This is a genomic window from Mesoterricola sp. JemC181, from assembly GCF_055384585.1.
In genome coordinates this window covers 2,490,304-2,546,609 of the sequence record NZ_AP045076.1, presented here as the reverse complement: position 1 = coordinate 2,546,609, position 56,306 = coordinate 2,490,304, and the positions used below count along the sequence as shown (strand labels likewise).

At 65.8% G+C, this 56,306-nt stretch carries 51 protein-coding genes and 1 tRNA gene (2 of these 52 only partly in view); 39 read left to right on the top strand and 13 right to left on the bottom strand.

Annotated features, from left to right (window positions below; genetic code table 11):
- A protein-coding gene (locus tag ACZ5MC_RS11195) for an acyl-CoA mutase large subunit family protein (protein WP_306600504.1) crosses the window boundary here: on the bottom strand, positions 1–691 show its 5' portion. It extends 965 nt beyond the left edge of the window; only the first 691 of its 1,656 coding nucleotides appear in the window; the start codon lies at positions 689–691; its stop codon lies beyond the left edge, outside the window.
- Between the two features lie 85 nt (positions 692–776).
- Between ACZ5MC_RS11195 and ACZ5MC_RS11190 the strand changes: the two genes are divergently transcribed.
- From ACZ5MC_RS11190 to ACZ5MC_RS11115, 16 genes are all read left to right on the top strand, one after another.
- On the top strand, positions 777–2,372 hold the full coding sequence (locus ACZ5MC_RS11190) for an amidohydrolase (protein ID WP_306600503.1): 1,596 nt from the start codon (positions 777–779) through the stop codon (positions 2,370–2,372).
- Positions 2,369–3,031: a ribulose-phosphate 3-epimerase gene (gene rpe, locus ACZ5MC_RS11185; protein WP_306600502.1), complete on the top strand. Its 663-nt coding sequence runs from the start codon at positions 2,369–2,371 to the stop codon at positions 3,029–3,031. Before ACZ5MC_RS11190 ends, rpe begins: the two co-directional genes overlap by 4 nt.
- A gap of 171 nt (positions 3,032–3,202) precedes the next feature.
- Entirely contained in the window at positions 3,203–3,877 is a 675-nt protein-coding gene (locus ACZ5MC_RS11180; protein WP_306600501.1) for a PAS domain S-box protein, read from the top strand.
- A 79-nt stretch (positions 3,878–3,956) separates the two neighbouring features.
- The gene (locus ACZ5MC_RS11175) at positions 3,957–4,910 is read left to right on the top strand and encodes an energy-coupling factor ABC transporter permease (protein ID WP_464517752.1); all 954 of its coding nucleotides are present in this window, start codon (positions 3,957–3,959) and stop codon (positions 4,908–4,910) included.
- Entirely contained in the window at positions 4,907–5,713 is an 807-nt protein-coding gene (gene cbiQ / locus ACZ5MC_RS11170; protein ID WP_306600499.1) for a cobalt ECF transporter T component CbiQ, read from the top strand. The genes ACZ5MC_RS11175 and cbiQ overlap by 4 nt, the downstream gene beginning before the upstream one ends.
- On the top strand, positions 5,710–6,462 hold the full coding sequence (locus ACZ5MC_RS11165; RefSeq protein ID WP_306600498.1) for an energy-coupling factor ABC transporter ATP-binding protein: 753 nt from the start codon (positions 5,710–5,712) through the stop codon (positions 6,460–6,462). The genes cbiQ and ACZ5MC_RS11165 overlap by 4 nt, the downstream gene beginning before the upstream one ends.
- Before the next feature lie 71 nt (positions 6,463–6,533).
- The gene (locus ACZ5MC_RS11160) at positions 6,534–7,598 is read left to right on the top strand and encodes an MFS transporter (RefSeq protein WP_464517751.1); all 1,065 of its coding nucleotides are present in this window, start codon (positions 6,534–6,536) and stop codon (positions 7,596–7,598) included.
- A gap of 2 nt (positions 7,599–7,600) precedes the next feature.
- Positions 7,601–9,826, top strand: a complete 2,226-nt coding sequence (locus ACZ5MC_RS11155) for a molybdopterin oxidoreductase family protein (protein WP_464517750.1) — start codon at positions 7,601–7,603, stop codon at positions 9,824–9,826.
- Positions 9,826–10,407 carry a 4Fe-4S dicluster domain-containing protein gene (locus tag ACZ5MC_RS11150; RefSeq protein ID WP_306600495.1) on the top strand — a complete coding sequence of 194 codons (582 nt, stop codon included), beginning with the start codon at positions 9,826–9,828 and terminating at the stop codon, positions 10,405–10,407. Before ACZ5MC_RS11155 ends, ACZ5MC_RS11150 begins: the two co-directional genes overlap by 1 nt.
- Entirely contained in the window at positions 10,407–10,919 is a 513-nt protein-coding gene (locus ACZ5MC_RS11145; RefSeq protein WP_306600494.1) for a QcrA and Rieske domain-containing protein, read from the top strand. Before ACZ5MC_RS11150 ends, ACZ5MC_RS11145 begins: the two co-directional genes overlap by 1 nt.
- On the top strand, positions 10,916–11,122 hold the full coding sequence (locus ACZ5MC_RS11140) for a DUF6755 family protein (RefSeq protein ID WP_306600493.1): 207 nt from the start codon (positions 10,916–10,918) through the stop codon (positions 11,120–11,122). Before ACZ5MC_RS11145 ends, ACZ5MC_RS11140 begins: the two co-directional genes overlap by 4 nt.
- Before the next feature lie 55 nt (positions 11,123–11,177).
- Entirely contained in the window at positions 11,178–12,704 is a 1,527-nt protein-coding gene (locus tag ACZ5MC_RS11135; RefSeq protein WP_464517749.1) for an MFS transporter, read from the top strand.
- A 36-nt stretch (positions 12,705–12,740) separates the two neighbouring features.
- Complete coding sequence (gene coaE / locus ACZ5MC_RS11130; RefSeq protein WP_306600491.1) at positions 12,741–14,846, top strand: dephospho-CoA kinase; 2,106 nt, start codon at positions 12,741–12,743, stop codon at positions 14,844–14,846.
- Between the two features lie 8 nt (positions 14,847–14,854).
- Complete coding sequence (locus ACZ5MC_RS11125) at positions 14,855–15,376, top strand: macro domain-containing protein (protein ID WP_464517748.1); 522 nt, start codon at positions 14,855–14,857, stop codon at positions 15,374–15,376.
- Positions 15,376–16,758: a TldD/PmbA family protein gene (locus tag ACZ5MC_RS11120; RefSeq protein WP_464517747.1), complete on the top strand. Its 1,383-nt coding sequence runs from the start codon at positions 15,376–15,378 to the stop codon at positions 16,756–16,758. The genes ACZ5MC_RS11125 and ACZ5MC_RS11120 overlap by 1 nt, the downstream gene beginning before the upstream one ends.
- A 33-nt stretch (positions 16,759–16,791) precedes the next feature.
- Positions 16,792–18,495, top strand: coding sequence for a phospho-sugar mutase (locus tag ACZ5MC_RS11115; protein ID WP_464517746.1), 1,704 nt, complete (start codon positions 16,792–16,794; stop codon positions 18,493–18,495).
- A 6-nt stretch (positions 18,496–18,501) separates the two neighbouring features.
- Here the strand turns inward: ACZ5MC_RS11115 and ACZ5MC_RS11110 are convergent, their stop codons facing one another.
- From ACZ5MC_RS11110 to ACZ5MC_RS11090, 5 genes are all read right to left on the bottom strand, one after another.
- Positions 18,502–19,083, bottom strand: coding sequence for a hypothetical protein (locus ACZ5MC_RS11110; RefSeq protein ID WP_464517745.1), 582 nt, complete (start codon positions 19,081–19,083; stop codon positions 18,502–18,504).
- 91 nt (positions 19,084–19,174) lie between these two features.
- Complete coding sequence (locus ACZ5MC_RS11105; protein ID WP_306600486.1) at positions 19,175–19,696, bottom strand: hypothetical protein; 522 nt, start codon at positions 19,694–19,696, stop codon at positions 19,175–19,177.
- An 11-nt stretch (positions 19,697–19,707) separates the two neighbouring features.
- Positions 19,708–20,826 carry a hypothetical protein gene (locus ACZ5MC_RS11100; protein ID WP_464517744.1) on the bottom strand — a complete coding sequence of 373 codons (1,119 nt, stop codon included), beginning with the start codon at positions 20,824–20,826 and terminating at the stop codon, positions 19,708–19,710.
- A gap of 420 nt (positions 20,827–21,246) precedes the next feature.
- Positions 21,247–21,816 carry a DivIVA domain-containing protein gene (locus ACZ5MC_RS11095; RefSeq protein ID WP_306600483.1) on the bottom strand — a complete coding sequence of 190 codons (570 nt, stop codon included), beginning with the start codon at positions 21,814–21,816 and terminating at the stop codon, positions 21,247–21,249.
- Positions 21,817–21,824: 8 nt separating this feature from the next.
- Positions 21,825–22,079 (bottom strand): YggT family protein, encoded by a 255-nt coding sequence (locus ACZ5MC_RS11090; RefSeq protein WP_306600482.1) that lies wholly within the window; start codon positions 22,077–22,079, stop codon positions 21,825–21,827.
- An 89-nt stretch (positions 22,080–22,168) separates the two neighbouring features.
- On the opposite strand from ACZ5MC_RS11090, the gene bshA reads away from it, so the two are divergent.
- Together bshA and ACZ5MC_RS11080 are read left to right on the top strand one after the other, a co-directional pair.
- Positions 22,169–23,314: an N-acetyl-alpha-D-glucosaminyl L-malate synthase BshA gene (bshA, locus tag ACZ5MC_RS11085; RefSeq protein WP_464517743.1), complete on the top strand. Its 1,146-nt coding sequence runs from the start codon at positions 22,169–22,171 to the stop codon at positions 23,312–23,314.
- A 12-nt stretch (positions 23,315–23,326) separates the two neighbouring features.
- Positions 23,327–23,403: transfer RNA gene (locus ACZ5MC_RS11080), tRNA-Met, on the top strand.
- Positions 23,404–23,469: 66 nt separating this feature from the next.
- On the opposite strand, the gene ACZ5MC_RS11075 is transcribed toward ACZ5MC_RS11080, so the two are convergent.
- Both ACZ5MC_RS11075 and ACZ5MC_RS11070 read right to left on the bottom strand, forming a co-directional pair.
- Positions 23,470–23,919 carry a putative zinc-binding protein gene (locus ACZ5MC_RS11075; RefSeq protein WP_306600422.1) on the bottom strand — a complete coding sequence of 150 codons (450 nt, stop codon included), beginning with the start codon at positions 23,917–23,919 and terminating at the stop codon, positions 23,470–23,472.
- 57 nt (positions 23,920–23,976) lie between these two features.
- On the bottom strand, positions 23,977–24,516 hold the full coding sequence (locus tag ACZ5MC_RS11070) for an RNA polymerase sigma factor (RefSeq protein WP_306600420.1): 540 nt from the start codon (positions 24,514–24,516) through the stop codon (positions 23,977–23,979).
- A gap of 720 nt (positions 24,517–25,236) precedes the next feature.
- On the opposite strand from ACZ5MC_RS11070, the gene ACZ5MC_RS11065 reads away from it, so the two are divergent.
- On the top strand, positions 25,237–26,109 hold the full coding sequence (locus ACZ5MC_RS11065) for a CPBP family intramembrane glutamic endopeptidase (protein WP_464517742.1): 873 nt from the start codon (positions 25,237–25,239) through the stop codon (positions 26,107–26,109).
- A 60-nt stretch (positions 26,110–26,169) separates the two neighbouring features.
- Here ACZ5MC_RS11065 and ACZ5MC_RS11060 read toward each other — a convergent pair whose 3' ends face one another.
- From ACZ5MC_RS11060 to ACZ5MC_RS11050, 3 genes are all read right to left on the bottom strand, one after another.
- Positions 26,170–28,125, bottom strand: coding sequence for a HAMP domain-containing methyl-accepting chemotaxis protein (locus ACZ5MC_RS11060; protein ID WP_464517741.1), 1,956 nt, complete (start codon positions 28,123–28,125; stop codon positions 26,170–26,172).
- 628 nt (positions 28,126–28,753) lie between these two features.
- Positions 28,754–30,850 (bottom strand): xanthine dehydrogenase family protein molybdopterin-binding subunit, encoded by a 2,097-nt coding sequence (locus tag ACZ5MC_RS11055; protein WP_464517740.1) that lies wholly within the window; start codon positions 30,848–30,850, stop codon positions 28,754–28,756.
- The gene (locus ACZ5MC_RS11050) at positions 30,847–31,323 is read right to left on the bottom strand and encodes a (2Fe-2S)-binding protein (protein WP_306600413.1); all 477 of its coding nucleotides are present in this window, start codon (positions 31,321–31,323) and stop codon (positions 30,847–30,849) included. Before ACZ5MC_RS11050 ends, ACZ5MC_RS11055 begins: the two co-directional genes overlap by 4 nt.
- Positions 31,324–32,097: 774 nt before the next feature.
- Between ACZ5MC_RS11050 and ACZ5MC_RS11045 the strand changes: the two genes are divergently transcribed.
- From ACZ5MC_RS11045 to ACZ5MC_RS11025, 5 genes are all read left to right on the top strand, one after another.
- Positions 32,098–33,369, top strand: coding sequence for a protoporphyrinogen/coproporphyrinogen oxidase (locus ACZ5MC_RS11045; protein ID WP_464517739.1), 1,272 nt, complete (start codon positions 32,098–32,100; stop codon positions 33,367–33,369).
- 408 nt (positions 33,370–33,777) lie between these two features.
- The gene (locus tag ACZ5MC_RS11040; protein WP_464517738.1) at positions 33,778–34,287 is read left to right on the top strand and encodes a hypothetical protein; all 510 of its coding nucleotides are present in this window, start codon (positions 33,778–33,780) and stop codon (positions 34,285–34,287) included.
- 1,195 nt (positions 34,288–35,482) lie between these two features.
- A complete protein-coding gene (locus ACZ5MC_RS11035; RefSeq protein ID WP_464517737.1) occupies positions 35,483–35,797 on the top strand; it encodes a hypothetical protein in 315 nt (104 codons plus the stop codon).
- Between the two features lie 289 nt (positions 35,798–36,086).
- Positions 36,087–36,626 (top strand): hypothetical protein, encoded by a 540-nt coding sequence (locus tag ACZ5MC_RS11030; protein ID WP_464517736.1) that lies wholly within the window; start codon positions 36,087–36,089, stop codon positions 36,624–36,626.
- Positions 36,627–37,470: 844 nt separating this feature from the next.
- Positions 37,471–38,250 carry a hypothetical protein gene (locus ACZ5MC_RS11025; RefSeq protein ID WP_464517735.1) on the top strand — a complete coding sequence of 260 codons (780 nt, stop codon included), beginning with the start codon at positions 37,471–37,473 and terminating at the stop codon, positions 38,248–38,250.
- Positions 38,251–39,472: 1,222 nt separating this feature from the next.
- Here ACZ5MC_RS11025 and ACZ5MC_RS11020 read toward each other — a convergent pair.
- A complete protein-coding gene (locus ACZ5MC_RS11020; RefSeq protein ID WP_464517060.1) occupies positions 39,473–40,588 on the bottom strand; it encodes an IS110 family RNA-guided transposase in 1,116 nt (371 codons plus the stop codon).
- A 484-nt stretch (positions 40,589–41,072) separates the two neighbouring features.
- Here ACZ5MC_RS11020 and ACZ5MC_RS11015 point away from each other — a divergent pair, with 484 nt between their 5' ends.
- The 15 genes from ACZ5MC_RS11015 (at position 41,073) to ACZ5MC_RS10945 (ending at position 53,850) form a co-directional block, all read left to right on the top strand.
- Positions 41,073–41,522, top strand: a complete 450-nt coding sequence (locus ACZ5MC_RS11015) for a hypothetical protein (RefSeq protein ID WP_464517734.1) — start codon at positions 41,073–41,075, stop codon at positions 41,520–41,522.
- Between the two features lie 907 nt (positions 41,523–42,429).
- Positions 42,430–42,729, top strand: coding sequence for a BrnT family toxin (locus ACZ5MC_RS11010; RefSeq protein ID WP_373432543.1), 300 nt, complete (start codon positions 42,430–42,432; stop codon positions 42,727–42,729).
- A complete protein-coding gene (locus tag ACZ5MC_RS11005; protein WP_306600403.1) occupies positions 42,726–42,959 on the top strand; it encodes a BrnA antitoxin family protein in 234 nt (77 codons plus the stop codon). The genes ACZ5MC_RS11010 and ACZ5MC_RS11005 overlap by 4 nt, the downstream gene beginning before the upstream one ends.
- Positions 42,960–43,458: 499 nt before the next feature.
- Positions 43,459–43,743, top strand: a complete 285-nt coding sequence (locus tag ACZ5MC_RS11000) for a PF20097 family protein (RefSeq protein ID WP_373432542.1) — start codon at positions 43,459–43,461, stop codon at positions 43,741–43,743.
- A 2,137-nt stretch (positions 43,744–45,880) separates the two neighbouring features.
- Positions 45,881–46,213, top strand: a complete 333-nt coding sequence (locus ACZ5MC_RS10995) for a hypothetical protein (protein ID WP_464517733.1) — start codon at positions 45,881–45,883, stop codon at positions 46,211–46,213.
- 27 nt (positions 46,214–46,240) lie between these two features.
- Positions 46,241–46,537, top strand: coding sequence for a hypothetical protein (locus tag ACZ5MC_RS10990; RefSeq protein ID WP_306600400.1), 297 nt, complete (start codon positions 46,241–46,243; stop codon positions 46,535–46,537).
- Between the two features lie 201 nt (positions 46,538–46,738).
- The gene (locus ACZ5MC_RS10985) at positions 46,739–47,056 is read left to right on the top strand and encodes a hypothetical protein (protein ID WP_464517732.1); all 318 of its coding nucleotides are present in this window, start codon (positions 46,739–46,741) and stop codon (positions 47,054–47,056) included.
- Positions 47,057–47,260: 204 nt separating this feature from the next.
- Entirely contained in the window at positions 47,261–47,722 is a 462-nt protein-coding gene (locus ACZ5MC_RS10980) for a hypothetical protein (RefSeq protein ID WP_464517731.1), read from the top strand.
- Positions 47,723–48,003: 281 nt separating this feature from the next.
- Positions 48,004–48,405, top strand: a complete 402-nt coding sequence (locus ACZ5MC_RS10975) for a VOC family protein (protein WP_464517730.1) — start codon at positions 48,004–48,006, stop codon at positions 48,403–48,405.
- Between the two features lie 247 nt (positions 48,406–48,652).
- Positions 48,653–49,171 carry an O-acetyl-ADP-ribose deacetylase gene (locus ACZ5MC_RS10970; protein ID WP_464517729.1) on the top strand — a complete coding sequence of 173 codons (519 nt, stop codon included), beginning with the start codon at positions 48,653–48,655 and terminating at the stop codon, positions 49,169–49,171.
- A 123-nt stretch (positions 49,172–49,294) separates the two neighbouring features.
- Complete coding sequence (locus ACZ5MC_RS10965) at positions 49,295–49,909, top strand: hypothetical protein (RefSeq protein WP_464517728.1); 615 nt, start codon at positions 49,295–49,297, stop codon at positions 49,907–49,909.
- Between the two features lie 397 nt (positions 49,910–50,306).
- Entirely contained in the window at positions 50,307–50,777 is a 471-nt protein-coding gene (locus ACZ5MC_RS10960; protein ID WP_306600392.1) for a (2Fe-2S)-binding protein, read from the top strand.
- On the top strand, positions 50,774–52,912 hold the full coding sequence (locus tag ACZ5MC_RS10955; protein ID WP_464517727.1) for a xanthine dehydrogenase family protein molybdopterin-binding subunit: 2,139 nt from the start codon (positions 50,774–50,776) through the stop codon (positions 52,910–52,912). The genes ACZ5MC_RS10960 and ACZ5MC_RS10955 overlap by 4 nt, the downstream gene beginning before the upstream one ends.
- Before the next feature lie 9 nt (positions 52,913–52,921).
- A complete protein-coding gene (locus tag ACZ5MC_RS10950) occupies positions 52,922–53,494 on the top strand; it encodes a hypothetical protein (RefSeq protein ID WP_464517726.1) in 573 nt (190 codons plus the stop codon).
- A gap of 95 nt (positions 53,495–53,589) precedes the next feature.
- Positions 53,590–53,850: a 4Fe-4S dicluster domain-containing protein gene (locus tag ACZ5MC_RS10945; RefSeq protein ID WP_306600387.1), complete on the top strand. Its 261-nt coding sequence runs from the start codon at positions 53,590–53,592 to the stop codon at positions 53,848–53,850.
- Between the two features lie 187 nt (positions 53,851–54,037).
- Here ACZ5MC_RS10945 and ACZ5MC_RS10940 read toward each other — a convergent pair whose 3' ends face one another.
- Positions 54,038–56,306, bottom strand: the 3' portion of a protein-coding gene (locus ACZ5MC_RS10940) for a translocation/assembly module TamB domain-containing protein (protein WP_464517725.1). 1,409 nt of this gene lie beyond the right edge of the window; 2,269 of the gene's 3,678 nt are visible here — the last part of the coding sequence; its start codon lies off the right edge, out of view; the stop codon is at positions 54,038–54,040.

Here is a 56,306-nt window from a genome sequence, read left to right as displayed (position 1 = left end):
AAATGGTGTTCCAGTTGGGCACGTTCGAAGCGCAGAACTCGAAGATGTTCGTGATGAGCCGGATGCTGGGGCGGGGCGGGTAGATGTAGGTGCCCCGGGCCATGTACTCCTTGAGGATGTCGTTCTGGATGGTGCCGCTGACCTGGCTCCAGGAGGCGCCCTGCTCCTCCGCCACGGCCAGGTAGAGGGCCAGCAGCACCGAGGCCGGGCCGTTGATGGTCATGCTGGTGCTCACCTTGTCCAGGGGGATGTTCTGGAAGAGCACGCGCATGTCGCGGATGGAGCAGATGCTCACGCCCACCTTGCCCACCTCGCCCATGGCCATCTCGTGGTCCGGGTCCATGCCGATCTGCGTGGGCAGGTCGAAGGCCACGGAGAGGCCCGTCTGGCCCTGCTCCAGGAGGTAGCGGTAGCGCTTGTTGGATTCCTCCGCGGTGCCGAAGCCCGCGTACTGGCGCATGGTCCAGAGGCGGCCCCGGTAGCCGGTGGGCTGCACGTGGCGGGTGAAGGGGTACCGCCCGGGGCGGCCCAGATCCTTCAGGGGATCCAGGTTCTCGACGTCGGCGGGCGTGTAGCTGTTCTTGAGGGGAATGCCGGAGCTGGTCTCGAACTTCGGGGACCGCAGCTTGGACGGATCCTCCTTCACTTCCAGGTTCTCGCGCACCTGTCGAAGGTAGTCGGGCTGGTACATGCGGCCTCCAAGGTTTGGCCCAGGGTACCAGAGGACGCTGCGTGTTTGGGTCACAGTGCTCTAGACTGGGTGGAAAGGTGAAGCCATGCCCATCCACGCCCTCCCCCCTCCTCCCGCCATCCAGGTCCTGCTGGGGGCGGAGGTGTGGTCCGGCGACGGGGCGTCCCGCCCCGGTCAGGCCGTGGCCCTTCGCGGAGGCCGGATCCTGGCCGCCGGTCCCAGCGCCGAGGTGCTCCAGAAATACCCCGCGGCCCGCAGGATCGAGCTGCCCGGAGGCACCCTCCTGCCGGGCTTCATCGAAGGCCACGCCCACGTGCTGGGGCTGGGTCTCATGGATCAGCAGGCGGACCTCGCCTCCGTGCCGAGCCTGGCGGCCGCGCTGGAGCGGGTGCGCGCCTGGGCCGCCCAGCGCAAGGGCTGGGTCGAGGGCCGGGGCTGGGACCAGAACCTTTGGCCCACCAGGACCTTCCCCACCGCGAAGGACCTGGACGCCGTCACGGGCGACCGGCCCGCGGCCCTGGAGCGGGTGGACGGCCACGCCCTCTGGGTCAATTCCGCGGCGCTGAAGGCCGCCGGCATCACCCGCGCCACGCCGGATCCCCAGGGCGGCAGCATCCTCCGGGACGCCGCGGGCGAACCCACCGGCATCCTCGTGGACGGCGCCGCGGACCTGATCGCCAAGGTCCGCCCCGCCCCCTCCCCCGCGGCCGTGGAGGCCGCGCTGGCCGTGGGCCTGGACCGCCTGCGCAGGCTGGGCTTCACCTCCGTCGCGGACATGGGCGTGGACCGCGCGACCCTGGAGGCCTACCGCCGCCTGGCCAAGGCCGGCAAGCTCCCCATCCGCGTCTTCGCGTACCTCTCCCACGACATGAAGCTCATGCTCCAGGAACTGCGCCGGGCGCGGAGCCCCAAGACCGCCTTCCTGCAGGTGCAGGGCGTCAAGTTCTACCTCGACGGGGCCCTGGGCAGCCGCGGCGCCCGGCTCCTGGAGCCCTACGCCGACGCGCCCACCACGGGCATCTGGACCACCGATCCCGTGAGGGTGGCCGCGGACGTGAAGGCCACCGTGCGCGCCGGTTACCAGCCCGCCATCCACGCCATCGGCGACGCCGCCAACCGCAAGGCCCTGGACATTTTCGCGAAGCTTCCCCGCCGGCCGGCCCTGCCCCCGCGCATCGAGCACGCCCAGATCGTCACCGCCGAGGACGCGGCCCGCTTCGGTCCCCTGGGCGTGGTGGCGAGCATCCAGCCCGTCCACTGCACCGACGACCACGCCTGGACCCCCGCACGCCTGGGTCCCGCCCGGGTGGACGAGGCCTTCCCCTGGCGCACCTTCCTGCAAGGCGGCGCGCTCCTGGCCCTGGGCAGCGACGCGCCCGTGGCCGACGCCAATCCTTTCGTGGGCATCGTTTCCGCGGAAACCCGGCAGGACGCGGCCCTGGATCCGCCCGGAGGCTTCCTCCCCGCCCAGCGCCTCACCCGGGCGGAGGCGGTGCGGGGCTACACCAGCGGCAACGCCCGCGCCCTGGGGCACGCCGACCTGGGCGTCATCCAGGCGGGGGCCACCGCGGACCTGATCTGGGTGCAGGCGCCGCTGATGACCCTCACGCCCGCCGAGGTGCGCAAGCTGAAACCCGGCCGCCTCTGGGTGAACGGAACCGAGCTGACGGAGAAGCCATGAAGCGACCCCTCCCCCTCCTCGCCCCTTCCATCCTGTCGGCGGATTTCGCCCGGCTGGCGGAGAGCCTCCAGGTGCTCGGCGACCGGTGCGTCGTGCACGTGGACGTCATGGACGGCCGCTTCGTGCCGAACATCACGCTGGGCATGCCCGTGGTGGCCGCGCTGCGCAGGGAGACGAGGCTGCCCCTGGACTGCCACCTGATGATCGTGGAACCCGCGAAGTACGCCCTGGAGTTCGTGAAGGCCGGCGCGGACTGGGTCTCCATCCACCAGGAGGCGGACCCCCACGCCCATCGCACCCTCACCGCCATCCGCGAGGCCGGCGCCAAGGCCGGCATCGTCCTCAACCCCGGCACGCCCGTGGAGACGCTCACGGACCTGGTGGGGGTCTTCGATTTCGTGCTCCTCATGAGCGTGAATCCCGGATTCGGGGGGCAGTCGTTCATCCCCCGGGTGCTGGACAAGGTGCGGCGCCTCGATGCGCTCAGGAAGGAACGCGACGCGTCCTTCTTCATCCAGGTGGACGGGGGCGTGGGCCCCGGCAACGCCGGCGCCCTGGTGGCCGCGGGCGCGGATGTCCTGGTGGCCGGCAACGCCGTTTTCAAGGCTGCCGACCCCCGGGCGGCTATCTCCAGCCTCCTGAGTGCTATGGATATCTAATTTGATAAATCTCTTAAAAATATTGAAATAATCCAAGATCGGACAGATAAAGACCTATGCTTTGGTGTGGTCAGGCGCGGCGAGGGTAGGCATCCATGCCTTATGGGTGAAGCGACTCTTGATACTATTTGCCGATGGCTAGTACCCAGGAAGGCCCAGTAGGCTGAACGCATGTTCGATACGGGTGCACACCTAAGGAAAGTCAGGAAAAAATACAACCTGACGCTGGATCAGCTTGCAGGCAGGAGCGGAATCGACCGGGGCACCATCAGCCGGATCGAACTGGGCCATGTGTCCCCACGCATCGACACCATCGACTGCCTCTGCAGGGCCATGAACACCACCCTGCCGGAATTCTTCGGCCACGGGGACCTGTGGACGGGCGCCCCGGACGCCGCACCCCAGGCGGGACCCGTCCGGGACTTCCGGGCGGGCGCCGAGACCTCCAACCCGGAGGCCGACCTCTACTGGCCCGTGCCCAAGGCCATGTGGCAGAGCCTCGTGGATGTGGTGGAGCGCTTCGAGGCGCTCCTCGCCCACAGCAGCGAACTGGTGCTCGTCCTGGACTCCCAGGGCCGGATCATCTACCTTTCCCCCGGCGGGGAGAACCTCCTGGGGCACAAGCGCGCCGAGGTGCTGGGCCTGTCGGTGCTCGACATCATCCACGCCGACGACCGCCTCCGCTTCCAGGCTGCCCTGCTGGGCGAGGGCCCCGGGTCGGCGACCTCCCGGAACTTCCGGCTGCGGCACAGAAACGGCGAATGGCTCGCCTTCGAGTGCACCCTCACGGACCACCTCAAGAGCCCCTCCATCCGGGCGAAGATCGTGAACGCGGCCCTGGCCTGACCACCCAACACGGCCGCCCGCGGTTGAGGCAGAATGAAGGACTCCGGTTCGCGTCGCCGCCGGCCTGGTTGGAGTCCCGATGCACATGTCCGATGCCCTCGTCTCCCCGTTCGTGGGCGCGGCGTTCTGGGCGGTATCGGGTACGGCCCTCTATCGCAGCGGCCAGGGGACGTCCCGGGGGACGGCCGTCTCGGTCCCCCTCACCGGGGTGCTGGGCGCCTTCACCTTCGCCATCCAGATGGTCAACTTCTCCATCCCGGGCACCGGCTCCAGCGGGCACCTGGGCGGGGGACTCCTGCTGGCCATCCTCCTGGGGCCCCAGGCCGCCTTCCTGACGCTCGCCTCGGTGCTCCTGGTCCAGGCGCTCTTCTTCGCGGACGGCGGCCTCCTGGCGCTGGGGTGCAACCTGTTCAACATGGGTTTCATCCCGGCCTTCATCGCCTACCCCCTGCTCTACCGTCCGCTCGCGGGTCGGGCCCGTGGGGCCGCCACCTTCCTGGCGGCCCTGGCGGCCCTGGGGCTGGGCGCCGGGGCGGTGGCGCTGGAGACGCGCCTCTCCGGCATCTCGTCCCTTCCCTTCCGTACCTTCCTGGCGGCCTTGGTGCCCATCCACCTGGTCATCGGCCTGGTGGAGGGCGCCGCCACGGCGGCGGTGGTGCGGTTCCTCCGCCACGCGCGGCCGGAACTGGTGGAAGGCGAGCCTGGGGGAGGCTGGAAGGCCGCGGCCCTGGTGGGCCTCCTGGCCCTGTTCACGGGCGGTTGCCTCTCCTGGGCCGCCTCGCGCTACCCCGACGGCCTGGAGCGGGCCGTGGCCCGGGTGGCCGGGGGCGAGCCCCGCGCCGCGCAGGATCCTCTGCACCGGGCCTCCGCCCGGGCCCGGGAAGCGGCCCCCATGCCCGACTACGCCCTCAAGGGACGGGGGGAGCCCTCCCGGGCCCAGACGTCCCTGGCGGGGCTCCTGGGCGGCGCGGCGACCCTCGCGCTGGTGGCGCTGGCCGCCCTGGGCCTCAAGGCCCTGCGGAAGCCCGCGTGACCGGCCTCGCGTCCCTCCTCCACTTCGGCACCCTCGACGACCTCGCCCAGGGCGACAGTGCCGTGCACCGCCTGGACCCCCGGGCCAAGCTCTTGGCCACGGGCCTGTTCATCGTCACGGTGGCCTCCTTCGGGCGGTACGAGGTGGCGGCCCTGGTGCCCTTCGCCCTCTTTCCCGCCGCGCTCATGGCCCTGGGCGGCATCCCGGCCGGCTTCATCGGGAGGCGGATGCTGGCGGCCCTGCCCTTCGTGCTGCTCCTGGGGGCCCTCAACCCCGTGCTGGACCGCGCGCCCCTGATCACCCTGGGTCCCGTGGCGGTGTCGGGGGGCTGGGTGTCCTTCGCCTCGATCCTCCTGCGCTTCGCCCTCACCGTGGGCGCGGCGCTGGTGCTGGTGGCCACCACCAGCATGGACGGCGTATGCCTGGGCCTGGAGCGCCTGGGGGCGCCGCGGGCCTTCGCGCAGCAGGTGGCCTTCCTCCACCGCTACGCCTTCGTCCTGGGCTCGGAGACATTGCGCATCCACCGCGCCAGGACCCTGCGGGCCTTCGGGAGGAAGCTCGCCCCGGGCGAGTTCGCCACCCTGGCCGGGCACCTCCTGCTGCGGGCCTGGGACCGGGCCCGGCGCATCCACATGGCCATGCTCAGCCGGGGCTTCACCGGCCACTTCCCGGAACCCCGGCCCCTGGCCTGGAAGGCGCGCGACCTCCTGTTCACCGTCCTGTGCGCCGCGTCCTTCGCCGCGCTGAGGTTCTGGAACCTGCCGCGGATCCTCGGCGACCTGCTCACCGGAGGCGCGGCATGACGCGGCCCATCATCGAGGCGGCGGACCTCCGCTACCGCTACCCCGACGGCACCGAGGCCCTGCGCGGCGTCACGTTCCGGGTCCTGCCGGGCGAGTCGGTGGCCCTGGTGGGCGCCAACGGCGCGGGCAAGTCCACCCTGCTCCAGCACCTCATCGGCACGGTGTTCCCCTCGAGCGGCGCGCTCGAGGTGGGAGGCCACCCCGTCGATCCGGCCCATCTCCCGGAGCTGCGCCGGCGCGTGGGCATGGTCTTCCACGATCCCGACGACCAGCTCTTCATGCCCACCGTGGCCCAGGACGTGGCCTTCGGCCCCCAGAACCTGGGCCTGGCGCCCGCCGAGGTGGAGGCGCGGGTGCGTGCGGCCCTGGAGACCGTGGACGCCCTGGCGCTTGCGAAGAAGCCCCCCTACCGTCTGTCGTCGGGCGAGAAGCGCCGCGTGGCCATCGCCACCGCCCTGGCCATGGAGCCCGAGATCCTCGTCATGGACGAGCCCACCTCGGGCCTGGACCCCCGCAGCCGGCGCCACCTGGCCGAGCTCCTGAAGGTCTTCGGCCACACCATGGTCATCGCCACCCACGACCTGGACCTGGTCATGGACCTCTGCCCGCGCACCCTGGTGATCCACGAGGGGACCCTCATGGCCGACGGGCCCACCCGGGAGATCTTCCGGGACGAGCGGCTCCTGGCCACCTGCCGGCTGGAGAAGCCCCTTTCCATGCAGGGCTGCCCGATTTGCGGAGCGTCTTGATCTGCGTCAAGGTCCGGCCCTAGGAACCACCTCATGCTTGGGCGACCGGATCCCCGGAACCCGAGGTGGAGATGCTCGCCCTGTTGGAGTTGGAACTTCGGCCCCTGGCGCGGGCGACCCTGGCCACCGTGGCCCTGGCCGGCCTGGTCGCCCTGGGCAACGGCGGAGGCCGCTGGCTGGATCCGGCCCTCCTGGGCTACCTCATCGCCTCGCTCTTCGCGTGCTTCGGCGTGGCCTACCGGTACTTCACCTGGCTGGAGCGGCCCGCCACGGGCATGTACTGGCGCTGGACCCTGCGCACCCTCCTGACGCCCCGCGTGCTGCTGCGCCTGCCCTTGATCCTGCTGGACCAGCTGTTCCTGCAGCGTTTCATCGGCAAGCGCTCCATCAGGCGCTGGGGCGCCCACGCCCTGCTGGCCTGGGGATGCCTCCTGGCCTTCTCCGTCACCTTCCCCCTGGTCTTCGGGTGGGTGCGCTTCACCAGCGACGGGCCCAATGCGGACCGCTACCAGGCCTGGGTCCTGGGCCTGCCGGCGGGGAGCTTCCCCCTGGGGGGGTTCGCCGCCTTCGCCGCCTTCCACATCCTGGACCTGGCCGCCGTCATGGTCATCGCCGGCTGCGTCCTGGCCTTCGTGCGCCGCAGCCGGGACGAGGGCGACACGGCCACCCAGCGCTTCGACCTGGACATCCTGCCCCTGCTCCTGCTCATCGCCGTCTCCGTCACCGGGCTCCTGCTCACCGCCTCCGAGACCTGGCTCCAGGGCCGCAACTTCGGGACCCTGGCGTACCTGCATGAGATGACCGTCATCCTCATGCTCCTGAGCCTGCCCTTCGGCAAGCTCTTCCACATCGTCCAGCGCCCCGCCCAGGCCGGCGTGAAGCTCTACAAGGCCGAAGGGGACGCCCTCGGCCTCCTGCCCTGCAGGGCCTGCGCCACGCCCTTCATCCGCCCCAACCAGCACCGGGACCTGCGCGTGCTCTGGAAGGAGCTGGGCCTGGAAGCCGGCGCGCACCACCTCGACCTGTGCCCCCGCTGCAGGCGGCGCCTGGTGATGAAGGCCCAGAGCCTGCGCCTGGGCGGCGCCTTCGATCCCTTCGCGGACACGCCGGTGCCCGTGGAACCCCTGGAGAGCTGACCATGGCCCATCTGCCCACCGACGCCAGCCGCCTCCGGGCCGAATTCGGCCCCCACCTCAACACGGCCCCTCCCGGCGGCTGGGACGCGGACCTCCGCCCCGAGAGGATCGTGGAGACCCACTGCTGCTTCTGCGGCCAGCAGTGCGGCATCAAGCTCAAGGTCGCCGGCAACAAGGTGGTGGGCTTCGACCCCTGGGAGGAGTTCCCCTTCAACAAGGGCAAGCTCTGCCCCAAGGGCGTCAAGCGCTACCTGCAGGGGGCCCACCCCGACCGGCTCCTGCACGCCATGAAGCGCACGGATTCGGGCTTCGTGCCCATGGGCTGGGACGAGGCCATGGAGCGCACCGTGGCGGAGATCACGCGCATCCAGGAGACGTACGGCAAGGACGCCTTCGCCATGCTCAGCGGCGTGAGCCTCACCAACGAGAAGAGCTACCTCGCCGGCAAGTTCGCGCGCCTGGGCCTGGGCACCCGGAACCTCGACTACAACGGCCGCCTGTGCATGGTGAGCGCCGGCGCCGGCAACAAGAAGGCCTTCGGCGTGGACCGGGCGGCCAACTCCTGGGAGGACATCCCCCTGGCCGACGTGATCTGGGTCTCCGGGGCCAACGTGGCCGAGTGCGCGCCCATCACCACCGACTACATCTGGCGGGCCCGGGACCGCGGGGCCAGGCTCATCGTGGTGGACCCCCGCATCACGCCCCTGGCCCGCACCGCCGACCTGGCCCTGCCCCTCAGGCCCGGCACCGACTCGGCGCTGACCAACGGCATCCTCCACCTCCTGGACAAATGGAACCTCGTGGACCGCGACTTCGTGCGGGACCACACCAGCGGCTTCGAGGCGGCCCTGGAGGCGGCGAGGGACTGCACCCCCGAGTGGACCAGCGCCGTCACCGGCCTGCCCGCGGCCGCCATCGAGAAGGCCGCGCGCATGTGGGGCGAGGCCGCCACCAGCTTCCTCCTCCACGCCCGCGGCATCGAGCACCAGTCCAAGGGCGTGGAGAACGTCAACTCCTGCATCAACATCGTCCTGGCCACGGGGCGCATCGGCCGGCCCGGGTGCGGCTACGCCACGATCACGGGCCAGGGCAACGGCCAGGGCGGCCGCGAGCACGGCCACAAGTGCGACCAGCTCCCCGGCAATAGGGACATCGAGAACCCCGGGCACCGCGCCCACATCTGCGGCGTGTGGGGCTGCACGGACGAGGAGCTCCCCCGCAAGGGCCTCAGCGCCCAGGAGATCATGAACGAGATCCACGAGGGCGGCATCAAGGGCCTCCTCTGCCTGTGCTTCAACCCCGTGGTCAGCCTGCCGGACTCCACCTTCACCCGGGAGGCCCTGGAGAAGCTGGAGTTCTTCGTGTCCCTGGACTTCTTCCTGTCCGAGACCGCCCAGCACGCCGACATCGTCTTCCCGTCGGCCCTCCACGAGGAGGACGACGGCACCTCCACCAGCGCCGAGGGCCGCGTCATCCGCATCCGCAAGGCCGTGGAGCCCCCCGGGGACGCCCGCACGGACTGGGAGATCATGGTGGAACTGGCCCGCCGCCTGGGGAAGGGGAAGTTCTTCGACCACTTCACGTCCCCCGAGGCGATCTTCCAGGAGCTGCGCAGGGCCTCCTCGGGCGGCACCGCGGACTACGGCGGCATCACCTACGAAAAGATCGAGAAGCAGATGGGCGTCTTCTGGCCCTGCCCCACCGAGGACCACCCCGGCACCCCGCGCCTGTTCGAAGGGGGGAGGTTCTTCCACCCCGACGGCCGCGCGAAGTTCATCCCCACGCCCTGGCGGCCCCCCATGGAGGTGGTGGACGCGGAGTACCCCGTGTGGCTCACCACGGGCCGGGTGATCTTCCACTACCTCTCGGGCACCCAGACCCGGCGCATCGGGTTCCTGGTGGAACAGTGCCCCCACCCCTACGTGGAGATCCACCCCCGCCTTGCAAGGAATCTCGGCATCGCCGAAGGCGACGCGGTCTCGGTCGCCACCCGCCGGGGCGAACTGGTGCTGCCCGCCAAGCTCGTCACCACCATCCGTCCGGACACCGTCTTCATCCCCTACCACTGGCCCGGGAACCTGGGCGCCAACCGCCTCACGGCCCGGAACCTGGACCCCGTGAGCCGGATCCCCGAATTCAAGGTGAGCGCCTGCCGCCTCGCGCGCACCACGCCGGACCGCTTCCCGCCCGAGCTCCTGGAGCTCATGGCCGCCGGAAAGGGGGCGTGATGGTCAGCGAGGAGTTCGGCTTCTTCATCGACCCCCAGCGCTGCATCGGCTGCCGGTCCTGCGTGGCGGCCTGCGCGGAGTGCGGCACCCACCGCGGCGTCTCCATGATCCACCTGGACGAGCTGGACCGCCTGGCCTCCACCCAGACCGGGCCCACCGTGTGCATGCACTGCGAGGACCCCATCTGCGCCATGAGCTGCCCCGCCGACGCCATCAAGCGCACCGAGGACGGCGTGGTGCACGCCAGCCAGAAGCCCCGGTGCGTCGCGTGCCAGAACTGCGAGCTGAGCTGCCCCTTCGGCGTGCCCATCGTGCTGCCCGGCCTGGAGCAGATGCTCAAGTGCGACCTGTGCTACGACCGGAGCTCCGTCGGCCTGAAACCCATGTGCGCCACCGTGTGTCCCAGCCAGGCCCTGCTCTTCGTGCCGAAGCACGAGGTGGCCGCCCTGCGCGGCTCGAAGCCCCTGCGGGAGTTCCGGATCGGCGCCCTGACGATCCGCACCCGCAACGCGATCATGGTGCCCGACCCGGAGATCCCCCTGAACCTGGATGCCTCGATCCTCATCGAAGGAGACCTCTGATGGCCGGCTGGAAATCGCTTTTCCCCGTGGATCTGGCCGAGGAGGGACGGCTCTCCCGGCGGGAGTTCGCGCGGTTCCTGGCCCTGGTGAGCGCCGGCTTCACCGGCGGCATCGGCTACCTGGGCCTCCGGAAGAAGCCTTTGGACGGCGCCCCCGCCGCCCCCGCCGACGCCCCCCGGGAGCTCCGCCTCTGCCGCGCCGACGACGTGGCCCCCGGCAACAGCTACCTGTTCACCTACCGCGACCCCCAGGACCGCTGCATCCTCGTGCGCACCCCCGGGGACCAGTGGCGCGCCTACCGCCAGACCTGCACCCACCTGGGCTGCGCCGTGCGCTGGGACGGCAAGGGCCTGGAGTGCCCCTGCCACAACGGCCGCTTCGAGGTTGTACAGGGCTTCCCCACCGCGGGCCCTCCGACCCGACCTCTGTCCCGCCTGCACGTGGAACTGCGCGACGGCGACATCTGGGTCGTGGGGGACCTGCCCAAGCCCGGAGAAGGGAGCCCCGCATGAACCGCTCCGTCTTCACGGGCGCCGCGCTGGCCGTGGTGCTGCTGATCGTGCTGATCCAGACCTATCTTTTCGAGACCGTCCTGGGCGCCGTCCTGGACGGCCAGCGGGGGATGCTGGCCGGGGCCTTCATCGTGTCCCTCCTGTTGACCGCCGTGGCGCTCGTGTTGGCCTTCAAGGCGAAAGACCTGGACAACAGGAATTGATCTTTTCCCGGCCTCCTCGGCGAGGGGAAAAAAGGAATTCATTCAAGGAGTCTTCATGCCCAAGATCACCTCGTGGAACCCCGAGGACCCCGCCGCCTGGGAGTCCGGGCAGAAGGCCGTCGCCTGGCGGAACCTCGCGGTCTCCATCCCGGCCCTCCTCGTGGCCTTCTCCGTGTGGATGTTCTGGTCCATCCTCGCGGTGCGCATGCGGGACGCGGGGTTCCCGTTCCCGCCCGCGCAGCTCTTCACGCTCATCAGCATCGCGGGGCTGGCGGGGGCCACGCTGCGCATTCCCAGCGCGTTCCTGGTGCCGCTGGCGGGGGGCCGGAACACCGTCGCCATCACCACGGCCCTCCTGATCGTTCCGGCCCTGGGAGCCGGGCTGGCGCTGCGGGACACCCACACGCCCTTCTCGACCTTCGCCGTCCTGGCCACCCTCTCGGGCATCGGCGGGGGGAACTTCGCCTCCAGCATGGCCAACATCCCGGGATTCTTCCCCAAGCGCCTGGCGGGAACGGCCCTGGGGCTCAACGGCGGGCTGGGGAACCTGGGGGTCAGCGTCATGCAGATGGCGATCCCCGCGGTCATCGGCGTGGGGCTCTTCGGGTCCCTGGGCGGCAAGGCGCCCCTCTACCTGGCCAACGGCGCCCTGGTGTGGGTGCCCGTGCTGGCCCTGCTCTCCGTGCTGGCGTGGGTGTTCATGGACAACCTGCCGGGACAGGACGCCGAGCCCCTCGGGCCCGCGGTCCTCAAGATCCTGGGCCTCCACGCGCTGGGGCTGGCGGTCTCGGCCGCGGGCGTGGCGCTGCTGCTATCGTTCAGGCTGGGCCTGGCGGCCCAGGTGGGCGTGCTGCTGGGGACCATCCTGGCCTCCCTGGGGCTGCTCAAGCTCATCCCCGGGCGCGTCAGCGAACGGCTCGCCTCCCAGTTCCTGATGTTCCGCAAGCCCGACACCTGGGGGCTCACGGTCCTCTACCTGGGCACGTTCGGCAGCTTCATCGGGTTCAGCGGCGCCCTGCCCCTGCTCATCAACGTGGTCTTCGGGCGCCTTCCGGGCGGCATGGTGAACACCCACGCGCCCCGCGCCATGGCCTACGCCTGGCTGGGCCCCCTGGTGGGCAGCCTCTTCCGGCCCGTGGGGGGCTGGCTCGCCGACAAATGGAAGGGCAGCCACGTGGCCCAGCTCTCCTTCGCGCTCATGGGCGTCGGCGCCCTGGGCGTGGCGCACTTCGTCGTGCGGGCCCAGGGGGCGCCGGCGCCCGAGGCCTTCTTCCCCCCCTTCCTGGGGCTGTTCCTCCTCCTCTTCGTGGCCACGGGACTGGGCAACGGGGCCGTCTTCCAGATGGCGCCCCAGGTCACGGCCCCGGGCATGGCGGCCCCCACGGTGGGGTGGATCTCGGCGGTGGCGGCCTACGGCAGCTTCCTGGTTCCTGCCATTTTCAAGATCCAGGTGGACGCGGGCACGCCCCAGCGCGCCCTGCACCTGTTCACCGCCTTCTACGCGGGCTGCATCATTCTCAACGCCTGGAGATACGCAAGGCGGCAGGAAATGGGCATAATGGCAGGCACCCCCAGGGCGTAGTCCGTCCGGGGAGCCCGAACTGCCCGGAGCAAGCCCATGACAACCCTGAACAAGCGCCTGGTGGAGGCCCCCTACCCCGTCGTGGGCCTCACGGGGGGCATCGCCGCCGGCAAGACCTACGCCTCCAAGCGCCTGAAGGTCCTGGGCTGGGAGATCATCAACGCCGACCAGGTGGCCCGCGAGGTGGTGGAACCGGGCACCCCGGGCCTGGCCGCCCTGGTGCAGGCGTTCGGCTCCGGCATCCTCGGCGAAGCCGGCACCCTGGACCGGGAGCGGATGGCCACCCTGGTGTTCTCCGACCCCGCCAACCGGGAGCGCCTGGAGGCCATCCTCCACCCGCTCATCGAGACGCGTCTCGCCGACAAGCTCCGCGCGCTGCCCACCACGATCAAGGGCGTGGTCCTGGACGCGGCCCTCTGGGTCGAGCGCGGCCAGGCCCACATCTTCGACGCCCTGTGGGTGGTGGACGCCCCCGAGGAGATCCGCCTCAAGCGCCTCATGGAGCGCGACGGCCTGGACACCGCGAGGGCCATGGACCGCATCTACGCCCAGAGCGCGGGCGCCGAGAAGCTGCTGCACGCCGACCAGGTCTTCCACAACGACGGCCGCGACCTGGACGAGTCCCTGCACAAGGCCGAGGAGAACCTCCTGGCCCACTGGAAGACCTCCCGGAGCCGGAAGTGGCGCCCGCCCATGACCGCCCCCTTCGACGCCGAGCAGCTCCGCGCCACCCTCGAGACCCTGCTCAGCCGGGGCGGCGACTACGGCGAGGTCTTCGTGGAGCACCGCCGCGCCTGCGGCCTGGGCATGGACGACGGCCGCATGGAGGACGTGGCCGCCGGGGAGACCTTCGGCGTGGGCCTTCGGCTCATGGACGGGGAGACCACCCGGTTCGCCGACCTCATCGCCCCCACCGCCGCGGAGCTCCTGGACGCGGCCCGCACCCTGGCCGCCCCCGGCGCCGGGGTGGCGGCCTCCATCCCCGAGCTCGCGCCCCAGCTCCTTCCCAAGCCCAGCCCCATCGAGCGCGAACCCGCCGCGGTGCCGCTGCCCGAGAAGGTCGACCTGGTGCGCCGGGCCGAGTACCTCGCCCGGCGGCGCGCGGAGACCCTCCGGCCCGGCGCCCTGCGCCAGGTGGCCGTGGGCTACGGCGACAGCACCCAGAGCGTCTGGATCGCCTCCGCCGAGCGCGTGGACGGCGCCTGGACCGCCACCCTCACCGAGGACCGCCGCATCCAGAGCGTGCTGCGCGTGAACGTCACCGCGGGCGCGGGCGAGCTGCTCCAGACCGGGTACCAGGCCCTGGGCCAGACCCGGGGCTTCGAGCTGTTCCATTCCCAGGAGGTGGAGCGCACGGTGCACGAGGCGGTGCGCCTGGCCATCCAGGCCCTGGACGCCCTGCCCGCCCCGGCGGGCACCTTCCCCGTGATCCTCTCCTCCAGCGCCGGCGGCACCATGATCCACGAGGCCTGCGGCCACGGGCTCGAGGCCGACCTGGCCCTGGCCGGGGTTAGCGCGTTCTCCGGCAAGCTGGGGCAGAAGGTGGCCGCCGACTTCGTCACGATCATCGACGACGGCACCCTGCCCCACAAGCGCGGGTCCTCGGCCTGCGACGACGAGGGCCGCGCCGCCCAGCGGGTCGTGCTCATCGAGAACGGCGTGCTCAAGTCCTACCTCCAGTCCCGCAAGACCGCCCGCAGGATGGGCGTGGAGCCCACGGGCAACGGCCGGCGCGAGAGCTACCGCCACATCCCCATCCCCCGCATGCGCAACACCTTCCTGGCTCCGGGCCAGGAGGACCCGGCGGCGATCCTCAAGGACCTGGACCGGGGCCTCCTCGTCAAGCACATGGGCGGGGGCCAGGTGGACACCGTCACCGGCAACTTCGTCTTCCAGGTCACCGAGGGCTACTGGGTGGAGGGGGGCGTCGTCAAGCACCCGGTGCGCAACGCCACCCTCACGGGATGCGGGCCCACGGTGCTCAAGGAGATCACCCGCATCGGACGGGACCTGGACCACTTCGACATCGGCACCTGCGGCAAGGACGGCCAGGGGGTTCCCGTTTCGGACGCCCTGCCCACCATCCTCTGCCCCGCCCTCGTGGTGGGCGGGACGGCGGAACCCCTCCCCAGCGTCATCTAGGAGTCCCCATGGTCTCGCGTCTCAAGCTCCAGCTGGGCGACATCACCGCCATGGGCACCGAGGCGGTGGTGAATTCCACCGACGAGACGCTCGCGGCGGGAGGTCCCGTGCACGTGGCCATCCACCGTGCCGCGGGCCCCGGCCTGGAGGAGGAGTGCCTGGGCGTGGGCGACTGCCCCCCGGGCGAGGCGCGCCTCACGGGGGGCCACAACCTGGCGTCCCCCTTCGTCATCCACACCGTCGCACCCACGTGGCTGGACGGCAGCGGCGCCGAGGCCGGCGTCCTCGCCTCGTGCTACGTGAACACCCTCAGGCTCGCCAAGGTGCGGGGCATCCGCTCCGTGGCCTTTCCCAGCATCGGCTCGGGCATCGAGCCCCAGATCCCCCTGGACGTGGCCGCCCCGGTGGCCGTGAAGACCATCCTGGACTTCCTGGAGGCCAACGAGCTCCCGGAGCAGGTCTTCCTGGTCTGCTTCAACGCCCAGACGTACCAGGCCCACCAGAAAGCCCTCAAAGAGGCCCTACCCTGATGTCCGACCCAGCCCTGTTCCAGACCTTCATCTCCGATTCCCTCGAGGAGCGGCTCCAGGCCGGCATCCGCTCGGCCCTGGCCCTGGGGGCCGAGGGCGCCGAGGCCTTCGTGAGCGTCTCCCGCTCCCGGCGCGCCAAGGTCCAGAACGGCGCCCTGGAGGACCTCACCACCAGCAAGCGCGGCGGCCTGGGGGTGCGCGTGCTACGGCCCGGGGCCAAGGGCCTGCGCACCGGCATCGCCACCACCACCGACCTGGGACGGGACGACTTCACCGAGCTGTTCGCCCAGGCCTGGGAGCTCTCCGCCCTGGGCGACGAGGACCCCTGGATCCGCCAGGCCTCCCCCTCGGGCGTGGACGACCTGCCCCCCCGCCACGACCCCCGCGGCTCGGCGCTGACCCCCGAGGACCGCATCAACCGCGCCCTGGAGCTGGAGGCCCACGCCCGCAAGGCCTCCCCGAAGGTCGTCGCCGTGCGCGACGCCTCCTGGGCCGACGGCGACGGCGCCTCGCTGCTCATCACCCAGCGCGGGGTGCGGGCCTACGACCTGGGCTCGTCCTGCTCCGCCGCCATCGAGCTGGCCGTGGAGGAGCGCGGCGACCGCCAGGCCTCGTGGCACTGGGACATGGGCCGGCACCCCGGCGCCGTGGACCTGGCCGCCATCGGCGCCGAAGCCGCCCGCAAGGGGGAGCGCAAGCTCAACCCGGCGCAGATGGACGCCGGGCGCTTCAACGTCATCTTCCACCCCGAAGTGACCGTGGACATCCTGGGCATCGTCTCGGGGATGCTCTCGGCCGAGGCCGTGCTCAAGGGCCGCAGCCTGTTCGCGGGCAGGCTCGGGGAGACCATCGCCTCCCCCCTGCTCACCCTGGTGGACGACGGCCGGCTGGCCACCGGCCTGGGCTCGGAGCCCTGGGACGGGGAGGGCCTGCCCACCCGGCGCAACGTCCTCATCGACAAGGGCGTCCTGGGCACCTACCTCCACACCCTCAAGACCGCCGCCGAGATGGGCGTGGCCCCCACCGGCACCGCCGGCCGGGGCACGGGCAGCAACCCCGGCGTCTCCACCTTCAACCTGTTCCCGGAAACCGGCGACACCACCCCCCTGGAGCTCTACCGCATGGCCGGGGAGGGCGTGCTCATCACCGAGCTCATGGGCCTGCACACCGTGGACCCGGTTTCGGGCGACCTCAGCGTGGGCGCGTCGGGCATCCGCATCCGGGGAGGGCAGCTGGCCGAGAGCGTGGACCGCATGACCTTCGCGGGCAACCTGCGGGACTTCCTCACCCGCATCGCCGCGGTGGGCAACGATCTCCACTGGTACGGCAGCAGCGGCGGGGTGTCCCTCCTGCTCTCCGACATGAGCCTTGGCGGGGCGTGATAAGGTAGTCGAAGCCTAAATCAAGAGGATTCGATGTCCACAGCAGCAGCCCGCCAATATCTCGCATTTCCCCACCTCGAGCCCGAACTGAGGGCCGAACTGGAACCCCTGGTCCAGGCCGCCGAGAAGGGCGACGCCGCCGCCCTGGTGGAGGTCAACGACCGGTTCTTCGAGCCCCTGGCCTTCGGCACCGGCGGCCTGCGGGGCATCATGGCCGCGGGCCTGCGCCGCATGAACAAGCCCAACGTCCGCCGCACCACCCTGGCGCTGGCCCAGGTGGCCAAGGCGAGGGCCCCCCAGGCGAAGACCGCCCTGGTGGGCTTCGACACCCGCCTGCAGTCCGACGTCTTCGCGCGGGAGGCCGCGCGGGTGCTGGCCGCCGCCGGCTACCAGGTGTTCCTGGGCAACCGCCCCCTGCCGACCCCCTTCCTCTGCTATGCCATGCGCAAGCTGGGCACCGCCTGCGGCATCATCATCACCGCTTCGCACAACCCCAAGGAATACAACGGCTACAAGGCCTATGACGAGAAGGGCGCCCAGGTGGTGAGCCCCTGGGACACCGAGGTCGAAGCCGCCATGGCCTCCTTCCCCCTGGTGCCCGAGCCGCCCCCGGCCGAGGGCGACGCCCGCATCGTGCCCATCCCCGCCGAGCTGGAGGAGGGCTACCTGGCCCTGGGCCTGAGCCTCATGACCCGTCCCGCCGGGTTCAAGCCCGCCAAGGTCCTCTACACCCCCTTCCACGGCACCGGCATCGCCTTCGTGCCCGAGCTCTTCAAGCGCGCCGGCCTCCCCCTGGAGATCTGCGCCTCCCAGGCGGTGCAGGACGGCACCTTCCCCACCGCCCCCCGGCCCAACCCCGAGGAGATCGCCGCCTACAAGGCCCCCCTGGCCGACGCCGCGAAGGCCGGGGCCGACGTGGTCCTCTCCAACGACCCCGACGCCGACCGCATCGGCCTCGTGGCGCCCCATGGCGGCGCCTGGGAGCTCATGAGCGGCAACGACCTGGCCGCCCTCACCCTGGACTACCTCTGCACCCAGAAGGGCCTCAAGGGCGTCATGGTCACCACGGTCGTCACCTCCGACCTGCTGGCCGAGGTGGCCCGCCGCCACGGGCTCGAGGTCATGTGGACCCTCACCGGCTTCAAGAACATCGCGCTCTGCATGGACATCCTCGGGAGGAACGGCGAGACCTACGCCTACAGCGCCGAGGAGTCCTTCGGCATGCAGCTCAGCGACCAGATGCGCGACAAGGACGGCGTCCTGGCCGCCCTGGTGGTGGCCGAGATGGTGGGCCACTACAAGACCCAGGGCCTGGGCCCCTACGAGGCCGTCGACGCCCTCAAGGCCCGCGTGGGCATGTTCCACAACCGCCTGGTGAACCTGGAGGACCCGCGTCCCGGCGGCGCCGTGCGCTTCGCCGAGGCCATGACCCGCATCCGCGAGGCCGGCCTGAAGGCCTTCGGCGGCGAAAAGGTGGTCTCCTGGGAGGATTTCCAGGCCTGCCAGTGGCACGCCGGCGACCAGGTCGAACCCATCCTGGACCGTCCCGACAACCGCGCCAAGGCCCGGCCCATGGACCTCTCCAACGTCCTCAAGTTCCGCCTGGAATCCGGCGCCTTCGCAGCGTTCCGTCCCAGCGGCACGGAGCCGAAGCTGAAGGTCTACCTCCAGAGCCGCACGGATGCCGCCCTGCTGGACCGCATGGAGACCGAGGCGAGGGCGCTGCTGGGGCTCTAGCCCCGTTCAGAGAATCACGCAGGGGGCGCTCTTCGGCACCTTGATCCGGTAGTCCGGATGCTTGTCGTCGGGAGCCACCAGTTCGAGGGGGGCCGGGTTGCCGTCGGCCTTGTTCTCCTGGGTGGTTTCCAGGTGCAGGGATTCACTGGCCACATCGCCGCCAAGGGCCAAGGCCCGGTAGCGTACCGGAAGGTCCACCCCGGCCCCCTCGTCCAGGCCGTGGAGCGACAGGAGTAGATCCACCTGCTGGATGCCCACCGCGCCCGGGGCGCACGGCGATGGGGTAAAGACGGCCTGACCGCCGGGCGTGAGATACAGGATCAGCGTGTTCATGGGCCTTGGCGCCAAATCCTGGTAGGTGCCATGGAAGGTGGGCTCGTGGACCGCCCCCTTGTCCTCGGCGCCCCAGGCCGGGCGGGCCTTGGGAGGGGCCGCGGACGCGTAGGAGGCCACCGTCAGATCGCGCCCCTGGGCCGCGATGGAGGTGATCTTCAACCTCACCCGATGGGTCGTGGCGTTGGTGAGGGTCACCTCGGCCAGCGCGGGCAGGGTGCCAAGAATCAGAAGGGCGAAACGGAACGGCAGCATGGATTCCCCAAGAAAAAGCCGCCGAAAGGCCGGCCAGATCCAAGGTGCCGCCCCTGCCGGATGGGTTCCCGGCCGGCCGCACTCAGGCACCCTAGCCGCCACCGGCCCCCTGCGGTGGCGCGCCCTGCGCAACCAAGCCTTTCTCCAGGAGATCCAGGAGCTTGGCGTATTCCTCCGGCGCAAGGTCGTGCTGGACGCCGGCGAGAGTCGCCAGCCCCGCCGATTCCTTCATCCCATAATGAAAAACTTCAGAAGAACGGCCAGCGAGGAGGAGCCTGAGTCGACTCCGGCCCGGTTCCAGGGGCGTCACCAGGAGGCTGCCGTCCTGGATGATGCTGGCCTTCCGCTGCTCACGGTCCTGCCACTGTTGCCGGAAGGCAACCATCCCGAGGCTCCTATCCGCACATAGGATCAGATGTCCCTGGTCCAGAAGGATCTCCAGGACCTTCGGGAAGACGGCTTCCGCATCGACGGCCACGGTTCGGGTGCGGTGGGCGGCGAGCCGGCTGACTTCCTCCCGGGGGAGGACAGGCGCGGAATGGATTTCAACCACGGGAAGGGACCCGCAGCCTGCCATGGCAAGACAGGGCAGAATGGCGTGCAGCGGCTTCATCGGGCCCCTCCCTATCGCAGGTAGGTGAAGAGGAAGCTGCCGTACAGGGTATCCGTGTAGACAGCGATGTGGGTTGGCCCCCGCCAGTCGTTGCCCGGCTGAGGCACCGAGAGCTCCGCGTGGGAAGAATTCGTCACCATCCGGGAGGTCGTGATTTCATCGGTCCACGTCCAGGACTTGTTTGCCGTGATGCCGAAAAATTTCGTCAACCCGGCGCCCATGGCAGCGGAAACCGAGTAGCTGCTGACGATGGAGTTGCCTTTTGTTTCAATCCCCTCGTTCTGGACCATGAGCGAAGACGTGTGTACCACGCCTGACGCGGGGCTGTAGTCCACCGAGCGAAGGTTCGTCAGGCTGAACCTGTTCGGGTCGGGCACGAACGTGTTGCCCATGAAGTCAGAGCCGATCGCATGGTAGGGATTCTGCTTGGCGATGGCATGGAAGTCCGAATCGGTTCCTGGCCCCGTCAAGGCTCCGCCTCCGGGCCATTCCCGCTTCAACCGGGCCAGCAGGTGTTCGTTCGTGATCGGTTCCTTTCCAAGGAGCTGGGCGACGGTCAGGTGGACAACATTGGCGCCGACGGTGGCGGAAAGGGGATCGCCCGGATGGTTCATGAGCCTCCACGAAGCTTCGTTGGAGGAGGTAAAAGACAGCTCAACGGCGGGGTTCAGCCACACCTCCAGGACGTCCTGGTCGTGGTTGATGCCCTCGGACGTGCCGGTCCATCGGTTCAAGGTCGAGAGGTTGTTGCTCATCGTGATGGACCGGGAGTCTGTCGTGCTCGTGGACCAGCCCGCGCCCAAGGTTGCGAAATTCTTGACGTCCTCCCCGCCGAGACTGGCGGACAGGTTGAAGGCGCCCGAAAAAGTTTGGCTGATGGAAGACGTGGTTCCCACCCCGGACCCTTTACCGTAGCTGACCGTTCCCCCGATTCCGGGAGGCGCATAGATGACGGACAGGACCTTGTATTTGGGAAAGGCCTGGCTCCGGATGACGATCTTTCCCTTGCCGCCGTTCTCGGTGCTCAGGTAGATGGGCGCGCCGTCCAGGGCCTGGACGAGGTTCAGGTTCGTGTATTCCAGGGCGCCGCCGGCCTGGGGGATCATGCCGACGCCGTTGATCGCGATCATCCTCCGGTTGGCGGAACTGGTCCCGGGGAAAACGTGGCGAGTACCCTCGGGGTCCACCCAGGTCCAGTTGGACCAGGTGTGTCCGATCAGGATGGAATCCTTGCCGTCCTGCCTCAGGGCGTGGGTCGGGGTGGACGTCTGGGTCGCCGTCGGCGCCGCCCAGGCCTGGGACCGCAAGGGGGCGGAACCGGCCGCGAGGAGGATCGCTCCGGAACAGGTCAGGGCTTTCGAAAGAGGGGTCATGGTACCTTTCCGCGCTTCGCGACCTCGCACGCCGGGGCCCGCCCCGGGCACCCCGCCCGCGGCCGGCGACCCCCTGCCGCCCGGGTCAGCGTCACCCTCCAATGCCAACCGCGGCGCCAAGGTTCCACGGCCCGCGGGCCGTACCCCCGAAGGCGCCGCCATCCCGATGCGGCGGGTTCAGACCCCGTCGGAACCGAAGCCTGTCTTCCCTGTGCGGGCGGGGTTCTGCCCCGTGAGCTGGTCGATGCGGGCCGCGTCCCGGTCGTCGAGCCTGCGGGTGGCCTCCGCGGGCGGGAAGATCTCCGGGGCCTCCTCCTGGAGGTACCGCCGCGTGCGGGCCAGGAGCGAATCCATGTCCTGCAGGAAGCGCACCCGCTCCAGCTTCAGGCCGCGCAGGGAGGCTTCCAGCTCCTGGCTCTTGGCGCTGGCTTCCCGCAGCAGCTCGTCGGCCTTGAAGTCGGCCTCGCGCAGGATGAGCGCCTTCTCCCGGTTCACGGCGTCCAGGATCTCCTCCTTGGTGCGCTGGGCGTTGAGCAGCGTCTCCCGGAAGATCCGGTCCTGGTCCTGGTACTGCTTCAGGTGCTCGCGCAGGTCCAGGATCTCGGTGCGCAGGCGGGAGTTCTCCATCTGGAGCTCCTCCCATTCCGCGGCCACCTCCAGCAGGAAGGCCCGCACCTCCCCTTCGTCCAGGCCGCGGAACCCCTTCTCGAATTCCCGGCGTTGGATGTCCAAGGGCGTGTATTTCATGGGCGCTCCTAGGAGAGGACGCTCTTCTGCAAGAGGGCCTGAAGGGCGTACAGGATCAGGATGGCCACCATGGGGCTGAAGTCCATGCCCATGGAGGACGGCAGCAGGGTCCGGATGGGGTGCAGCACCGGGTCCACGATGGCGTGAAGCAACCGGACGATCGGGTTCCGGGGGTCCGGCTGGATCCAGGACAGGATGCTCGTGATGAAGATGAGCATGATGAGGAGAAGAATGAGTTTGTCGGCCACGAGCACAAGGAACATAGGGAGGGGGACCTTTCCTTGCCATGATAGTCGCAACCGGCCCCGGCGTCCCCTTGGACAATTGGGGAGAACTGCAGTACAACCGTGAGATGCGAATCGGGATCTCCTGCTACTCAACTTTCGGCGGTTCCGGCGTGGTGGCCACGGAGGTGGGGAAGGCCCTGGCCGCCCGGGGCCATGAGATCCACCTCCTCAGCCCCTCCCTTCCACCCCGGCTGCTGGGCTTCGAGGACAAGATCTTCTTCCACGAGGTGACGGCCAGCCCCTACCCCCTCTTCGAGGCGGCTCCCTACTCCATCGCCCTGGCCTCCAAGATGGCCGACGTGGCCGAGCACCATGACCTGCAGATCATGCACGCCCACTACGCCATCCCCCACGCCTCCGCCGCCCTCCTGGCGCGCATGGCCCTCGAGGGCCGGCTCAAGGTCGTCACCACCCTCCACGGCACCGACATCACGGTGGTGGGCTCGGACCCCAGCTACCTGTCCATGGTGAAGCTGGCAATCCGGGAGAGCGACGCCGTCACCTCGGTGTCGGAGTACCTGCGGGACGAGACCTACCGCACCTTCAAGGTGGACCGTCCCATCGACGTGATCCCCAACTTCGTCACCGCCCCCCAGGACCCCAACCCCGGCTGCCGCAAGTGGCTGGCCCCCGCCGGCACCTCCATCCTCACCCACATCTCCAACTTCCGCCCCGTCAAGCGCGTCATGGACGTCATGAAGACCTTCGAGCGGGTGCTGCGGGAGCAGCCGAGCTTCCTGGTCATGGTGGGCGACGGCCCCGACCGGGCCGAAGCCGAAATCTACGCCCGCGACCACGGCTTCGCCGACCACGTCCGCTTCACCGGCAAGCAGCTGGACATCGACACCGTGCTTGCTTGCTCGGACGTCTTCCTCCTCCCCAGCGCCACCGAGAGCTTCGGCCTGGCCGCCCTGGAGGCCATGGCCCACAGGGTCCCCGTCATCGCCAGCCGCGTGGGCGGCCTCCCCGAGGTGGTCCGCCACGGCGTGGACGGCTTCCTGGAGCCCCTGGGCGACGTGGACGCCATGGCCGAGGACGCCCTCACCCTCCTGCGCGACCCCGTCCTGCGCAGGAAGATGGGCCTCTCCGCCCAGACCCGCGCCCTGGAGACCTTCGAGGAGAAGCCCATCGTGGACCAGTACGAGGAGGTCTACGAGCGGGTGCTCGCGACCCCGAAATCCATCGTGGATTTTGGTGCCCGGACCCGGTAGACTAGCTTCTTCGGCTGGGTAGCTCAGGTGGTTAGAGCGAGGGTCTCATAATCCCTAGGTCCGCGGTTCGAGTCCGCGCCCAGCCACCACATAGAAAAGCCCCGTGAACCTTGAGTTCTCGGGGCTCTCCCTTTTTACCTGCGTGCAAGTAGCCGCTAAAGGTTCAGAGCGACAGCCTGCGCGATGTCAATCGCGCAGGCTTTCCGTTGCGCCTCCGGGAGCTCCCGGATGGAAAAGAGCTTCGGATCGAACCGGGCGCCCTCCAGGTGGAACACTTCCACCTGCAAACCCGGCAGGACGGCGCGCATCATGCGGGAGCCGCAGTCGGTGGGGCAGCCTTCAATGGCCACGACCCGCTCCGCCCGGCGGGCCAGGTTGCGTTGTCCCGTGTCCTTGGTGAAGGCCCCTCCCAGGCAGAGCCGGGCCGTGCGTTCGGGGGCCAGCTCATCGCAGATCTGATTGGCCGCGAGCCGGGCCAATTCTCCCCGCAGACAGGCGCCTTCGCAGGACATGACGACGATGGGCTTGACGGACTCGCGTGTTGCGTAGGCCTCGCAAAGGCTGCAAGAGGCCTTGGCGGGCTCAAGAGTGATGGTTTCGGACATGGTGTCCTCCTTTCACCCTTTGAGACGGGACCGACGGGTGAAAGGATACGGGGTTTTTCAGGGGGCCTTGCGGTCGCACTGGAGTTCCGCCCGCTCGTCCAGCAGGATGCGGCAGCCCTTCTCCATGCGCGTCCGGAGCAGGGCCCGGGCCCGGTGCAGGCGGATCTTGGCGGCGCCGTCCGTGATGCCCAGGAGGGCAGCGATCTCCCCGATGCGGAACTCCTTGAGTTCGCAGAGGCCCAGGATGACCCGGTAGTCCTCGGGAAGGGCATCGATCATATCCCGGACGCAGGTGTTCATCTCTTCCTTCATGGGTGTCACGGCGGCGTCGGCATCGGCACATTCGAAATCAGGGAGTGCCTGGACACAAGGGGCCGGCCGCAGGCGAAGGTAGTCCAGGCCGTGCCGCGCCGCGATCCGGAAAACCCAGGTGGACACTTTGCTATCCCCCCGGAAACCAGGGAGTCCATGATGAACCTTGAGAAAGACCTCCTGAGCCAGATCCTCGGCCTCTTCAGGCCCCACCAGGCGACGAAGGAGGGACACGACCCTGGGTCGAAGGTCGGCGTGGATCGTTTCGAAATCTTGGATATTCATACATGGGTTATTATGCCAACGTTTCACGGCAAAGTTGGTTTTGGCCCAACAAGGCGCCCATGAGTTAGCCCTTCTCGACGATCTTGGCCTGGACCGTGGTCATGAACGTTGGGCAAGAGCTATGGGCGGCCTCCAGGGCATCGTAAGAGCGCGTGCCAAGTGGCATTTAATAATTTATCATATTTCCATACAGCACAATCATCTGCAGGCAGGCCATGACTCACATTCGTTCTCGACCCCGCCTCCTCATCCTTGGACTTCTTCCCCCCTTGTTCCTGGTTCTAGCCCTGGCCGGGGCATGCAAGGGGCCAAATCCACACCCAAGGCCCCCACAGGCCGTTCCGAAGTAACCTGGACCATAGGACCAGAACCTAGGGCGACCGATTTTCCATCGTTCGATTCATCCCATTCCCCTTTTTGGATGTCATGGTCACCGCGGACGCCTTTACTGCCGGCAAGTTGCCAATGAAATTCCTTCTAATGTGGTTTCTTGCCCTTAGCCCGGGCCTTTCCGGAGTGCCGAGCTCAATTCCTCCGGCACCTCGGGTTTGGATTTGGGCATGGGACAGGCCGGAAGACTTGAGGTTTCTTGGCCCCGATGATGCCGGGGTTGCCATTTTCGTTCTAGGCATTCACGTTGGACCCGAGGGCCTGGCCCTTCGCCATCGAACTGCCCCGCTGCGCCTTTCCCCGGGGATGCACCGGATTTCCGTTGTCCGGTTGGACATCGTCCCCCCTTACCTTGACGATGTGCACCTGGAAGAGGTTTTGGCGGCCATCCGGATGGAGGCAATTCCTTCGCTGCCTCTACCTTCTCCAAAGGGTCTGTGGATGAACGTTCGCATGGTTGTCGAAGTCGGCATGCTGCTGGCGGCCCTGGGCTTTGGTGCTTTTGCTTTCATCCGGTGGCGGCGCAACGGAATTCGGATCCTGGACGGTCTTGGCTTGCGCGGAGGCCGCGCAGCGCTGGCCGACTTTCTGGCCGGGCTGCTTATCGCCGGCGTCTCGATGGTCGGGATCTTCCTGATCGAGTCGGGTCTTTCGGGTATCCGGGCCAGCCACGACCACGCCGTTTCCTCAGCATTCCTGCTATTCCGGCAGGCCTCCGGCATGCTGCTAACGGCACTGAAGGAAGAGTTGTTGATGCGTGGCCTGCTCCTGTCGGGGCTCGTGCTGGCATTGAGGGGGCGCCTCGCATGGGCCGTGGCGCTGAGCGCGGCATCGTTTGGACTGATCCACCTGTGCAACCCGGGTGCTTCTGCGATGTCTGTGTTCGGCAATGCCCTGGGTGGCCTGATCTACGGCATGGCGTTCGTGTCAAGCCGGCAACTGTGGCTGTCGTTCGGCCTGCATTTCGGATGGAATTTCGCGCAGGGCCCGCTCATCGGATTTCCAGTCAGTGGCCTGCCGGCGGGCGGACTGCAGCGGCTTGCGGACCTCGGTCCGGCTTGGCTGACCGGCGGCGCCTACGGTCCCGAAGCAGGTTTGATCGGAATCTGCTTCCGTTTCGTCATCATTGCCCTGGTGGTCCTGTACCTTCGCAGCCGCCCGCCCTGGATGGGCAGGATGACCGGGATGGCCGGCCCTCCCTGACCCGAGGACTCGATCCGCCGGCCATCGGCTGGAGGACTTGCCAGGGCCGGCCCCTCCGGCTCAGAATCGCCTGAACTCGCCGGCCCCCGCGTCCACCGTGGTTGCCGCCGACTTCCGGACCTGGGGGAGGGGCCGCCCTGGCGAGGTCCTCCCCGGGTGAACCCTGGTGTCCCCCAGGTGGAAAAAGGCCATGGTGGCCTGAAGTTCCAGAGCCTGGGCGCTCACCTCCTCCGATGTGGAGGCCAGCTCCTCGGAAGCGGCCGCGCTCTGGGCCACGGACCTGCTGATCTGGCCAACCGCCTGACTGATCTGGTTGATGGCGCCATTGATTTGGGCCACCCCTGAATTCTGTTCGGAGGAAGCCGCGGCAATCTCGAGGACCAGATCCGAGGTCTTCTGAATGGAAGCGACGATGATTTCCAGGCGTTTCCCGGCCTTTTCCGCCAGGTCCACACTTCCTGAGGCCAGATCGCTGATCTCCTCCGCGGCCACCTGGCTTCGTTCGGCGAGCTTCCGCACCTCCGCCGCCACCACGGCGAAGCCCTTGCCGTGTTCCCCGGCCCGGCCGGCCTCGATGGCCGCGTTCAAGGCCAGCAGGTTGGTCTGGTACGCGATATCGTCGATGATCGCGATTTTTTTCGCGATCTGCTTCATGGCGCCGACAGTCTCCTTCACGGCCTGCCCCCCTTCAACCGCCTCGGTGGCCGTTCGGGTGGCGATATCTCCCGTCACTTTGGCGTTCTCATTGTTCTGGGCGATGGATGCACTCATCTCTTCCATGGATGCGCTGGTCTCTTCCAACGATGCGCTGGTCTCTTCCACGCTTGCAGCCTGTTCACTCGCTCCCATGCTTAGGGATTGTGCCGTCGCGCTGAGCTGGTCCGAGGCTCCCACGAGGTTCGCGGAGGCCTCGAGAACCTCCCCGATGGTGGAGGCCAACTTCTGCACCGTCGAATTGGACGCATCCTTGAGCCGCCCGAATTCCCCGGCGTAGGCGACCGTGATCGACTCCGTAAGATCGCCCCGGGCCATGGCCTCGAGGACCCTGACGATATCCCCGAGGCCTCGCTGGCAGGTTTCGGAAAACCGGTTCATGGCCGTTCCCAGCTCCAGGATGTACCCCCGGGTTCCCGCCACGGCCACCCGCTGGCTGAAATCACCTTGGCCCGCGGCCTCCACCACCCGCTGGGTCTCCGTGAGCACGCCTGAAAGGGAGGCGACCATGACCTTCATGGCGGCCATCATGCTTGTGGTGTCGCCCTCCTCAAGTTGGACCTCCACCGAAAGGTCGCCCCCTGCCACCCGGCGGGCAATGGCCGTCGCCTCGGAAGGCTCGCCGCCAAGGCCCCGGGTGATGCTCCTCGTCACGAAGTAGGAGGCGGCAATCCCCGCCGCCAAGGCAAGGACCACCAGCAGGACCTGGAGACGCTGGGCGGAGGCCACGGTGTCCTGGATGGCCACGGCCTTCTCGCCGTTCTCCCGCAGGAAGAAGGCCCCGAGGTCGTCCAGCGACCCGCCCCAGGCCACATAGATGGGCCGAAGGGTGCCCAGGATGACCTCGCCGGCTTCGGCTTTCCTGCCCTGGCCAAGAAGGTCCAGCACATGGTCGATGGCGGGGAAGGCCTTCTCCTGGTTCACCCGGATCCGGTCCAGCAAAGCCACCTCCGCACGGCCCATGGTTTCCCTCCGCTTTTCATTTATCCGGGCAAGTTTTGACTCGGCATCCCCGTAAGCGGCCCGGCTCCTCTGGTACAGGTCCTTCGCCCGCTCGTAGGTTCCCGCATCCCCGGAAAGGACCATGTCCCGATACCCCACGCGCATCCGGTCAGCCGCCACGATCATCTCCTGGGCGGCCGTCGAGGCAGCCTGGTTGACCTGGAACATCTCCATCGTCCGGGCTTTCATGCTTGCCATCTGCCGGTTGTCAACGACCACCACCCCGATCATCAGGGAGAGCACCAGCCCGAAAGCCAAGGAGAGACGGGAGGACAGGTTGAGATCCGACAGGAATGACATGGCGCCGCCTTTCGAAAAGCCCTGGTGGCCCGAGAACAGACGAGGCTTGTGGAAATTCCCGGGCAGGAGGAGGGAAAACCCGGAAGGAGCCAGGATCGGCCCGACCGCCCTTACCTAGGCCAATGTAGGGGAATGGTTGACAATATCAATAGACGCTATGATATTTATCATCAATAACTTAAAATCAAATGGTTGGGATCCCAGCAATTGCCCTCCACGGGACGGGCCGGGAATTTCACAGGGGGCCCTCGATCGGCGTCAGGGTGAAAGGACGCCACCGTCGTCGCGCGGCTGAATCCCTCCGAGGTATCCGGACCCGCAAAGGAGGGGATTGAAATGGCGGCTCGGAAAAGTGATCCCCTGGCGACTGGATTCTTGACCCACCCAGTGCCAGACGAACGGAATCCTGAACACACGTACGGAAAGGGTGGCGGGATGGCGCGAGGGCAACCACCGTGGCGCCCGGTTCCGGATCGACAGTCGTCTCCCGGTCTTCAACCCGCATCCGGATCGGAAGGGTGTCATCCAACGCGATCCGGAGTGCTTCGTCATGGGGGCGGGAGGCTCAAGCCGCTTCCCGTGGGCGGGAAAAGGGACATGTCCTCCGAATGGAGGTTTGCGTACGCGCCTATTTCCCTGGCACCCGCGCCAGGGCCTCGAGGACCCGCGCGGGCGTGAACGGCACGTGGGTCACCCGGGCACCGGTGGCGTCGAACACGGCGTTGGCCAGGGCCGCGGCCACCGGCACCACGGGGGGTTCGCCGATGCCCTGGGTGGCCATGCCGGCGTTCTCCGCGAACACGACCTGGATGGGCGGGATGGCGGAGAACCGGGGCAGGAGGTAGGTGTCGAAGTTCTTGTCCAGGATCCGGCCGCCCTTGAAGCGGATCTCCTCGCTGAGGGCCTGCCCGATGCACATGGTGATCGCGCCCTCCACCTGCTGGCGGGCCCCGTCGGGGTTCACCACCAGGCCCACGTCGACGGCCTCCAGGAAGCGCTCCACGCGGACCTTGCCCGTGGCCTTGTCCACGGCCACCTGGGCCACGGCCACGACCAGGGCCTGCCGCCAGGCGCCGCAGGCCAGCCCGATGCCTCGGCCGGTGGGGCCGGGCGCAGGTTCCCAGCCGAAGGATTCCAGCGCCAGGTCGATGAGGCGCAGGAGCCGGGCATCGGTCACCAGGCGGCGGCGCAGGGTCACGGGGTCCACCCCCGCCTTGGAGGCCAGCGCGTCCAGCTGGCTTTCCCTCGCGAAGGCGTTGGTATGGGCATTGGGGGCCCGCCAGGCGCCGACGCGCAGGGGATGCAGGCCCGGAACGGCCGGAGCCTGGAACCGCGTCGTCTGCATGTCATAGGGGAACTCGGCCTCGCCCTGGGAGACGCCGGCCACGATGTTGTCCCAGAAGGTGACGGCCCCGCGCCCCGCATCCAGGCCGGAACGGATCTTCACCACGGCGGCGGGACGGAAGGTGTCCATGAAGAAGTCCTCCTCCCGGTTCCAGGCCAGCTGGACGGGGACGCCGGGAACCTTGAGGGCGATGCGGGCAGCCTCGACGGCCCCGGGGCCCACCAGCTTGCCGCCGAACCCGCCCCCCACGAACTGGGAGATGATGCGGACCTTGTCCTCGCCCAGCTTGATGGCCTTGGCCACCTCCTCCCGGATGACGAAGGGGGACTGGGTGGAGGCCCATACCGTCATGCGTCCGCCCTCCCACCTGGCCACGGAGGTGTGGGGCTCTAGGGTGGCGTGGCTTTCGTAGGCGTTGCGGTATTCCCCTTCGACGACCGTGGCGGCCCGCTTCTCTCCGCCGGCAAGGTCGCCGCGGGAGAGCATGACACGCTGGCCGGTGGCGGCCTTGTCCACCAGGTGCTGGTAGATCCGGACGTCGTCCACATCGGGTTCCGTGCCCTCGAAGGTGCCCTTCACCAGGGCAAGGGCCTTTCGGGCGGTGTCGGGCTGTGGATGGAGCACGGCCAGGAGGGCGCCGTCCCGCACGATGCGCACGCCCGCGATCCGCTCCGCGGCCGCGGTGTCGGCGGAGGCCAGGGTGAGGCCATGGGCGGGGGGCCGGAGCACGCAGGCGTGGAGCGTCCCCGGAAGCCGAAGGTCGCCGGCGTACTTGGCGGCGCCTGTGATCTTGGGAAGGGCGTCCTTGCGGGGGACGCGGCGGCCGATCACGGTGCACTGGGAGAGGGACTTGGGCTTGACCTTGCCCAGGTTCCGTTCCATCTTCCGCCCCTGGACGAGGGCCCCGAACGTGGTGCGGCGTTTGGGGTCGGCCTTCACCCAGATGGCGCCGTCCTTCAGCGCCAGGGCCGCGACCGGCACGCCCAGGGCCTTGGACGCCATGCCCAGGAGCACCGCCCGCGCCTCCGCGGCGGCGCCCCGGATGACGGGGGCGGTGTGCCACATGGTGAGGGAGCCGCCGGTGGGCAGGTCCCAGGGGCAGAGGTCCGTGTCGCCCAGGAGCATGTCCACCTGGGCCGGATCCAGCTCCAGTTCCTCGGCGACGAGCATGGCCAGGACGGTCATGACGCCCTGCCCCAGCTCCGCCTTCCCCACGAAGCAGCCCACGCGGCCGTCGGCGGAGATCTTCAGGTAGGCGTTGAAGTCCTCGGGGTAGGCGCCCGGGCGCGTGGGCTCGATGGGCGCGGCGCCGGCGGCGCCCTTGAAGAAGAGCGTGAGGGTGCCTACGGCCGCGCCCTGGAGGAAGGTCCGCCTTTTCATCGCACACCTCCCATGGCCTTGCCGGCCGATTCGACGGCATCGAGGATCCTCACGTGGGCCCCGCAGCGGCAGATGTTGCCCTCCATGGCCTCCACGATCTCGGCCCGGGTCGCCCTGGGCTTCTTCTTCAGGAAGGCCCAGGCCGCCAGGATCATGCCGGACGTGCAGTAGCCGCACTGGAAGGCGTGGTGGTCCTGGAAGGCTTTCTGGACCGGATCCAGGGCGCCGTCCTTCGCCAGGCCCTCGATGGTGAGCACCGACTTCCCGGCCACGTCCCCCACCTCGGTGGAGCAGGAAGGAACCGCCTCGAAGTCCACGAGCACGGTGCAGGCCCCGCAGAGACCCGCCTCGCAGCCCACCTTGGTGCCGGTGAGCCCCAGTTCGTCCCGCAGCACCCACACGAGCATGCGGTCCGGGGGGCTCGTGACGGTGACAGGTTTGCCGTTGAGCCTGAACGAGACGGTGGCGTTCATCGGGAATCCTCCAGGAGCGGGGCATGGCGCAGGGATGCCACATTATATTCTTGAAACCCAGGATCAGTGCCGAGGAGGGAGGATTGAAACCACCCGACTCCCTCCATTCGGGCCGCCCGACAGGCATCGATGACTGAATCCAGCTTGAACCCTTTCCCGGCCCTGGACTTGCCCAGTCCTCCGAAATTCTTTCCCATTCCTGCGGATGGCGGTTCAACGAATCCGTGCTGGATGAGGGAGCGATCGGTGGTGGGTGGTTTCCCAGGGCCCGTGACCCCGAGCGGGCGGAGCCGGCATCGCCCCGGGCTTCAAGCCCTTGAGCGAACGGATGGAGCGGAACGTCCCGACCCATGCGCAAACGGAACTCACGACGAATCCCTCGGCCCTGCAGGACTCGGGTCCTGTCGGGGCATGGGTGCATCACCGCCAATGCGAACGTGAGCACTGCCGATCGGGATCAAGGCGATGAACCTAACTTCCCAAAAGGGCGAAGGCCAATCAAGAGCCAGCAGGGCTGGTGAACATCCTGGAATGGCCGTCGGAAGTGGGGGGCAGGCCGCATCAAGTTGAGAAGCCATCGCAAAAAGAACGCCGTTCGATCGTCATGACGAGAGCGGCCCAGGAACCACGCGTTCCTGGGGCTTTCCCTTTGCGATCACCTTCAACGCTTGCATTGGATGGGAGACGATAGGATGAAGGTCCGAACGCATTTGGAAGGATTCGGCCACAGCGGCCGAAGCCCCGCACAACCCTTTGAATTGCCATGGTGAATCGATGAATGAAGCTTCCCCCCAGAATGGTGACCGGTTCGACCTCTGCGTCGTGGGGGGCGGCATCAGCGGCCTGGCTCTCGCGCAGTTGGCGTCCTCCCGCCTGAGCATGCAGGCCCTGGTCCTGGAAAAGGAAAAGCAGCCCGGCGGCTGCCTTGCCACGGTGCCGATCGGCCCGGACGACGCCCCCGGGGGCTGGCTCGAACTCGGCGCCCACACCTGCTACAACTCGTATGCCGGCTTCCTTGACCTCGTGGCCGGCACCGACCTCCTGGACCGGACCGTGTCACGCAAGAGCCTCGGTTTCAGGATCATGGCCGATGGCTCCCTTCGTTCGATCCCCTCCTGCCTGAATGTTCTGGAGGCGGCCCTCTGTCTGCCCCGGCTGCTCCTGGGGGAGAAAAAGGCCGGCCAGACCGCCGCCTCCTACTATTCCCGGATCCTCGGCAAGGGGAACTGGTCCAAGGTCATGCACCCCATGCTCAACGCCGTGGCCTCCCAGGAAACGGAAGCCTTCCCCGCGGACGCCCTGTTCAAGCCCCGGCCCTCCCGGCGAAAGGACGTGCTCCGGAGTTTCGCCCTTCGCGGCGGCCTGGGCGGCGCGGCCCGGACCCTGGCGGCCCAACCCGGGATCACGTGCGCCACGGGTCAGGAAGCCGTGGCGGTGGAGCGGTCCGGGGAGGGCTTCGCGGTCCGCCTGAGGTCCGGAAGCGTCATCCAGGCCGGCCATGTGGCCTTGGCGGTGCCTGCGGATGCCGCCCGGGCCCTCCTGTCACCTTCCTTCCCGGATACTGCCGAATGGCTCGGCCGGATCGAGACCCGCACCGTCAGGTCCCTGGGCGTGGTGTTCGGCGCGCCGTTGGCCCACCTGCCCAGACTGACCGGCCTCATCTTCCCCGGCAGCCCATGCTTTTCCGCCGTTTCAGCCGACACCTTCCCTGTCCCCGGCAAGCGTGCCTGGACCTTCCATTTCGATGCCTCCCGGATGGAGGATTCCGAGGATGCGATGCTGGACTATGCCTGCGGAGCCATGGGGTGCACCCGTGCGTCCGTGGAAGGGCATTTCCGCCGGGACCACGCCATGCCCGCCATCCGCCTGGGACACGAAGCATGGGTCGAGGCCTTGGACCTCAGCCTTGAGGGCACAGGCCTGATGCTCCTTGGCAACTACCTTTCCGGTCTCTCGATCGAGGACTGCGCGAACCGGGCGAAGCACGAATTCGAGCGGGTGCTGCTCCCCCGGTCCGGCCAACGGACCGTCCCATCCAGACCCTGACCCTCCCCAACCCCGGTTGCGCTCCTTACGGAGATCCCGTTGGGTCAGGCATCCCTGTTGGCCCCGATCCAGGTGGCGAAAGCCTGGAGGTTTCGGCGTACGGCCCGATCGATGAAGCGAAGGACCTACAAAGGAATTCGGGCGGATCGGGCAAAGGGGGAATCATCAAAAACCCTTCCCGGCCTGGAAGCCGGTACCGGTTGCCTGTTCCTCGCGCCAAAGGGAGTGGATAACTCCTATCCGACCAAAATTGGTACTCCGAAGCCGAGGCTCGAGGTAGAATCCAAAGCAATTCAAGCTCTATGCATCCTTCGCCCAGATTAGGTCAACCTTGGCCTACATTTTGAAGTTGGGCTAATTAGCGTTAGGTATCACCCAGACACGCAAGAACATTGCACAGGGCCTCAAATGCAAATCACCAGCAGCACAGCACTCCTGGTTGTCCTTGCTTTATTGTCGAATGTCAATTGCGTAGGATCAATTTCCTATTTCTCGCAAAAACATACGTACCAACTGCATGGATGGGGCACAACGCTACCCGGCCAAGAAAGTGGTGGACTTCACACGATGAAGCGGGCTGAAACTCCGAAGCGAATCTTTCCACACTCATCTAATGGTGAAATCGAAATCGTATTCTCATCCGGCGCTTCAACCACTTTCCCATGCAGCGTCACCACTGAATACCTACGCAATGTGGCCAGCCAGAATAGAGAAGGCGTGGTTACCCCTCTGGGCGATATTCAGGATTGGAATTGGGTAGCAGTAGTTGTTATAAATCGCCCTATCTCCGGAATCACTGTAAAATCACAAGGGCAACAGTTGACTAGCATTTCCTTTGACCCACCAATTCTCGAATGGCCGCCAGCCTCTCCTCAAAACGGTCACATGGTTTACAGGACACCTTCCCCGAAGACCTGATCAACATAGAATGCCACCCCCGAGGAGCCGTCCCAACGAGGTAATATTCACGCGCCGGTCCTAACCCAGCGTTCGAGGTCGGACCCCAACCTGACCTTCTCCCTTTGAGGTAACATCTTTCCAATCTCCCTTCTCCTCCGTTCGCGCCGCCAGGTTGGGGCCGACTCAACTTCGGCGTTAGGTATCTACCGTTCACGAAGCAGAGGCCTTCCATGCCACTAATCAGCCGCATTCTTTTCCCTGTCTGTTCCTGCTTCGGCCCCCTGTTCATGGTTCTCGGCCTCCAGAGCCCGAACAGGAGTCCGGTGAATAATGCTTTGGCCTTCTGTGGCGCCTTCATGATCTCTGGCGCTCTGCTCATAATTTATTTTTCGGTTCTAAAGCACACAGCCGATCGGTCCTAAGCTTCACCAACTCCCTTCGGGTCCATCAGCGCCCTGCTCCTCCGGGCGCTTCAACTGAACGCCCGTCCCACCGCGCCGTCCCAACGAGGTAATATTCACGCGCCGGTCCTAACCCAGCGTTCGAGGTCGGACCCCAACCTGACCTTCTCTCCTTGGTGGTATCGTCTTCCCAACCTTCCTTCTCCTGCATTCGCGCCGCCAGGTTGGGGCCGACTCAACTTCGGCGTTAGGCCTCCCAAGGCGCGGAATTCCGTCGACCCAAGATCACTGTAGGCGAACGATCCTAAGGGCAATCAACAACGCAAGCGTAACGCCTGTAAATATGAAGAACGAACCAAGGACCCTTGCCCTCAAAATTGGGTTCGGCCCATTTACGTAATCCCGAAGGTATTGCGTTCTGCCTGGGAAAAGGCCTTCAAAGGGGTCCCCATCTTTCAGATATGCTTTCCAGGTTTTCCAGTAATGCTTCGGCCAGACCACCATCCACAAGCCGAAACCGACCGCCATGCCAATCCAAATGGCTAAGAAAAAAGCAACCCCAGGTGGTGGCATTGGCATTCCTCATTTTCCTGCAATCATGCCACAGGCCTGGCCTCCGCGCACTGCAACGAAACACCCGTCCCACGGCGCCGTCCCAACGAGGTAATATTCACGCGCCGGTCCTAACCCAGCGTTCGAGGTCGGACCCCAACCTGCACTTCGCCCCTTGGTGGTATCGTCTTTCCAATCCTCCTTCTCCCCCGTTCGCGCCTCCAGGTTGGGGCCGACTCAACTTCGGCGTTAGGATTCCCATGAAGGGAAAACAATACCGGCTTTCGATTTGGGCATTCCTGGTGCCCTTCGTCGTGGTCTATGGAATCGTCTTGATTTTCAATCCCTTCAGTCCAAAGGACCATTCAATCTGGTCATTGGCTAGGTGGATTGGAACAGGACTATTTGTTGGAACTGGTGCCCTGGTGATCGAATGGATCTTTGAGAAGGTGCCTTTGCCGTTTCTCCGATCTGATAAACCGACGGACCCAATTTGGAAACGAGGCCTGAGAGCCATGGCACTCATTGCCATCTTATCGGCCATCCTCTGGGCATCGGTTCTATCTCAAAATTGACCGAACCATCCTGGTCTATTGTCTTGCCATTCACTGATTTATCGCATCGTCACAACGTGGCAATCTTCAGGCGCCGATCCTAACCCAGCGTTCGAGGTCGGACCCCAACCTGACCTTCTCCCTTTGAGGTAACATCTTTCCAATCCTCCTTCTCCCCCGTTCGCGCCGCCAGGTTGGGGCCGACTCAACTTCAGCGTTAGGCATCCCAGGGCATTAAGATCATTGGCCGTCCAAACGCATTCTGGCAATTGTGCCCATATCCAATAGACGAATTTTGAAGAGACCATACATGAAGAGAGCCGTTTTTGGTCCTGCGCTTTCGATGATCTGCACGGTCTCGATCGGCGCACAACCTATGATCAACCCCGACCGGGCACCCTTGGCTCTCGAGTTCTTCGCCGCATATGGTGCAAGGGAAAACCTGAACAATGCGGTAATGGCACTCGCAGAAAAAAGTATCGCCAAGGACCCTTCGATCCCAAAGGGGGCCATTGAGTGCCTTTGCGGCAAGAAGGCATTGGATAACCTTTTTGCTCAATCTACAGAACCAATCCTTGCCACTTTCACTGATGACGAACTGAAGTACCTCATCGACTGCTTCAAGACGACCGCCTTTCAAAAGGTGTTTCATCCGAAACCTGGGGACCAAATCGCCTTAACGAACCAGGAGCAGGATGCTCTAGACAGATTCAAAATTTCACCGACAGGAATTAAGTTCACAAAGGAATGGCCCTCAGTTAAAAGCAAGATGGAAAGCATTTTCCGCCGTTGGCTTGGCGAAGCGATAGCAAGCGCACAGCAATTTGCGACCGGTCCAACTCCTCATTAGCACTGGCCGTACCTGTTCCAAAAATGCCGCCGTCCCAACGAGGTAATATTGGCGCGCCGGTCCTAACCCAGCGTTCGAGGTCGGACCCCAACCTGACCTTCTCCTTTTGAGGTAGCATTTATCCAATCCTCCTTCTCCCCCGTTCGCGCCGCCAGGTTGGGGCCGACTCAACTTCGGCGTTAGGCATTCCAGTGCTGCAGATACCAAGCAATTCTGAAATCTTCCTGGCAGCGGCAACTACTCGAGCGGGTTCCCTGATCCTTGCGGGCCTCTCTTTTGGCCTATTTGTGTTCCTTGCACCTTTGTTCCTTCCCGAAGATCACGGTTGGCGAGAGGCTGACATATTGATCTCATGGACCGACTGGGGAATATCGCTCGCCGCCTTAATGATCGCGATCGGGCTTGCAATGGTTGAACCAAGGATGAGCCTTGGTTATGGGTTTTCGCTTCGATACCGCTATACCCTATCTGGTCTCTTCTTCGCTATCGCGACGAGGAAGGTATACACAAGGATCCGATTCTAGCCATTCCCAGGCCTCCATCCCTTGCCGCCGTCCCAACGAGGTAATATTGGCGCGCCGGTCCTAACCCAGCGTTCGAGGTCGGACCCCAACCTGACCTTCTCCCTTTGAGGTAGCATCTATCCAATCCTCCTTCTCCACCGTTCGCGCCGCCAGGTTGGGGCCGACTCAACTTAGGCGTTAGGCCTCCTTGGCGCCGGCTTCGAACTTGAAACTATATGCGCCTCGAATACCGAGTTCGGATAACCTGAAGATCTATCGAATATAAAGCAACCCAACTCTGCCTCGGCGGCTTGCATTGACAGCACATTCGGGAGGATTGAATGAAGGGCACCAAGTCAATTGCCACCCTGTTTCCCATATTGGTTTCAATCTCTGGATACTCTCAAACCACCACATTGACCGCGACCATCCAGGGCACCAAGGCGGTGGTTTCCTATGACGGTTCCTATTTCCGAGAATGCAAAACCTCTATCGAACCCCAGAACACCGATGAGGATATGGAGGGCGAAATGCCGTGGGCCATCGCTCCTCGTCATTACCGATTTTCATTCACTACAGGTTCAGTTCAAGGTTCTCCTCGAACATATGAAGTAAGGCTTATCCCCATCCATGACTGGAAGAGCCCCACATTCAAAATGAAGTATCACGATCTATTCGAGACGACAAAAAAGCTAGGCCCTATTTTGGCAACTCAGCCAACCAGCTTTCCTCTTGGGTCCACCATCCCCGAATGGAATTTAGTCGATACAGAGCAAACCATTCACGCCAAGGTCAAATATCTAAACGGAACCACTCACCACGGGATTCTATTCATCTCTCAAGAGACACAAGAAACCGATGGAAATCCCATCAACAGTAATGAGACTTATTGCGCTTACCAGGGAATCTCCAACGATGGAAAATGGTTCATCACTTTACAATTCGCCATAGCCAACCCTACTCTTCCGAAAGATGCCGATGCGGCCAATCACATCAATCGAGATCCAAAACGCAAATATTTGCTAAAGGGCGAGACACTGGTTAATTCTCTCGCACCAGCCTCTTTCATTCCGAGCATCCCGAGCATTGAAAAGCTTCTGGCCTCTATCCAATTGCCTTAACTACGCTTAGCCAACCAATCACTCCCGACGAAATCCCCCACCCTGGCAAGCGTCACCGGCTTCAACCGACGCGCGCCGCGCGATTAGAGGACCTAACGATCGCCGTCGCCCTACCAGTGGGTTCGAGCGCGGCCCCCAACCTGTTCTGCTCCTTTGAGGGCCTCTCGGGCGCCATCCGCCCCCTCCTTCAATCGCGCCGCCAGGTTGGGGCCGCTCAACCCTGGCGTTAGGACTTGAGGCGCGAAGAACCCCAGGACCCAGCATTGCGCCGCGTCCTTCAGCGGCTCCCCCGGAAGCCCCGGTAGGCGGACTTTTCAGCGCCGGCCTCAGTGGGCGAAAAGCCCAGAGCTACATCACCAGGCCAACCCTCAGCCCGATGGGCAATCTGCGCCCTTCCCCGCCGAGCGCTTCAACTGAACGCCCATTCCATCCCGCCGTCCCAACGAGGTAATAGTCACGCGCCGGTCCTAACCCAGCGTTCGAGGTCGGACCCCAACCTGCACTTCTCCTCTTGGTGGTATCGTCTTTCCAATCCTCCTTCTCCTCCGTTCGCGCCGCCAGGTTGGGGCCGACTCAACTTCGGCGTTAGGACTTGCCTACCCCGCATCAACTCAGAGCTATGAGCAATTCCACAAGGAGTAATTTCGATGAAATTCTTTAACCCTTACATCATTTTCTTTCTAACACTCTTTGCAATTACTGGGGTTTCTGCAATCTACGTTTTTATCAAAGGATTGAGGACTTCAAACCGCCCGTTGCTCATCACTGGTTTCATCCTATCTGCCGTGGCCGGTGGGTTCTTCGATTTCACATTACAAATCATCCGCATTGCGATTTACTTTGGACATGGGTCGGGCACTTAACCTTCGGTTCGAGTCCTGCCCTAAGGGCCTCGTCCCAACGAAGGCGATGTATTCGCGCCGGTCCTAACCCAGCGTTGATATGTTTTGGCCTGTCAAGGGGAGCGACAGCCAATTATTTCACTGTAGCCGGGCAGTGGGTGAGGAGCAGGACGAGCGGTGTTTCCGACGGTTGCTCAGTTTGATATGCGCGGGTTGGTTACCGGAATGACAACCGGTACGTCGGGGAGCTGCCTCCCGCTCGAACCTTGGATCAGGCCGTTGCCGGCCGCCAGAACAACGCTGTCGAGGGTGCTCCCACCGGGGCTCATCCTGCTGCTCACGCACTGCGTGACGATATCTTCACGTCCTGGTCGCCCGGCCTAGGCCTTGGGGGTCAGGGGTGGCAAGGCCTGGCCGATGGCCCAGATGAATCCGGTCAGTTCCCGGGCCAGGGCGGTGGCGATTTTGACCGGCAACATGCCGCGCTTGGTCAGGGCCCGGTAGCGGGCACAGAGCCGTTTCTGGGCCGCCCAGGCGATGTCCTGGACCGCCTGGGGAGCCTGCTCGGCGCGGCGCTGGATGATACGGGTCTTGCGCGCAGGAAAGCGATAGGTCCAGGCCGCCTCCAACAGGATCCGGCGAACGTGGCCATTTCCGGCCTTGGTGATGGCCCCGCGGACATGGTGGGGGCCACTGGAATGCTCGCTCGGGTTCAGGCCCACGAACGACCACAGGTTGGGCGCCTTGGGAAAGCGCCGGAGCTCGCCGATCTCGGCCGCGACGATGGTCGCAGCCAGCCGATCGATGCCGCGCAAGGCCATGAGCGCCGTGATGGTCGGGGCGAACTCAGCCTGGGGCTCGGCCGCCAGGATCTGGGTGTCCAGGGCCTTGACCCGGACCCCCATGGCCAGGACCAGGTCCACGTATTCCTGGAACACGATCTGCTGCACAGGGCGGTCGAACTTGATCGTCTCCAGCCAACGGAAGTGCGCCTGGGTCCAGTGGCTCTTTTCCGGATAGCGCTTGCCGTGGCGCAGCAAGAAGCCCAGCAACCGCTGCTTGGCTTGCTTATGCACGCGCATCAGGTCCTCCCGGGCCCGGGTCAGGTCGCGCAGCGCTTCCTGGGGTTCGCCCGGCACCCAGACTGCGGTCAAGTGGCCGGAGCGAAACAAATCCGCAAGCGACAGGCTGTCCCGGCGGTCGTTCTTGATCCGGCAGCCGGGCTTTTTCGGGATCAGCGACGGCGCCACCACCTGGCACTCCTGGCCCAGGCTGCGCAACTGCCTGTATAGCCCGAACCCGCACGGACCGGCCTCGTAGCAGAACCGGAGCGGGGCGTGGTCCTTCTTCAGCTTCCGGACCAACTGGGCCACCGCTTCCGGGGTGTTTGGGATCTCCCCCAGATAGCAGGGCACTCCGCCCGCACCTTCCGCCACAGCAGCGGCGATCGTTGCTTTGTGGACATCCAACCCGACGAATTTGCAGTAGACTTCCATCGCCTGCCCTCCTCATTTACGGCTCTGAGCCGGTTGGTTGAAAAGCGACCCGAGCTTAATCCACGAACGCTGCGGACGGGCAGGCCCTTTTCCTCTCTTGCGAACCCACCGCGAGGGACTCACCCTTCGTTCAGCCGGGCGGAAGACAAGGCTCCGCAGGGATGCGACCTGAGCGCCGGCCCGGGCCCGGAAACTGATGGGCCGGGAGCTTCCCGGCCCCCTTTTTCAGTGATGCCCCAGTTTCTGGGCGTCAGGCGATAAACCCCGGGGGCCCGGGGGCAGAGCCCCCGGAGTAACCTGGAGAATCGATCCCTTCAAATTCGCCGGGCCAATACATGATGTCTCGAGGTCGGGCCCCAACCTGCACTTCTCCCCTTGGTGGTATCGTCTTTCCAATCATCCTTCTCCCCCCGTTCGCGCCGCCAGGTTGTGGCCGACTCAACTTCGGCGTTAGGCATCTCAACGCACTAGGCAAAGGCCTCCTATGAACCTGACGCTTATCCTATGCATCGCGGCGGCCCTGGTGGGCCTTTTCCTGTTCCTGAAATACCGTACAGCCAAGGAATGGCAAATCTCTTCGTCTGAGATCCCGACCCTTATCACCAAGCTTCGTTCAAGCCCTGGGCCCTTGGCCTGGGCCCAGTTGATCTCTGACGAAAACGATGGCCTAGCCCTGGACTACGCAGTCAATAATGGCCGATTCGAATTCAACTGGTGCCTACTTTGCCCAAAGAACATCGAAGACAAAGGCAGGTTCATTGAATTCCTCGACAAGCATGGCTATGCCCACACTGAAATCAAGGCTGCAAACGGCTGCCCCCTGATTGATGTGCAGGGCTCCGACCTTGAGGGCCTTGCCAATCGGGTTTTGTCGGAGATGTACCACTCCACAGGTAGTCTCCGAATGCTCGGCGAGGGCTTCGAATGGCCTTAAATTTCGGCCATCGCGCCGCATAATGCGGTGACATCCTCAAACATCCGTCTGCCTAACCCCACGCTCGACCCCGGACCGCAAAGTGCCTTCATCCCACCGTCATTTCTCGAACCCCATCCACCAACCCCGCCGACCGCGCCGCCACTTTGAGTCCGATCAGCCGGGCCGTTAGGCTTCTCAAGGCCGCAATCCTCGCTTTCTCGATTGCCCCCCCCCAAACGAATCTAGGCCGCCATGATCTCAAAGATCCACATCCTTCTCATCACTGCTGGCTTCGTTGCTTGCAAGGCACCCCCTCCTTCTGCGGTTCCGCTAATAGCCACATCGACCAATGAACAGGAAATCACCATTACGCAGATGGATGGTCTGATTTTGTCCGGAAAGGCTGTTGAGGCTGGGAACACACACTCTGGTTCAACCTGGGTCAAGATCACAGGTGGCCAGATCTTAGTCACCAAAAGAGGCCGACCCGATTTCCAGGATTTCGTAAAGAAGAATGCCCCGAAACCAGTTCCTTACTATATCGAGTGAGATTAGGAACAGCCCTCGGGGCCCAGCATTGCGCTGCGGTATGAGGCGACTCCCCCGATGACCACGGTAGGCGGGTCTCACCGCGTCGGCCTCGGTGGGCGAAAAGCCCAGAGCTACATCACCAGGGCAAGCCGCAACCCGGTGGGCGATCAGCGCCCTTCTCCTCCGAGCGTTTCAATTGAACGCCCAGCCCACCGCGCCGTCCCAACGAGGTAATATTCACGCGCCGGTCCTAACCCAACCTGACCTTCTCCCTTTGAGGTAGCATCTATCCAATCCTCCCTCTCCCCCGTTCGCGCCGCCAGGTTGGGGCCGACTCAACTTTGGCGTTAGGCATCCCATGGCGCGTTATCAGGAATGCACTACAATGTAGTGTATGGCCGTCGACTTGCAGTTCGAATGGGATCCAGGGAAAAACACCCTCAACATCAGGAGGCATAAAGTCTCATTTGACGAGGCTTCGACCTCCTTCCTTGATGAAAATGCTCTGTTGATCGATGACCCCGACCACTCGGAGGAGGAAGACAGGTTCATCCTCCTTGGCCTAAGTTCGTCGCTCCGGATACTCCTCGTCTGCCACTGCTATCGAGCCAAAGAAGGTCTCATCCGGATTATTTCAGCCCGGAAGGCCGACCGCCAGGAGCGTCAAGACTACCTACGGAGGTTTACTTCATGAGACAGCATTACGATTTCTCCAACGCCCGCCCAAATCCCTACTCCAGGATGCTTAAGCGCCAAATCACTTTGCGTGTTGATGAATCGACGCTGGAGTATTTCAAAGCTCTGTCCACCGAAATGGCCATTCCTTACCAGACTCTGATCAACCTCTATCTCCGAGAATGTGCTGCCTCGAAAAAGCATTTGAGGCTAACTTGGGAAGCGCCGAAAAGCGCCAAACCCGCTTAGTTCCCAAACGGAGAACAGGTCCCACCTGCGCCGTCCCAACGAGGGGATATTCACGCGCCGGTCCTAAGAGGGTGTCTGCTAAAAGGAAGGCCCCGCGACGGCGTCCAGAGGCCCGATTATCGAGCGCAAGGCCCGCAGGAAGTATAAGTCATACTTTCAAGGGTCTTGCACACGAGAAGCGGGCCTCTGGGCGCCGCCCTTCGGGTGATGGCAGCGGCCACGGCAGTCCAGCGTTCCACTCGTCGACCGATTACCCGAATCGCTCTCCTCGCGGTCCTTGTCCTGCCATGGCCGGTGCCATCATCGCGGGGCCTTCCTTTTAGCAGACACCCTCTAACTCAGCGTTCGAGGTCGGACCCCAACCTGACCTTCTCCCTTTGAGGTAACATCTTTCCAATCTCCCTTCTCCCCCGTTCGCGCCGTCAGATTGGGGCCGACTCACCTTCGGCGTTAGGCATCCCAAGGCTCCAAAACCAACGTGAGCGCGGCACCCTAGGTGATGGTCCACCGACAACGCCGGAATACCTATACTGGTCCCATGCCCTCAGATAGCCCCCTCTGCCCCTTTTGCAATAGCCCAATGACCAAGGGGCTTTTAAGCACGCAGGGGCCGGTTCAATGGTTCGATGGAAAGCCAGGGTTCTTCCAAGAATTACTTGGCGGTGGAGACATCATCAATTCAGAAGTCGACATGATTCGCGGCAGCCACATCGAAGGGTGGCGCTGCAACGCATGCTGCAAGCTGCTCCTTGATTTCCATGCCACCCCATCTGGCCAGGTGTAAACCCGATGCGCTATGTTATCCAGCAACATCATCAATCGTCCGTCTGCCTATCCCGCGCTCGACCCCGGACCTCAAAGTACCTTCATCCACCCGTCAATTCTCGAGCCCCTTCCACCTTCCCAGCCGACCGCGCCGCCACTTTGAGTCCGGTCAGCTGGGCCGTTAGGCATTTCCTAAACCCGCACCCACTGGTCGTCAGCCCCAGCCGTGGAACTCGACCTCTCTTCCGTTCATAGGCCTGGACCGGCGTATCAGCAGATGAACGCTAGTCCAGGCCTTCAACCATTAGAACATTACAAAAGTCGCTTCAGCGCGGTCGGTGGCAATGCGCCATGGCCATCGGTGGCGCGTTATGGCAAACGGCAAGGGGCATAGCCGGGAGAACCTGCGTAGGATTGAGAATGCGCTCCGTTGTATAACCTATGCCACCGAGCAGCGCGCCCCCAACTGCACCGGGCACAGCCCCAATCCCACCCACGGCCATCCACCCAAGGCCTCCTGTCACGGCCCCCACGCCCATGAGTGCGCCCATCGCTTTCGGGTTCACGGAGTAATCATATACAGGTCCCGTCTGGGGTCGGAAGGGGTACATTCCTCCGCATATCTGGTCAAGAGAGTCCTCGGAGAGGATGTTTGCAGGCCTTTGAATAACATTCATCAGATTCTCCAATTCAGTATGGAAGGGCATCCTTGATGCCCATTTTTAAAGGACAGGGATGCAATGCGTCTATGGCAGGAGCCTGCCAGTGCGGGATACTTTTGAAGCCCACTCGGGGCAACGCCAGCCACCCCAAAAGAGTTGTCGAATGGATCTGGGCATTCGGAATCTAGGCAGTGTGCAGTGGCATTTCGGGCAATGCCTTACCGGTTCGAGCGCCATCACGAGGAGGGTCACCACAACTACGATCGTGATACATATGGCAATTCCTTGGACAGAATGATCCATGTCCACCCCCTCTTCCCAAAGCGGCCCCGATGCCCCAGGGAATGCGTCCCCGTCCCATCAAATATCCGGACGACGCAGAAGGTTCCTTGCTCCGTAATATGGGGTCTATCACGCTCTTTCGCCTTGACCAGCCAAAGTGTGTTGCGCCGCGAGTTTAACAGTAAAAAAAGCGCTCGTCCCCCTATCCTTGCGTTCAACCGGGGCCCCGCCTTTTGGATGCCTTCAAATCGTTTTCTTGCTCAATCTTCCCTTCTCCCACGTTCCCGTCGCCAAGTTGGGGCTCCCCCGAAGGCCACGGTAGGCAGGCTTCTCCGCGCCGGTATCAGCTGGCGAAAAACCCAGAGCTACATCACCAGGGCAAGCCGCAGCCCGATGGGCAATCAGCGCGCTTCTCCTCCGAGCGTTTCAACTGGGGGCCCATCCCACCGCGCCGTCCCAACGAGGTAATATCCACGCGCCGGTCCAAACCCAGCGTTCGGGATCGGACCCCAACCTGCGGTTCTCCCGGTGGTATCGTCTTTCCGGATGCCCTTCTCCCCCGTTCGCGGCGCAAGGCCCAGGCCAGATCAACTTCGGGGTTGGGGCATGGGGCGCGCGGCTCCTTGCTGCAACAACGGCACGCCGCGCCGTGCGCCGACTCCAGGGTAGGGCTCGGTAGGCAACTGCGCAGGACACGACCTAGCCTGGATACGTTGAAGTTTTCTTTGCTGTAATGGTGAAATCTATAAAGCATGGCCGATGATCTCGAGATCCACCACCGCTTAGATACCGCCTCGTTCCTTTCAATATTCCATTATTCTCCAATGTCAGTTTGAACCAACAGGCATCCATGCCATCCGTGGCATAACCATCGATTATCAAGGTTTTTGTCTCAGAATCCCAATGCCCCAGAAGCCTTGGAAAGGCGGTGTTTCCTTGCACAGTAATAGTTACCGATCCGTCATTGTCAGGATGCATATGCCAAATATAGGTATTAGTTCCCCCGGGCGCTGCATCCACACAATTGCAATCGCCCTCAATACCAGTTACCTGCCAAACCCCCTGCAGAGGGTGCAGTTCTTGACAGGATGCCGAAGCGGACACAAGACAGGGAACGACAAGGACCAGCCTAGTCAACATAGATCTTCTCCTAATCCAGTAGGTTGGAAGGGTGAACGGGGTGACGCTTCCACTGCTTGCCAACAAAATGCAGTGGATAGCGTATTGGTTTCACCAAGATTCGACTTTTCGCGCGCCAATCCTACCCCAGCGTTCGAGGTCGCACCCCAATACCTGCCTGGCGTGATCTCCGGGGATGGCGAAGAACTCGATGCCGATGTTCTCGCCGTGCTGGAACCCATTCAAACCTTCCATGGACGTTGCATTGCCATTGTCCACCGGCTCGAGGAAGACGATGACAAAGTCGAAGTCGTCCCAGAGGGCATCGATTTATCTGATTCACAAATTCGAGAAATGACCTATTTTCAAGAACAGTATTTCTCTTCCTTCCTAATCCGCAAATGTCCCAAACCCGGTTTGACCTGAACGGAACACGACCTTCCTGGAGAGGCGATGAAGATCCTCGCGCTTGAGAATGAACTTCCCGGATTGTCCGCCAAGGATTTTGCGCCGTATCTTGAAGCAGAGGCCCAAAGGGTCTGGGAGCTCCAGCAAGCGGACCTCATCCGTGAAATCTATTTCCGCCCTGACCTGCATTCGGCGGTGCTGGTCCTGGAATGCGAGAGCCTCCCGGAAGCCGAATCAATTCTGGCTTCACTTCCACTTGTCTCAAACAGCCTCATCCGTTTTGAACTGGTTCCCCTGGCGCCATATTCCGGCTATTCGAGGCTCTTCTCCAAGCAAGGCTGATGGCAGGGTTGGCCCGCATGGAAATACTGAGCCATCCCAACGAGGTATGATTGGCCCGCCGGTCCCAGTCCGGCGTCCGAGGTCGGACCCCAACCTGACCTCCGCCCTTTGAGGCAGGATCCATCCCATCCTCCTTTCCCCCATTCGCGCCCCCAGGTTGGGGCCGACGCAACTTCGGCGTCAGGATTTCCGGGTGGTCTCATGAAGGTCAATCAGCCAACCAACCCATCCGCCCGCAATTGGATCCTGGCGTTTGCTGCCGTTACAATGGCATCCCTCGCCCTTGCCACCAGTGGCCACGTTGCCTACGCTGCCCTTGGGTTTGGCGGTATCGATTCTGCTCAATGGGAATTCGCCGTTCCAAGCACATTGGCTCTCCTGGTCGTGGCCGGCCTCCTCGGTCGTTTTGCTTACCGAAGGGCGCCAACAAGGGCCATGGCATGGACAATCGCGCTCGCCTTATTTGCAAATATTGCACCGTGGGCCGTTATCGTCTATAAGTTCCACTTGATCGAGTGACCCGGGATCAGGTCTCAACACGCGCGTTCCATCCGCTCATCCCACCGACGGCAGGTTTGCGGGCCGGTCCTGAGAGGTCGAACCCCGGCCTGCGCTTCTCCCTTGGTGGTATCGTCTTTCCGGTCTCCCTTCTCCCCCTTCGCGCCGCCAGGTTGGGACCGACTCGACCTCGGCTCCAGGTATCACCCAGCATGAGGTGCCGAAATGGAGCGAAAGCGCATTGCACTCGCCGGTTTGATTCTGTTCGGGGTCGCATTGGCGTGGAATGCCCTTCTTCACCTTGTCCTTCTGGCCAAGGTCAATGCCTTGGTGCTGCACCTTCGCCGCCCCAACCAGCCATGGGTGATTCCGACCTCCCTCCTTCTGACGGCTGGCATTGTCACGCTCTTCCTGCTCGGTTATCTGCGCTTTTCCAGGCGTCCAACCCTGAGGGAGGGCCTGACCTACGGCTTGTCCTTCGGGCTCCTGGCGGGTCTACTGGTCGATCTCAATCAATTCCTCCTCTACCCTATCCCCGCCAAGGTTGCTGCCTGCTGGTTTGCCGGCGGCCTTCTCGAGTTCAGCTTTTACGGCATCCTTCTCGCCAAGATCATCCCTCCCAAAGAGCCAATGCCGGAGTCGGTGCGGTCCAAAGGGCCGTCCCACCGCGCCGTCCCAACGAGGTGATATTCACGCGCCGGTCCCAACCCCGCGTTCGAGGTCTGACCCCAACCTGCACTTCCCCCCTTGGCTGTATCGTCTATCCGATCCTCCTTCTCCCCCGTTTGTGGCGCCAGGTGGCCCTTTGCGTCGGCGCCGAATACGGCGAGCACGAATTCTTCTTCGGTGCCAAGGCACCGCTCCCCTTGGTGGTATCGTCTTTCCCTTATCCCCCGATCGGGGCCGACCCGGCTTCGGCGCCAGATCGCAACCCCATCGTAAAACCTGCCAGGCCAAAGGAGGACGGCATGATCAACCAGGTTTTCCTGACCCTTCCCGTCGCCGACCTCGAGAGGTCGGTCGCCTTCTTCAAGGCGCTTGGTTTTGCTCACAACCCGCAGTTCAGCGACGAGACGGCTGCGTGCATCATCATCAATGAAACCATTTCCGTGATGCTGGGAACCCACGCGAAGTTTCGTGAGTTCACGCCCAAGGCCGTCTGCGACACAAGTCAGGCCGCCGAGGTCCTGATTTCCCTCAGCTGTGAGAGCCGCGAGCAGGTGGATGAACTGGTTGCCAAGGCCCTTGCCGCGGGTGGTTCAACCTACGATAAACCCGAGGATTTCGGGTTCATGTACACCCACAGCTTCGTCGACCTGGATGGTCATGGGTGGGGGGTGCTCCACATGGTTTCCAATCCTGAGTCCTAGGGGTGCTTGGGTTTCAGCCGCGGCGGGTCCGGCTGGCTCCGGGCACGAGGATCCCATGGGCCCAGCGGTGCTCCGCGTCCTGATGCGGCGCCCCTGAAGGCCCCGGTAGACAACTGCCGTTTGGAAATCCGTTCAACGGCCCTTTTCCATCAACCTGGAGAAGCCGGTCCCCAACCTGCACTTCTCCCCGTGGTGGTATCGTCTTTGCGATTCCCCTCCTCCCCCTTCACGGCGCCAGGACCACCCGATGAACTCGACGATTCGCGCCCAGCTCGGCGACATCACCCACCTGGATGTGGACGCCATCGTCAACGCCGCCAATTCGTCCCTGCTTGGCGGAGGTGGGGTCGACGGAGCCATCCACCGTGCGGCTGGGCCCGACCTGGTTCATGAATGCCGATTGCTGGGGGGCTGCAGGCCTGGTGAAGCGAAGATGACCAAGGGGTACCGGCTCCCGGCTCGACACGTGATCCATACGGTGGGCCCCGTCTGGCGGGGCGGGGCCTGGCAGGAAGCGGACGTGCTCAGGTCATGCTATCTCCGGTGCCTGGAGCTGGCCTCGGAGCATTCCATCCACTCCATCGCCTTCCCGAGCATCAGCACGGGCATCTTCGGCTACCCCATCGAAAGCGCCTGCCGGATTGCCGTGTCGACCACGCGCGCCTTCCTCGCCAGACCCAGCTCCATCGTCGAAGTCGTCTTCTGCTGCTTCAGCCCGTCCGACCTGGAGGTCTACGAAGGCGTTCTCAAGGGCCTTCCCACCTAGTCCCACATCGATCGGTCCCCACCCGTCTTCGGCCTCCATCACCCATGGGGGCGGCCACGGGCCGCGTTCCGCCGCGGGCAGGGGGCCGGGAGCGACCGCTTTGAAATGAGCTATAGTCGAGCCATGCTTCCCGACTCTTTCGCCATAATCGGTGCGGTCATTGGCTCGCTCGGCGGATTCTATTACGTGTTTGAAACCATGGCCGGCCGGGCCCAGCCCAACCGCATCACCTGGCTGCTTTGGGGAATCTTCCCGATGGTCATCTTCGTGGCGCAGAGGGTGCAGGGGGTTCCGGGCGTTTCGTGGGCGTCCTTTGCCGCCGGCCTGACGCCGCTGCTGGTCGTCGCAGCATCCTTCTTCAACAGGAATGCCTACTGGAAAACCGAACCGCGGGACTACGGCCTGATGGCGGCGGCCATCCTCGGCATCCTCCTCTGGGGCATCACCCGCAATCCGAACCTGGCCCTGCTCTTCTCCCTGCTGGCCGATATGCTGGCGAGCGTCCCGACCCTCCTCAAGGCCCATCGCCACCCCCGCTCCGAAAGCTGGGTGGCCTACGCGATCAGCGCCACCGGCTTCGGAATCAGCCTTCTTTCGGTTCAGACCTTCAACTTCCAGAGTGCGGCGTTCGTGGCCTACGTTTTCCTCCTCAACGCCGCCCTGGCGATGCTGGCCTCGATGCGCGCATCCTCGGGAACCCCAACCCCGGGGCCGGGAGGCGCGCATGACAATGCCTAGTCCTTTCGGGCCGTTCCATCGCTGACCTCCACGCACCTTGAAAAGGGGCTTGCGGTTGAAGGTCAGCACGAAGGCCTTCCCGTCAGGGGTCGTTTCCAGCCCGTACCGGGTGGCGCGGCCCTTGAAGGAAGGTCGGCTCCCCCTCCAGGCCTGGAGAGCCGTCAGCCCCAGGATCGCTCCGGGCGCGGGCGACCGCTCCGCCTCGCCAGGCATGGCGCCCGGCAGCCTCTTCGAGGTTGGACCCGGCGGGGCGGAGCCGGCCGGGTTTCAGGACGGATTTCCATTTCTTGAAAATACGACTGATATGAACCACCCCTCAAATCCCGGGATGGGGATCCGTCACCGATCGGCCTGCTGGGCATCCAAGGGAGGTTCCAGGACGTACGGAGGTGAAGCGATGCTGAAGCTGACCGTGAACGGGAAGGCCCGGACCGTGGATGCCCGGCCGGACATGCCGCTGCTCTGGGTGCTCCGGGACAGGCTGGGGCTCACGGGCACCAAGCTGGGGTGCGGCATGGCCCAGTGCGGCGCCTGCACGGTGCACCTGGACGGGGAGGCCGTCCGCTCCTGCGTGACTCCGGTGTCCCGGGCGGTGGGCAAACAGGTGGTGACCATCGAGGGCCTTTCCCCGGACAACCGCCATCCCCTTCAACTGGCCTGGCTCGAGGCGGACGTGCCCCAGTGCGGCTACTGCCAGTCCGGCCAGATCATGGCCGCCGCGGTGCTCCTGCGGGAAAAGGCCGACCCCACGGACGAGGACATCGATCGATGTTTGGCTGGCAACCTTTGCCGCTGTGGCACCTACCAGCGCATCCGCGCCGCCGTCCACCGGGCTGCCGAACTCGCCGCCAAGGGAGGTGGCCGATGACCGGGACCCTGACCCGCCGCGATTTCCTCAAGGCCGGTGGCGCCGCGGCAGGAGGACTGACGGTCGCCTTCCTGGTGCCGGCCGCCTCCCGGGCCGCCCAGGCCGTGGAGCCCGCCGCCCCCTTCGCCCCCAACGCCTTCCTGCGCATCGGCAGCGACGACCGCATCACGGTGCTCCTGTCCCATTCGGAAATGGGCCAGGGCATCTGGACCACCCTGCCCATGCTCATCGCCGAGGAGCTGGACGCGGACTGGTCCAGGGTGCGGGCCGAGCATGCCCCCGCCGCCCCAGCCTACGCCCACGCGGTCTTCGGCATGCAGATGACCGGCGGCTCCAGCAGCACCTGGTCCGAGTTCGACCGGTACCGCCAGGCCGGGGCCCTGGCCCGGGCCCTCCTGATCCAGGCCGCCGCCCAGCGTTTCGGGGTGGATCCCTCCCAGTGCCGCACGGACAACGGCGTGGTCCACGCGGGGGACCGCAAGGCCACCTATGGCGAGCTGGCGGTGGCGGCCTCCAGGCTGCCGGCCCCGGGCCCCATCCCCCTCAAGGATCCCCGGGACTGGAAGATCATCGGCCAGCCCCGGCGCCGGCTGGACGGGCCGGAAAAGGTGAACGGCCGGGCCATCTTCGGGATGGACGTGCAGTTCCCGGGCCTGCTCACGGCCCTGGTGGCCCGGCCTCCGGTGTTCGGGGCCAAGGTCCGGTCCTTCGATGCGGCCCGCGCGAAGGCCGTCCCGGGCGTGCGCGCGGTGCTCCAGGTGCCCAGCGGCGTGGCGGTGGTGGCCGAGGACTTCTGGGCGGCCGAGCGCGGGCGGGACGCCCTGGCGGTGGCCTGGGACCTGGGCCCCAACGCGGGGCTGGACACCGGATCCCTCTTCAAGGAGTTCCGGCGCCTGGCGGCCACCCCGGGAAAGGTGGCGGCCCAGGCCGGCGACGCCTCCTCCGTGCTGGCCAAGGCCTCCAAGGTCCTGGAGGCCGAGTACGCCGTGCCCTACCTCGCCCACGCCCCCATGGAACCGCTCAACTGCACCGTGAAGCTGGGCCCGGACAGCTGCGAGATCTGGAGCGGGACCCAGTTCCAGGGCCCCGATCACCAGGCCGCCGCCCGCATCACGGGCCTCAAGCCCAGCCAGATCACCCTCCACACCGTCTTCCTCGGGGGCGGGTTCGGACGCAGGGCGAACCCCACGTCCGATTTCGTCACCGAGGCCCTGCACGTGGCCAAGGCGGCGGGCAGGCCCGTCAAGGTGGTGTGGACCCGCGAGGACGACATCCGGGGCGGCTACTACCGCTCGGGCTTCCTGCACCGGGCCCGGGTGGCCCTGGGGGCCGACGGCCTGCCCGAAGCCTGGCAGCACACCCTGGTGGGGCAGTCCATCCTGGTGGGCACGCCCTTCGAAGCCATGATGATGAAGAACGGCATCGACCCCACCTCCACGGAGGGCGTGGCGGATTCCCCCTACCTCGCGGGCGTCCCCCACCACCACGTGAGCCTCCACAGCCCCAGCACCGGGGTGCCCGTGCTGTGGTGGCGCTCCGTGGGCCACAGCCACACGGCCTTCGTGATGGAGAGCCTCATCGACGAACTGGCCCATGCCGCGGGCGTGGACCCGCTGGCCTACCGCCGCCGCCTGCTCCAGCCCCACCCCCGCCACCTGGCGGTGCTGGAGCTGGCCGCGGAGAAGGCCGGCTGGGGCCGTCCCGTGGCCGCGGGCCATGCCCTGGGCCTGGCGGTCCACGAGTCCTTCGGCAGCTTCGTGGCGCAGGTGGCCGAGGTGTCCGTGGACCAGGGCCGGCCCCGGGTCCACCGGGTGGTCTGCGCCGTGGACTGCGGGCTGGCGGTGAACCCCGAAGGGGTGCGGGCCCAGATGGAAGGGGCGGTGGTCTTCGGGCTCACGGCGGCCCTGCACGGCGAGATCACCTTCGCCCAGGGCCGGGTCCGGCAGGGGAACTTCCACGACTATCCCCTGCTCCGGATCAACGAGATGCCCCGGGTGGAGGTCCACATCCTGCCCAGCACCGCGAAGATGGGCGGCATCGGCGAGCCCGGGGTGCCCCCGGTGGCGCCGGCGGTGGCCAATGCCCTCTTCCTCCTCACCGGCCAGCGGGTGAGGCACCTGCCCATCCGGCTCTAGGAGTCCGCAATGCTCCCCTCGATCCGGCATTTCCTCCTCGGCCTGGCCCTCGCGGCCGGCCCCCTCCACGCGGCCAAGCCCGCGCCCCCGCCGACCGCGGCGGAGGCCAAGGCCGCCTTCCTGGAGGCCTACAAGGTCTTCATGCACCCCCGGTGCATGAACTGCCACCCCGACGGCAACCGCCCCCTCCAGGGCGAGGACAGCCATCCCCACACCCAGAACGTCGTTCGAGGCCCTTCCGGCGAGGGGGTCTACGCCCTCAAATGCATGAACTGCCACCAGACGGCCAACGTGCCGGGCCCTGGCATGCCCCCCGGCAACCCCGCATGGCGCCTGCCTCCCCCCGAAATGCCGCTGGTCTTCCAGGGCCGCAGCCCCGCGGCCCTGGCCCGGCAGCTCAAGGACCCGGACCAGAACGGGGGCTTGACCCTCGCCCAGCTGCTTCGCCACGTGGCGGAGGATCCCCTGGTGAAGGCCGGCTGGAACCCGGGCGAAGGCAGGCCCCGGCCGCCCATCTCCCAGAAGGCCTTCGCGCGCCTCATGAAGCGCTGGATCGAGGGCGGGGCGCCCGCTCCCGAGTAGGGCGTCCTCCGGCCGGGACCCGGCCTTGCGCGACCGGAGATCCAGACTAAATTTGGCAGGGCCTCATCAGCGCACCTCTGGAAAGGAGGCGGGGCATGACCTACGTGATCACGGAACCCTGCATCGGAACGAAGGATACGGCTTGTGTCGAGGTCTGTCCGGTGGATTGCATCCATCCAGCCAAGGCCGAAGGGGACTTCGACAAGGTCGACCAGCTGTTCATCGACCCCGACACCTGCATCGACTGCGGCGCCTGCGTGAGCGAGTGCCCGGTGAACGCCATCTTCCCGAAGGATGAGGTGCCGGCCGGGTTCGAGTCCTACATCGAGAAGAACGCCGATTACTTCAAACACTAGGGCGCCCGGTTAACGATCGAGCCTGGTTCCGGCCCATCGCCTGGACCTGGAATCGCAGGGCGGGCCCTGCCAACGGGCTGCTTTTCGGAGGGTGTTCGGACCGGAGCGTGCGCGATGCCGGTCGTGAACGTCCAGACGCTGATCCCCCATGGCGCGGCCCGGGGTGGTGCTCGTGATCCCCCAGACCCTACTTGAATTCAAGCTTGTAATAGATATCCACGCCGCTTTCGGTGCCGGTCTGGGCCTCCGCCTGCACGTGCTTCTGCAGATCGAACCGCAGCAGGAACAGGTTGCCGCCCGTGAAGAGGGACCGGCCGTAGCTTACGAACAGGCGCGGGGTCAGGTATTTGCCCAGGGTCATCATGGCCTGGGCCGCGGGCACCGCCTGGGCGTTGGCGGCCGCGGCGGACGTGGAGACCAGGGGCTTGTAGCCCATGAGCCGGGGATCGTCCCCTGGGGCGGTGCGGATATCCAGGGTGCTCAGGCCCAGGCGGGACTTGATGCGGTCCTGGAGGACGGCGGACTGGCCCTTGCTGATGAGGTAGGACGAGGCCCGGCCCATGAGGTCCACGCCGGCGCCGCCCGCGGCGCCGAGGGCATGGCCCATGACGATGTAGGACAGCTTGTCCTCGTCCGGCATGGCGGGGTCGGAGTACAGGGCCGTCACGGGGGCGGTCAGGGGCCCCGTCACGGTGACCCCGGCCTTCACCTCCCCCACCTGCCGCACGGCCAGGACATCCAGGGTGGGATCGGCCAGGGGGCCGCCTGCGTAGTAGAGGCGGCCGCGGGTGATGTCCAGGTCCACCCCGTAGGTGCGGAAACGGCCCTGCACGACCTGGATCTGCCCCTGGCTTTGCACCTGGTCCGGGTTGCTGAAGACCAGCATCAGCTCCCCCCCCAGCCGGGCGTCGATGGGCCCGGTGGACACCAGCACGTGGTCGCCGAAGCGCAGCTTCACGCGGGCGTCCAGGGCCAGGGGGAAGGCCCTGGCCGCGGCCGCCTCGCGGCCCAGGACCCGCACGTCGGCGCTGGGGGCCTGCAGGCCGTGGTCGGGTTCGCCGGTGATCTTCAGGGTCGGCAGAAGGACCTCCCCGCGCACCTGCAGGCGGCCGGGGCCGCCTTCGAAGGTGAGGGCGGGCGAGGCCAGGGCGTCCACCTCCGGGAAGGCCACCACCTGGAAGTCCTTGCCCTCCAGGGCCCCCTTCCAGGACACCAGGCTGGGGCCCGCCAGGTGGAAGTCCGCCGAGCCCTGCAGGGACCCGGGCCCCGACGCGGCATGGAAATCCTGGAGGCGGATCAGGTCCTTCTCCAGCAGGGCCGTGCAGCGGACGTCGCGCAGGGTGATGCCGGCGGCGGGCAGGTAGGCCCCGGCCCCGGACAGCACCACGCGCCCGGCGAGGGCGGGCGCCCGGGGGGAGCCCCGCAGGCGCAGGTCCAGCTCCAGCTCACCGCTCGTCTCCTGGGCAAGGGACGGCAGGTGGGCCCCGAGCAGGCCCCTCTCCTGGATCCGCCCGGCCAGGGACGCCTCCAGGGCGCCGTCGCGGTCCAGGACCAGGGGCCAGCGGGCCGCCAGCGGGAGGCGGAAGCCGCCCTTCACGCCGCCGTGCCCGGCCAGCGCCAGGTCCAGGTCGCCCTTCAGGGCCTCGCCGCTCCAGGTCCAGGCGAGCGTGGTGCTGCCCAGCACCGCTTCCACTTCGCCGCCGGAGGTCCGGCCGTGGACCCGGCCCTGGGTGAGATCAGCCCGGCCGGTCACCGTGAAGCTGCGGTCGGCCTGGACCCTGGCCTGGACCTTGCCGGCGAGACGGCCCTCCACGGCGATCCCGGACGGAAGCCAGGGCCGCGCCCAGGCGGGATCCAGGTCGTTCCAGGCGAGGTCCAGGCTGCCCCCGGGAGGCAGGGCCAGCCGCGCCGGGCCGGGGGCCGAAAACCGCGCGTCCAGGCCGCCGCCCCCGGCCAGGCGGAGGCCCAGGGCGCCCTGGAGGCCGCGGTCGTCCCCGGCCGCCTCCAGGCTGGCCCCTTCCAGGACCCAGGTCCGTCCGCCGGAGGCGAGGCTGCCCCGGACCTGGACCTGGCTGGACAGGGTCAGGCGGCCGTCGTCCCGGAGCTCGCCGGAGGCCCTGCCCGTGGTGGCCCCCTGCACCTCCAGGCCGGCGATCCAGGAGCGCAGGCGGCCCAGGTCCAGGCTGTCCCAGGCCGCGGAGGCGCTGCCTCGGACGGGGTTCAGGAGGATCCGGGCGGAAGCGTCCAGCCGTTCCGGGCCGCGGCCCTGGAGGCGGAAGGCGGCGATCCGGACGTGGCCGGGGCCGAACTCCAGCGCCGCCGGAGCCTGGAGGGTCCAGGGGCCGGAGCGGTCCCGGCCGGCCAGGGACAGCAGGGTGCCGGTCCAGGCCCCCTGGGCGTAGCCCCCGGACAAGGCGAGACCCACCTGGGCCTCCCGGCTCCGGAGGGTGGCCTGG

Excerpts from the sequence above, each read along its gene's own strand:
- ACZ5MC_RS11025 (WP_464517735.1), top strand. The coding sequence starts at position 37,471 with ATGAAGGGCACCAAGTCAATTGCCACCCTGTTTCCCATATTGGTTTCA.
- ACZ5MC_RS11115 (WP_464517746.1), top strand. The coding sequence starts at position 16,792 with ATGTCCACAGCAGCAGCCCGCCAATATCTCGCATTTCCCCACCTCGAG.
- ACZ5MC_RS11050 (WP_306600413.1), bottom strand. The coding sequence starts at position 31,323 with ATGAACGCCACCGTCTCGTTCAGGCTCAACGGCAAACCTGTCACCGTC.
- ACZ5MC_RS11030 (WP_464517736.1), top strand. The coding sequence starts at position 36,087 with ATGAAGAGAGCCGTTTTTGGTCCTGCGCTTTCGATGATCTGCACGGTC.
- ACZ5MC_RS11155 (WP_464517750.1), top strand. The coding sequence starts at position 7,601 with ATGGCCCATCTGCCCACCGACGCCAGCCGCCTCCGGGCCGAATTCGGC.
- ACZ5MC_RS11145 (WP_306600494.1), top strand. The coding sequence starts at position 10,407 with ATGGCCGGCTGGAAATCGCTTTTCCCCGTGGATCTGGCCGAGGAGGGA.
- rpe (WP_306600502.1), top strand. The coding sequence starts at position 2,369 with ATGAAGCGACCCCTCCCCCTCCTCGCCCCTTCCATCCTGTCGGCGGAT.
- ACZ5MC_RS11125 (WP_464517748.1), top strand. The coding sequence starts at position 14,855 with ATGGTCTCGCGTCTCAAGCTCCAGCTGGGCGACATCACCGCCATGGGC.
- ACZ5MC_RS11015 (WP_464517734.1), top strand. The coding sequence starts at position 41,073 with ATGAACCTGACGCTTATCCTATGCATCGCGGCGGCCCTGGTGGGCCTT.
- ACZ5MC_RS11020 (WP_464517060.1), bottom strand. The coding sequence starts at position 40,588 with ATGGAAGTCTACTGCAAATTCGTCGGGTTGGATGTCCACAAAGCAACG.
- ACZ5MC_RS11100 (WP_464517744.1), bottom strand. The coding sequence starts at position 20,826 with ATGATCGCGATCAACGGCGTCGGCATGATCCCCCAGGCCGGCGGCGCC.
- ACZ5MC_RS10945 (WP_306600387.1), top strand. The coding sequence starts at position 53,590 with ATGACCTACGTGATCACGGAACCCTGCATCGGAACGAAGGATACGGCT.
- ACZ5MC_RS11180 (WP_306600501.1), top strand. The coding sequence starts at position 3,203 with ATGTTCGATACGGGTGCACACCTAAGGAAAGTCAGGAAAAAATACAAC.
- ACZ5MC_RS10965 (WP_464517728.1), top strand. The coding sequence starts at position 49,295 with ATGCTTCCCGACTCTTTCGCCATAATCGGTGCGGTCATTGGCTCGCTC.
- ACZ5MC_RS11055 (WP_464517740.1), bottom strand. The coding sequence starts at position 30,850 with ATGAAAAGGCGGACCTTCCTCCAGGGCGCGGCCGTAGGCACCCTCACG.
- ACZ5MC_RS11150 (WP_306600495.1), top strand. The coding sequence starts at position 9,826 with ATGGTCAGCGAGGAGTTCGGCTTCTTCATCGACCCCCAGCGCTGCATC.
- ACZ5MC_RS11095 (WP_306600483.1), bottom strand. The coding sequence starts at position 21,816 with ATGAAATACACGCCCTTGGACATCCAACGCCGGGAATTCGAGAAGGGG.
- ACZ5MC_RS11190 (WP_306600503.1), top strand. The coding sequence starts at position 777 with ATGCCCATCCACGCCCTCCCCCCTCCTCCCGCCATCCAGGTCCTGCTG.
- ACZ5MC_RS11045 (WP_464517739.1), top strand. The coding sequence starts at position 32,098 with ATGAATGAAGCTTCCCCCCAGAATGGTGACCGGTTCGACCTCTGCGTC.
- ACZ5MC_RS10985 (WP_464517732.1), top strand. The coding sequence starts at position 46,739 with ATGAAGGTCAATCAGCCAACCAACCCATCCGCCCGCAATTGGATCCTG.
- ACZ5MC_RS11135 (WP_464517749.1), top strand. The coding sequence starts at position 11,178 with ATGCCCAAGATCACCTCGTGGAACCCCGAGGACCCCGCCGCCTGGGAG.
- ACZ5MC_RS10975 (WP_464517730.1), top strand. The coding sequence starts at position 48,004 with ATGATCAACCAGGTTTTCCTGACCCTTCCCGTCGCCGACCTCGAGAGG.
- bshA (WP_464517743.1), top strand. The coding sequence starts at position 22,169 with ATGCGAATCGGGATCTCCTGCTACTCAACTTTCGGCGGTTCCGGCGTG.
- ACZ5MC_RS11140 (WP_306600493.1), top strand. The coding sequence starts at position 10,916 with ATGAACCGCTCCGTCTTCACGGGCGCCGCGCTGGCCGTGGTGCTGCTG.
- ACZ5MC_RS11120 (WP_464517747.1), top strand. The coding sequence starts at position 15,376 with ATGTCCGACCCAGCCCTGTTCCAGACCTTCATCTCCGATTCCCTCGAG.
- ACZ5MC_RS10980 (WP_464517731.1), top strand. The coding sequence starts at position 47,261 with ATGGAGCGAAAGCGCATTGCACTCGCCGGTTTGATTCTGTTCGGGGTC.
- ACZ5MC_RS11090 (WP_306600482.1), bottom strand. The coding sequence starts at position 22,079 with ATGTTCCTTGTGCTCGTGGCCGACAAACTCATTCTTCTCCTCATCATG.
- ACZ5MC_RS11075 (WP_306600422.1), bottom strand. The coding sequence starts at position 23,919 with ATGTCCGAAACCATCACTCTTGAGCCCGCCAAGGCCTCTTGCAGCCTT.
- ACZ5MC_RS10950 (WP_464517726.1), top strand. The coding sequence starts at position 52,922 with ATGCTCCCCTCGATCCGGCATTTCCTCCTCGGCCTGGCCCTCGCGGCC.
- ACZ5MC_RS11175 (WP_464517752.1), top strand. The coding sequence starts at position 3,957 with ATGCACATGTCCGATGCCCTCGTCTCCCCGTTCGTGGGCGCGGCGTTC.
- ACZ5MC_RS11005 (WP_306600403.1), top strand. The coding sequence starts at position 42,726 with ATGAGACAGCATTACGATTTCTCCAACGCCCGCCCAAATCCCTACTCC.
- ACZ5MC_RS10960 (WP_306600392.1), top strand. The coding sequence starts at position 50,307 with ATGCTGAAGCTGACCGTGAACGGGAAGGCCCGGACCGTGGATGCCCGG.
- ACZ5MC_RS11040 (WP_464517738.1), top strand. The coding sequence starts at position 33,778 with ATGCAAATCACCAGCAGCACAGCACTCCTGGTTGTCCTTGCTTTATTG.
- ACZ5MC_RS11105 (WP_306600486.1), bottom strand. The coding sequence starts at position 19,696 with ATGAAGCCGCTGCACGCCATTCTGCCCTGTCTTGCCATGGCAGGCTGC.
- ACZ5MC_RS11110 (WP_464517745.1), bottom strand. The coding sequence starts at position 19,083 with ATGCTGCCGTTCCGTTTCGCCCTTCTGATTCTTGGCACCCTGCCCGCG.
- coaE (WP_306600491.1), top strand. The coding sequence starts at position 12,741 with ATGACAACCCTGAACAAGCGCCTGGTGGAGGCCCCCTACCCCGTCGTG.
- ACZ5MC_RS11160 (WP_464517751.1), top strand. The coding sequence starts at position 6,534 with ATGCTCGCCCTGTTGGAGTTGGAACTTCGGCCCCTGGCGCGGGCGACC.
- ACZ5MC_RS11070 (WP_306600420.1), bottom strand. The coding sequence starts at position 24,516 with ATGAATATCCAAGATTTCGAAACGATCCACGCCGACCTTCGACCCAGG.
- ACZ5MC_RS11060 (WP_464517741.1), bottom strand. The coding sequence starts at position 28,125 with ATGTCATTCCTGTCGGATCTCAACCTGTCCTCCCGTCTCTCCTTGGCT.
- ACZ5MC_RS11000 (WP_373432542.1), top strand. The coding sequence starts at position 43,459 with ATGGTCCACCGACAACGCCGGAATACCTATACTGGTCCCATGCCCTCA.
- ACZ5MC_RS10970 (WP_464517729.1), top strand. The coding sequence starts at position 48,653 with ATGAACTCGACGATTCGCGCCCAGCTCGGCGACATCACCCACCTGGAT.
- ACZ5MC_RS10955 (WP_464517727.1), top strand. The coding sequence starts at position 50,774 with ATGACCGGGACCCTGACCCGCCGCGATTTCCTCAAGGCCGGTGGCGCC.
- ACZ5MC_RS11165 (WP_306600498.1), top strand. The coding sequence starts at position 5,710 with ATGACGCGGCCCATCATCGAGGCGGCGGACCTCCGCTACCGCTACCCC.
- ACZ5MC_RS11035 (WP_464517737.1), top strand. The coding sequence starts at position 35,483 with ATGAAGGGAAAACAATACCGGCTTTCGATTTGGGCATTCCTGGTGCCC.
- ACZ5MC_RS10990 (WP_306600400.1), top strand. The coding sequence starts at position 46,241 with ATGAAGATCCTCGCGCTTGAGAATGAACTTCCCGGATTGTCCGCCAAG.
- ACZ5MC_RS11010 (WP_373432543.1), top strand. The coding sequence starts at position 42,430 with ATGGCCGTCGACTTGCAGTTCGAATGGGATCCAGGGAAAAACACCCTC.